This is a genomic window from Corallococcus sp. AB018 (assembly GCF_003986945.1).
Classification (GTDB): Bacteria; Myxococcota; Myxococcia; order Myxococcales; family Myxococcaceae; genus Corallococcus; species Corallococcus exiguus.
This window is the reverse complement of sequence record NZ_RAWR01000057.1, coordinates 1-45,386: the sequence shown is the minus strand read 5'-3', so window position 1 is coordinate 45,386 and position 45,386 is coordinate 1. Positions and strand designations below refer to the sequence as shown.

37 protein-coding genes are annotated in these 45,386 nt (G+C 69.4%); 22 read left to right on the top strand and 15 right to left on the bottom strand.

Features of this window, described 5'->3' with window-relative positions:
• Positions 1-71: 71 nt before the first annotated feature.
• Positions 72-1,460, bottom strand: a complete 1,389-nt coding sequence (locus D7Y11_RS14450; protein WP_121751552.1) for a lipopolysaccharide assembly protein LapB — start codon at positions 1,458-1,460, stop codon at positions 72-74.
• A gap of 7 nt (positions 1,461-1,467) precedes the next feature.
• Complete coding sequence (locus D7Y11_RS14445; protein ID WP_121751557.1) at positions 1,468-2,265, bottom strand: 1-acyl-sn-glycerol-3-phosphate acyltransferase; 798 nt, start codon at positions 2,263-2,265, stop codon at positions 1,468-1,470.
• Between the two features lie 214 nt (positions 2,266-2,479).
• On the opposite strand from D7Y11_RS14445, the gene D7Y11_RS14440 reads away from it, so the two are divergent.
• The 3 genes from D7Y11_RS14440 to D7Y11_RS14430 all read left to right on the top strand — a co-directional run bounded on the left by D7Y11_RS14440 (position 2,480) and on the right by D7Y11_RS14430 (position 6,069).
• On the top strand, positions 2,480-3,094 hold the full coding sequence (locus D7Y11_RS14440) for a deoxynucleoside kinase (protein WP_120574778.1): 615 nt from the start codon (positions 2,480-2,482) through the stop codon (positions 3,092-3,094).
• Positions 3,091-4,266 (top strand): DUF2314 domain-containing protein, encoded by a 1,176-nt coding sequence (locus tag D7Y11_RS14435; protein WP_120574777.1) that lies wholly within the window; start codon positions 3,091-3,093, stop codon positions 4,264-4,266. The genes D7Y11_RS14440 and D7Y11_RS14435 overlap by 4 nt, the downstream gene beginning before the upstream one ends.
• Positions 4,267-4,332: 66 nt before the next feature.
• Positions 4,333-6,069, top strand: a complete 1,737-nt coding sequence (locus tag D7Y11_RS14430) for an FHA domain-containing protein (protein WP_126933988.1) — start codon at positions 4,333-4,335, stop codon at positions 6,067-6,069.
• A gap of 6 nt (positions 6,070-6,075) precedes the next feature.
• Here D7Y11_RS14430 and D7Y11_RS14425 read toward each other — a convergent pair whose 3' ends face one another.
• Positions 6,076-7,002 carry a DMT family transporter gene (locus D7Y11_RS14425; RefSeq protein ID WP_126933987.1) on the bottom strand — a complete coding sequence of 309 codons (927 nt, stop codon included), beginning with the start codon at positions 7,000-7,002 and terminating at the stop codon, positions 6,076-6,078.
• A 191-nt stretch (positions 7,003-7,193) separates the two neighbouring features.
• Between D7Y11_RS14425 and D7Y11_RS14420 the strand changes: the two genes are divergently transcribed.
• Entirely contained in the window at positions 7,194-8,111 is a 918-nt protein-coding gene (locus D7Y11_RS14420; protein WP_120574774.1) for a pseudouridine-5'-phosphate glycosidase, read from the top strand.
• A gap of 13 nt (positions 8,112-8,124) precedes the next feature.
• Here D7Y11_RS14420 and D7Y11_RS14415 read toward each other — a convergent pair whose 3' ends face one another.
• Positions 8,125-8,619 carry a GAF domain-containing protein gene (locus D7Y11_RS14415; RefSeq protein ID WP_120574773.1) on the bottom strand — a complete coding sequence of 165 codons (495 nt, stop codon included), beginning with the start codon at positions 8,617-8,619 and terminating at the stop codon, positions 8,125-8,127.
• A gap of 72 nt (positions 8,620-8,691) precedes the next feature.
• Between D7Y11_RS14415 and D7Y11_RS14410 the strand changes: the two genes are divergently transcribed.
• Positions 8,692-9,423: an NAD-dependent deacylase gene (locus D7Y11_RS14410; protein ID WP_121751549.1), complete on the top strand. Its 732-nt coding sequence runs from the start codon at positions 8,692-8,694 to the stop codon at positions 9,421-9,423.
• Positions 9,424-9,433: 10 nt separating this feature from the next.
• Here the strand turns inward: D7Y11_RS14410 and D7Y11_RS14405 are convergent, their stop codons facing one another.
• Complete coding sequence (locus tag D7Y11_RS14405; protein ID WP_121751548.1) at positions 9,434-10,915, bottom strand: hypothetical protein; 1,482 nt, start codon at positions 10,913-10,915, stop codon at positions 9,434-9,436.
• A 144-nt stretch (positions 10,916-11,059) separates the two neighbouring features.
• Here D7Y11_RS14405 and D7Y11_RS14400 point away from each other — a divergent pair, with 144 nt between their 5' ends.
• Entirely contained in the window at positions 11,060-14,113 is a 3,054-nt protein-coding gene (locus D7Y11_RS14400) for a poly(A) polymerase (protein ID WP_126933986.1), read from the top strand.
• Positions 14,114-14,128: 15 nt separating this feature from the next.
• Here the strand turns inward: D7Y11_RS14400 and D7Y11_RS14395 are convergent, their stop codons facing one another.
• Positions 14,129-15,310, bottom strand: a complete 1,182-nt coding sequence (locus tag D7Y11_RS14395; RefSeq protein WP_120574766.1) for a DUF6068 family protein — start codon at positions 15,308-15,310, stop codon at positions 14,129-14,131.
• A 375-nt stretch (positions 15,311-15,685) separates the two neighbouring features.
• Here D7Y11_RS14395 and D7Y11_RS14390 point away from each other — a divergent pair, with 375 nt between their 5' ends.
• Genes D7Y11_RS14390 through D7Y11_RS14380 form a run of 3 tightly spaced genes read left to right on the top strand, consistent with a single transcriptional unit; the run spans position 15,686 to position 18,063 of the window.
• Positions 15,686-16,459: a zinc-dependent metalloprotease gene (locus tag D7Y11_RS14390; RefSeq protein WP_120574765.1), complete on the top strand. Its 774-nt coding sequence runs from the start codon at positions 15,686-15,688 to the stop codon at positions 16,457-16,459.
• A 3-nt stretch (positions 16,460-16,462) separates the two neighbouring features.
• Positions 16,463-17,263, top strand: a complete 801-nt coding sequence (locus tag D7Y11_RS14385; RefSeq protein WP_126933985.1) for a serine protease — start codon at positions 16,463-16,465, stop codon at positions 17,261-17,263.
• Positions 17,264-17,286: 23 nt separating this feature from the next.
• Positions 17,287-18,063, top strand: a complete 777-nt coding sequence (locus D7Y11_RS14380; RefSeq protein WP_121751543.1) for a zinc-dependent metalloprotease — start codon at positions 17,287-17,289, stop codon at positions 18,061-18,063.
• Positions 18,064-18,093: 30 nt separating this feature from the next.
• On the opposite strand, the gene D7Y11_RS14375 is transcribed toward D7Y11_RS14380, so the two are convergent.
• The gene (locus D7Y11_RS14375; RefSeq protein ID WP_120574762.1) at positions 18,094-18,726 is read right to left on the bottom strand and encodes a TetR/AcrR family transcriptional regulator; all 633 of its coding nucleotides are present in this window, start codon (positions 18,724-18,726) and stop codon (positions 18,094-18,096) included.
• 96 nt (positions 18,727-18,822) lie between these two features.
• Between D7Y11_RS14375 and D7Y11_RS14370 the strand changes: the two genes are divergently transcribed.
• From D7Y11_RS14370 to D7Y11_RS14330, 9 genes are read left to right on the top strand one after another with little or no spacing between them, the layout of a single operon-like run.
• Positions 18,823-20,517 (top strand): acyclic terpene utilization AtuA family protein, encoded by a 1,695-nt coding sequence (locus tag D7Y11_RS14370; protein ID WP_126933984.1) that lies wholly within the window; start codon positions 18,823-18,825, stop codon positions 20,515-20,517.
• A gap of 36 nt (positions 20,518-20,553) precedes the next feature.
• The gene (locus D7Y11_RS14365) at positions 20,554-21,720 is read left to right on the top strand and encodes an acyl-CoA dehydrogenase family protein (RefSeq protein WP_120574760.1); all 1,167 of its coding nucleotides are present in this window, start codon (positions 20,554-20,556) and stop codon (positions 21,718-21,720) included.
• A gap of 11 nt (positions 21,721-21,731) precedes the next feature.
• Positions 21,732-22,610 carry an SDR family oxidoreductase gene (locus D7Y11_RS14360; protein WP_120574759.1) on the top strand — a complete coding sequence of 293 codons (879 nt, stop codon included), beginning with the start codon at positions 21,732-21,734 and terminating at the stop codon, positions 22,608-22,610.
• A 1-nt stretch (position 22,611) separates the two neighbouring features.
• The gene (locus D7Y11_RS14355; RefSeq protein ID WP_126933983.1) at positions 22,612-24,228 is read left to right on the top strand and encodes an acyl-CoA carboxylase subunit beta; all 1,617 of its coding nucleotides are present in this window, start codon (positions 22,612-22,614) and stop codon (positions 24,226-24,228) included.
• 11 nt (positions 24,229-24,239) lie between these two features.
• The gene (locus tag D7Y11_RS14350; RefSeq protein ID WP_126933982.1) at positions 24,240-26,252 is read left to right on the top strand and encodes an acetyl-CoA carboxylase biotin carboxylase subunit; all 2,013 of its coding nucleotides are present in this window, start codon (positions 24,240-24,242) and stop codon (positions 26,250-26,252) included.
• The gene (locus D7Y11_RS14345) at positions 26,249-27,022 is read left to right on the top strand and encodes an enoyl-CoA hydratase family protein (protein ID WP_121751539.1); all 774 of its coding nucleotides are present in this window, start codon (positions 26,249-26,251) and stop codon (positions 27,020-27,022) included. The genes D7Y11_RS14350 and D7Y11_RS14345 overlap by 4 nt, the downstream gene beginning before the upstream one ends.
• A 55-nt stretch (positions 27,023-27,077) precedes the next feature.
• Positions 27,078-28,688, top strand: coding sequence for an AMP-binding protein (locus D7Y11_RS14340; RefSeq protein ID WP_126933981.1), 1,611 nt, complete (start codon positions 27,078-27,080; stop codon positions 28,686-28,688).
• Positions 28,657-29,352 carry a pilin gene (locus D7Y11_RS14335; protein WP_126933980.1) on the top strand — a complete coding sequence of 232 codons (696 nt, stop codon included), beginning with the start codon at positions 28,657-28,659 and terminating at the stop codon, positions 29,350-29,352. Before D7Y11_RS14340 ends, D7Y11_RS14335 begins: the two co-directional genes overlap by 32 nt.
• A gap of 45 nt (positions 29,353-29,397) precedes the next feature.
• A complete protein-coding gene (locus tag D7Y11_RS14330; RefSeq protein WP_199753733.1) occupies positions 29,398-31,191 on the top strand; it encodes a Vps62-related protein in 1,794 nt (597 codons plus the stop codon).
• 2 nt (positions 31,192-31,193) lie between these two features.
• Here the strand turns inward: D7Y11_RS14330 and D7Y11_RS14325 are convergent, their stop codons facing one another.
• Both D7Y11_RS14325 and D7Y11_RS14320 read right to left on the bottom strand, forming a co-directional pair.
• Positions 31,194-32,621: a hypothetical protein gene (locus D7Y11_RS14325; protein ID WP_121778792.1), complete on the bottom strand. Its 1,428-nt coding sequence runs from the start codon at positions 32,619-32,621 to the stop codon at positions 31,194-31,196.
• Positions 32,622-32,809: 188 nt separating this feature from the next.
• On the bottom strand, positions 32,810-33,010 hold the full coding sequence (locus D7Y11_RS14320) for a hypothetical protein (protein WP_121778793.1): 201 nt from the start codon (positions 33,008-33,010) through the stop codon (positions 32,810-32,812).
• Between the two features lie 890 nt (positions 33,011-33,900).
• Here D7Y11_RS14320 and D7Y11_RS14315 point away from each other — a divergent pair.
• The gene (locus D7Y11_RS14315) at positions 33,901-36,501 is read left to right on the top strand and encodes a DEAD/DEAH box helicase (RefSeq protein WP_233607288.1); all 2,601 of its coding nucleotides are present in this window, start codon (positions 33,901-33,903) and stop codon (positions 36,499-36,501) included.
• A 23-nt stretch (positions 36,502-36,524) separates the two neighbouring features.
• Here D7Y11_RS14315 and D7Y11_RS14310 read toward each other — a convergent pair whose 3' ends face one another.
• Positions 36,525-37,385 carry a haloalkane dehalogenase gene (locus tag D7Y11_RS14310; RefSeq protein ID WP_126933978.1) on the bottom strand — a complete coding sequence of 287 codons (861 nt, stop codon included), beginning with the start codon at positions 37,383-37,385 and terminating at the stop codon, positions 36,525-36,527.
• 151 nt (positions 37,386-37,536) lie between these two features.
• On the opposite strand from D7Y11_RS14310, the gene D7Y11_RS14305 reads away from it, so the two are divergent.
• The gene (locus D7Y11_RS14305) at positions 37,537-38,445 is read left to right on the top strand and encodes a LysR family transcriptional regulator (protein ID WP_126933977.1); all 909 of its coding nucleotides are present in this window, start codon (positions 37,537-37,539) and stop codon (positions 38,443-38,445) included.
• A 3-nt stretch (positions 38,446-38,448) separates the two neighbouring features.
• Here the strand turns inward: D7Y11_RS14305 and D7Y11_RS14300 are convergent, their stop codons facing one another.
• From D7Y11_RS14300 to D7Y11_RS14290, 3 genes are all read right to left on the bottom strand, one after another.
• Complete coding sequence (locus D7Y11_RS14300; RefSeq protein ID WP_126933976.1) at positions 38,449-39,132, bottom strand: hypothetical protein; 684 nt, start codon at positions 39,130-39,132, stop codon at positions 38,449-38,451.
• A gap of 146 nt (positions 39,133-39,278) precedes the next feature.
• Positions 39,279-39,767: an SRPBCC family protein gene (locus tag D7Y11_RS14295; RefSeq protein WP_120574747.1), complete on the bottom strand. Its 489-nt coding sequence runs from the start codon at positions 39,765-39,767 to the stop codon at positions 39,279-39,281.
• A gap of 5 nt (positions 39,768-39,772) precedes the next feature.
• On the bottom strand, positions 39,773-40,108 hold the full coding sequence (locus tag D7Y11_RS14290) for a metalloregulator ArsR/SmtB family transcription factor (protein WP_126933975.1): 336 nt from the start codon (positions 40,106-40,108) through the stop codon (positions 39,773-39,775).
• 148 nt (positions 40,109-40,256) lie between these two features.
• On the opposite strand from D7Y11_RS14290, the gene D7Y11_RS14285 reads away from it, so the two are divergent.
• Positions 40,257-41,846: an endo alpha-1,4 polygalactosaminidase gene (locus D7Y11_RS14285; RefSeq protein WP_158641942.1), complete on the top strand. Its 1,590-nt coding sequence runs from the start codon at positions 40,257-40,259 to the stop codon at positions 41,844-41,846.
• A gap of 41 nt (positions 41,847-41,887) precedes the next feature.
• Here the strand turns inward: D7Y11_RS14285 and D7Y11_RS14280 are convergent, their stop codons facing one another.
• Complete coding sequence (locus tag D7Y11_RS14280; RefSeq protein WP_126933973.1) at positions 41,888-42,628, bottom strand: endonuclease/exonuclease/phosphatase family protein; 741 nt, start codon at positions 42,626-42,628, stop codon at positions 41,888-41,890.
• 96 nt (positions 42,629-42,724) lie between these two features.
• A complete protein-coding gene (locus D7Y11_RS14275; RefSeq protein ID WP_126933972.1) occupies positions 42,725-43,660 on the bottom strand; it encodes a bestrophin family protein in 936 nt (311 codons plus the stop codon).
• A gap of 121 nt (positions 43,661-43,781) precedes the next feature.
• Between D7Y11_RS14275 and D7Y11_RS14270 the strand changes: the two genes are divergently transcribed.
• Positions 43,782-44,912 (top strand): hypothetical protein, encoded by a 1,131-nt coding sequence (locus tag D7Y11_RS14270; RefSeq protein WP_126933971.1) that lies wholly within the window; start codon positions 43,782-43,784, stop codon positions 44,910-44,912.
• Positions 44,913-45,386: the final 474 nt, after the last annotated feature.

Sequence of the window (45,386 nt, the reverse complement as noted above, 5' to 3'; positions counted from 1 at the left end):
GTGCTGGGAGGGGCGGGTTTGCGCGCGTCGCTCATCGGAGGCGGAGTGTAGAGGGGCCGGTGCGCCGGTGGCTACTGGCCCTTGAGCACCTGCAGCGCCTTGCTGGCCACCGCGTTGTCGGGCTGGGTCTCCAGCACCTTCCCCAGCCAGCGCTCCGCTTCGTTCGCGGCCTTCTGGCGGTCCTCGGGGCGGCGGGCCTTCTGGGCCTCCTCGGTGTAGAGCAGGCCCAGGCGCAGGGCGAACTCGGTGTTCTCCGGGTCCTTGTCCGCCACGGCCTTCAGCTCGCGCTGCGCGGCCGCGTAGTCCCCCTGCAACTGGTACACGAGCGACAGCTTGCCGCGCGCGGCCGCCGAGTCCGGCGCCAGCGTCACGGCCACCTGGAAGGCCTCCTTCGCGGTGTCCAGGTCCCGGGCCTCCAGGCGCATGTCGCCCAGGCGGAACCAGGCCAGGTCCAGCAGCGGGTTGAGCGCCGCGGCCTTCTCGAAGGCGGTGCGCGCCGCTTCCGTGCGCTGGCGCGACAGGTACAGCTCCCCCAGGTAGAGCTGGTTCTTGCCGTCCTGGGGGGCGCGCTCGATGGCCTGCTTGAACTCGTCCACGGCGCGGCCGGCGTCATCCAGGCGCTGGTAGGCCAGCCCCAGGAGGGCGTGCACCACGGCCAGGTCCGGGTAGTCGTGGAGGATCTCCTCGAAGGCGATGAGGGCGTGCTGGGGCGCGTCCAGCTCGTGCAGGTAGCGCATGCCCTCCTCGAGCTTCGCCTCCGCCGCCTTGGGGAAGTTCTGGAACGGGTCCGCCAGCGGGTTCATCAGCGCCCGTGCGGTGGCGACTTCCGCGGGGGTAGGGCTGCCGCGCACGACGGTGCCCAGGGCCTCCACGGCGCCCGCCGTGTCGCCCGTGCGGGCCAGGGCCTTGGCCAGGGGCAGCTTCCATCCCGCGCGCTCCGGGGCCATCTCCACGGCCTTGCGCAGCGGGCCCAGGGCGGCGGTGTACTGCTCCGACTCCAGGCGCGCCACGCCCAGGCGGTAATGGAACTCCGCGGTGGTGGGAGACAGCGCGATGGCGCGCTCGAAGGCGGCCACGGTGGGGGCACCCGCGTCCCGGGCCCGGGAGAAGAGCGTCAGGCCCAGCATGTACTGGTCCACCGCGCGCTCGTTCTTCGCGATGGCCTGGCGCAGCTCCTCCGCCCAGGCGTCCGCGCGGCCGGCCTTCACCTGGGCCTCGGTGAGGGCGCGGGCCACGTCCACGTCGTCCGGCGTGCGCGCGTGCAGCTCCCGCAGGAGCTTTACCGCCTCATCCGGCTGGTTGCCGTCCAGGTAGGCGCGCGCCTGGGCCTGGGGAGACAGCGCGGGGGCCTGGGACTGGCCATGGCCGCAGCCGGTGGCGAGCAGCCCCAGCCCCAGCCCCAGGAGGGCGGCGGGCCAACGGAGCGTGCGGAGGCGGTTCGAGGGCGGCGTCAGGGGCACGGGGAGCTCAGGAGGCCTTGGAGGTGACGGAGGAGGCAAGCTGCGCGACGCCCTCGCGGTTCGGCGCGGCGACGGCGGTGTCCGGGTCACCGCCCTTGCCGCCCAGGGAGAGGCTGTCGGCGATGATCTGTTCGCGCACTGCGCGGGCCAGGCCCTCGCGGTCGTTGTCCGCGAAGCCGCTGGTGTCGATGGGGCGGCCAATCTTCACGCGCACTGGACCCGGGGAGATGTTCCACGAGTTCTTGGGCATCACGTTGTCGGTGCCCTCGATGGTGACGGGGCAGATGGGCACGCGGGCCTTGAGCGCGAGCGCGAAGGGGCCCTTCTTGAAGGGCAGCACGCGGCCGTCCGGGGAGCGGGTGCCCTCCGGGTAAAGGAAGATGCTGGTGCCCGCGCGGATCTTCCGGGCGGCTTTTTCAAGCGACGCGATGGCGGACGAACGGTCTCCGCGGTTGATGAAGACGTGGCCCGCGAGCCAGAGGTACCAGCCGATGAACGGCACGAAGCGCAGCTGCGACTTGGCGACGAAACGGAAGTCCACCGGCACGGCGAAGAAGTGGGCCGGGATGTCGAGTGTGGACATGTGGTTGCCGACGTAGATGGTGGGCCGCTTCGGGTCCACGTTCTCCCCGCCAATGACCTCCAGCTTCGCGCCACCGGCCCACAGGAGCACGGGCGACCAGATCCATCGGGCGACCCATACCGAGCGCGACGGGTTGAGCGTCACCAGCATCGCGAGGCATGCGAGGGTGAAGCAGATCGGGGACCACACCGTGACCACCAGGATGCACCACAGCTTGCGCAACATGCGTCGCCTTTCCTCCTACCGGGGGGCCTGCGCGCCGGAAGGGCCCTGGGGGTGCCGCTCACCGGTCGGGCAGCCAGGCGGCGCGGCGCGGGCGCCGGCACGGGCTCCTGGACGTGCGGAACGGGGCGGGGGCATGCACTTTATCTACCATGGCTCCCCCCGCCATTGTTTCTGGTGAATGCCGCTCGCTGGGGTTACAAGCAAGGGTGGCGTGGCCAGGAAAAAGCTCATCGCCATCGCGGGCAACATCGGAGCCGGAAAGACGGAGCTCACGTCCTTCCTGTGCCGGAAGTACGGCCTCACGCCGTCCTTCGAGCCCAATGACCAGAACCCCTATCTCGCGGATTTCTACAAGGACATGAAGACGTGGGCGTTCCGCTCACAGCTCTTCTTCCTGACGCACAAGTTCCGCCTGCACCGGGAACTGGAGCGCACGCCGGGCACCGTGCTCCAGGACCGGACCCTCTATGAGGACGCGGAAATCTTCGCCAAGAACCTCCACCGGCAGCGGCTCATCGACAAGCGCGACTGGTCCACCTACTGGGAGCTGTACCAGACCATCTCCCAGTCGCTCCGGCCGCCCGACTTGATGATCTACCTGCGCTGCCCGGTGATCACCCTGAAGGAGCGCATCCGCCTGCGCGGGCGGACCATGGAGAAGGACATCCCGACCGCCTACCTGAAGCGCCTCAACGCCCTCTACGAGGAGTGGTTCGAGGGCTATTCGCTGTCACCGGTGCTGGTGCTGGGGACGGACAAGCTGGACTACCTCACCAACCTGGTGGACCGCGTGGACCTCTTCCGACAGATAGAGAAGCACTTGTGAAGGAGGTCTACGTCCTGGCCACCGAGCAGTCCGTGCCGCCAGCCCTGGACGCGCTGCGCGCGGCGTTCGCGACGGACGAGGTGGAGTTCGTGCCGCACGAGGGCGACTGGGGCTTCACCGTGCGTGCGGACGGCTCGGAGGTGAAGGTGGTGCTCAAGCCTCTGAGCGACGGCCGTCCTCGCGTCCCCCAGGAGCTGTTCAGCGGCAGCCCGGAGGCCTTCGCGCGCGTGGAGAAGTCGCAGGCCTGCTTCGCGTTCCTCCTGGAGCCGGGCGGCGCGCAGCCCACGCTGCCCGTCTTCGAGGCGCTGTGGACCGTGCGCACGCTGATGGAGCAGGCGCCGGGCGTGCTCGTGGACCTGACGGCGTTCAAGCTGCACGAGCCCGAGGACGTGGTCGAGATCACCGAGTTGGACTTCGACATCCGCGACCACGTGCACCTGCACGCCATCGAACTGGCGGAAGGGGACACGCCGCTGTGGGTGCACTCGCACGGGATGGAGAAGTTCGGCGCGCGCGACGTGGAGATCTTCCACCTGGGCGAGGGCGACCTGCTGGCCGCGGAGAGCTTCCTCCACGAGCTGTGCACGGACCTGGCGTTCGCGCAGGGGCCGGCGCTGCGCTCGGAGGTGGCCACCAGCGAGGGCCAGAGCTTCACCCTGGTGCCGTCGGAGGAGGCCCGCGCGAACCTGCTGGGCGTGCCGCTGGATGCCTTCGATGGCCACGAGGGGCTGTTCCTCACGGTGGTGTCGCCCCTGGGCCGGCACAACACGGCGGAGCTCCTGTCGACGTACCGGGAGCGCTTCGCCAAGGAACCGGCCGAGCAGACCCAGGCCATGCACGAGGAGGCGCAGGCGCTGTTGCCCGCGTTCCTGGCGCGCTTCCAGCGTAAGGGGTTGATGGAGCCCCTCACGTTCCTGGTGCGGGCCCCCTTCGAGACACACCCGGAGGGCGAGGTGGTGGTGGAGAACCTGTGGCTGGAGGCGGTGGCCCGGGACGAGGGCTCCGTCGTGGGCCGGCTGGTGGACGGTGCGGTGCACACCACGGAGTGGCGCAAGGGGGCCCACGTGGAGGTGGAGGAGAAGCAGATCAACGCCCTGGCCATCGCCCGAGAGGGCCGCGCGCTCAACGAGTCCGAGCTGCGCGCTCTTTTGAACGCCGAACGTCCCATGTAGCGCTGCGCGTCCAACCCGACGCGTCTTGCGGGCGCCCCGAGGGGCGCTGCTAGGCTGCCCGTCCGCATGCCGGCATTGCTGCTGCTCACAGGCCCGTCAGCGGGGCGCCGGTACGAGGTCGTCTCCCAGCTGACCCTCGGCCGCAGTCCCTCCTGCGACATCCCGCTGGAAGACGACCAGGTGTCGCGCCGCCACGCGCAGCTGTTCCTGGACACCGTCGCGGGACAGGTGCGGCTGCGCGACCTGGGCTCCACCAATGGCACGCTCCTCAACGGGCAGCGGCTGGCGCTCCAGGAAGAGGCGGTGCTGCGGCCGGGTGACCGGATGCGCGTGGGCGCCACCATCGCGGTGTACGAGCCGCCGCCGGTGTCCATCGTCGACGAGCCCTCCGGCGTGGTCGTTCCGGAGCCGGCGCACGTGCCCATCGAAGAGGTGCTGCCGCACGTGGGCGCGGCCGCGGCGATGTACTCGGCGGGGACGGCGCTGCTGGGGGCCACCAGCGAGGCCATGGTGCTGCGGCGGCTATCGGAGGAGATGGCGCACGCGCTCAACGCGGACCGCGCCGCGGCGCTGCTGAGTGGGCCGGAGGGGCTTCGCACGGCGGCGGTGTCCGGCGCGGCGTCCGTGGAGGTTCCTCGCGCGCTGGTTCAGGCGGCGCTGGAGCGCAAGGAATTGGGGCGGACGGACACGGCGCTGTGCTCGCCGCTGGTGGCTTCGGGCGGGATGCCCTTTGGCGTGCTGTACGTGGAGCGCGAGGAGTCGCCGTTCACCGAGGGCGAGGGCCAGTTGCTCGCGTCGCTGGGGCGGCTGGGCGGCGAGGCCTACACGGCGGTGCGCTCTCGCGGCGAGGCGGAGGCCGCGGAGACGCCGTGGGTGACGCCGCTGGGGACGTCGCGGGCGTTCCGGGGCGTGGTGGAGGAGGCTCGGCGGGCGGCGGGCAGTGCCGCCCCGGTGGTGCTGCATGGCGAGCCGGGCACGGGCAAGGCGCTGCTGGCGCACTTCCTCCATGGGAAGTCCCCTCGTGCGCTGGGGCCGTGGGTGACGGTGGAGTGCCGGCAGTCCCTGGAGGCGGTGGAGGTGGCGCTCTTCGGCCGAGCGGGTGCGCCCGGCCAGCCTCCGGTGACGTCCGCGGTGCTACGCGCGGACGCGGGCACGCTGCTCTTGCGCCACGTGGAGGCGCTTCCCCGGCCGGCGGCGGAGCGCCTGGCGCGGATGCTGGCCCGGCGCGCGGCTCCGGCGCGGCAGGGCGGAGAGGAGCCCGTGGACGTGCGCATCGTCGCCACCAGTGGCTCGCCGGTGTCGCGGCTCGCGTCCCGGGGAGAGTTCGACGCGGCGCTGGCCCGGGGGCTTACGGGCTTCGAGCTGGAGGTCCCGCCCCTTCGCGAGCGGCGGGGGGACGTGCCGGTGCTGCTGGAGCACTTCGCGCTGCGCGGTGCCCGGCAGGGCGGGCGGGAAGCGCCGGTGCTGGGACCCGAGGCCCGGCGTCTGCTGGCGGAGTATCCGTGGCCGCAGAACGTGCGCGAGTTGGAGTTGGTCGCGGAGCGGCTGGGACGCGTGTACGCGGCGGGCCATGTGGGCATCCCGCAGCTGCCTCCGGAGGTGCGCGAGGGCGCGGTGGGGCAGGCGCCTCGCACGTTGCAGGAGCAGGTGGCCCGTCTGGAGCGCGACGCCATCGCGGAGGCGCTTCGCGAGTCCGGATGGAAGAAGGTCCGCGCGGCGGAGTTGCTGGGCATCAGCCGGCCCACACTCGACCGGAAGATGGAGGAGTACGGGCTGACGCTGGAGCGGGGGACTCGCGGCTGAGCGCGGTCAGGCCTTGGTGATGGTGCTGTCCTTGCGGCGGCTGATCAACACGCCCGTGAGGATGAGCGCCGCGCCGAGCATCTGGAACAGGGTGGGGCGTTCACCGCGGACGACCCAGGCGGTGAGGGCGGCGACCACGGGGATGCCGGTGCCGTAGAGCGTCGTGCGGTTGGTGCCCACCTGCTGCACGCTGCGGAACCACACGAAGTACGCGAGCACCAGCGGCACCAGCGCCGAGTACACAAGCGCCACCCAGCCCGCGGCACTCACTCGCGACGCGTCCATCGCGACGACCTGGGACGCGCCGGCCAGCACGACCCCAGGGGCGCCCGTGAGCATGGTGATGGCGGTGACGCGCAGCGCGGAGATGCCTTCTCCCACGGCGCGTGTGCCCACCGTGTAGATGGACCAGCACAGCGAGCTGCCGACAATCAGCGCATCACCTGTCCATGTCTCCGCGCCCAGGTTCGGGCCTCGCGCGCCCACGACGAGCAGCGTGCCCACCACCGCGAGCGAGAGCCCCGCGACGACGGGGCGTCGCAGCCGTTCGATGCCCAGCGCCGCGCCAAGCGCCGCCGTCACCACCGGGCTCACCGCCGTGAGCATGCCGCTGTTGGCCGCCGTGGTGCGCGAGAGGCCTTCGATGAAGCACAGCTGGTACAGCGTGTTGCCCACGAACCCCAGCGCGGTGAGCCGCAGGAACGTCTTCCACGGCATCGGCTTGTGGCCTTCCACCGCCAGCAACACGAGCCCCATCGCGAGCGCGGCGAGCCCGAAGCGCAGCGACATGAAGGCCCCCGCCGGCATGCCCTCCAGCGCGTCCTTCACCAGGGTGTAGTTCGTCCCCCAGACGACCACGACGGCGATCATCGCCAGGTCGGAGGCGGAGAGGAGACGGGCAGGCGCTGCGACCGCGGGCGACGAGGTGCTCACGGCGGCGGGGCATAGGGCGGCGCGAGTCCAGATGCAACCGACGGGGCTGCAACGAACACCCGCGTCCGCGCGCTTCCCTGTCAGGTGACACGCACGCGCGGTGCTCCGGGCCGGGTGTGGCGATGTCACGCCGACGTTTCCCCACGCCCGTGCTTGTCCGTCCGCCCCGGCCGTGGCGTAAATGCCCGCCCATGGACTTCCGCTATTCGGACGAGGTGCGGCGCGCGAAGGACTCCGGGCAGCCGCTGGTGGCACTGGAGACGAGCGTTGTCGCGCAGGGCCTTCCGTACCCTGACAACCTGGCTGCCGCTCGCGCGTGCGAGGAGGCCATCCGCCGCGCCGGCGCCGTGCCCGCGCCCATCGCGCTCGTGGACGGCGAGGTGTGGATTGGCCTGGAGGACGCCACGCTGCGCCGCCTGGCCGAGGGCAAGGAGAAGCTCCTCAAGGTGGGCTCGCGCGACCTGGCCGTGGCGGTGGCTACCCGCGCCAGCGGCGGCACCACCGTGAGCGCCACGTGCGAGCTGGCCGCGGCGGCGGGCATCCGCGTCTTCTCCACCGGCGGCATCGGCGGCGTGCACCGGGGCGCTTCCGAGCACTGGGACATCTCGCAGGACATCGCGGCCTTGTCTCGCTACCCCGTCGCCGTGGTGTGCGCGGGGGCCAAGTCCGTGTTGGACCTGCCCAAGACGATGGAGCTGTTGGAGACCGCGGGCGTGCCTGTCATCGGCGTGGGCACGAACGAGCTGCCGTCCTTCTACAGCCGTGAGTCCGGCCTCTCCCTGGAGCACCGCGCGGACGACGCGGAGGCCGCCGCGCGCATCGCCCACGCTCGCTTCGAGATGCTGGGGCAGGGCGGCGTGCTCTACACCGTGCCGCCTCCGGTGGAGGCCGCGCTGCCTCGCAACGACGTGGAGCTGCACATCGCGTCGGCGCTGGCGGATGCGGACCGGCAGGGCGTTCGCGGCAAGGCCGTGACGCCGTTCCTCCTGGGCGAGATGGCGAAGCGCACCGGGGGCAAGACCCTCAAGACGAACCTGGCGCTCCTGGAGAACAACGCGCGCTTCGCGGGGGCGCTGGCCGTGGCCTACGCCCGTCTCTCGAAGCGCTGAACGCCGCGCGGAATCAGGCCGTGCGGTGCTGGAACCAGGACATCAGGTCCTCCAGCGCCGCGCGGTCCACGTCGTCGAAGGTGTTCTTGTGCTCGGAGTCGATGTCGAGCACGGCGAGCAGCTCGCGGTTGCGCCCGTACACCGGCACCACGATTTCCGACGCGGAGCGGCCGTCGCAGGTGATGTGGCCCGGGAAGGCGTGCACGTCCGGCACCACCACCGTCTCGCCCTTCGCCGCGGACGTGCCGCACACGCCCTTGCCGAAGGTGATCTCCAGGCACCCGAGCGTCCCCTGGTAGGGGCCCACGCGCAGCAGCTTCCCGGGCGTCACCACCCGGTAGAAGCCCGTCCACAGGTGGCCGAAGGCGTTGTGCAGCAGGCTGCTCATCGTCGCCATCGCGCAGATGTCGTCATCCACGCCTTCGAGGATGGCGAGCGCGTGGGTCTTCAGCTCGGCGTATGCCTCGGTCTTGGGCTGACCGCGCAGATCCAGGGTGACTTCGGCCATGATGGGTCCTCTGTCAGGAATTCAGTCTCGCCCCTTCTAACAACCCTCGTGCCGGCTGGCACTGGAGGTCGTGTGGAACCGCTCGTCCTGGATTCGAAAACCCGCCTGCTCGTGCTCACCGGTGCCGGAGTCTCCGCGGAGAGCGGGGTGCCCACCTTCCGGGGCATGAACGGGCTGTGGGAGAACCACCCCGTGGAGGCGGTGGCGTCCCCGCAGGGCTTCGAGGCGAACCCCGCGCTTGTCTGGCGTTTCTACTCGCAGCGCCGGACGGGGGCGGCGGACGTGAAGCCCAACCCGGGCCACGACGCGCTGGTGCGCTGGGAGCAGCACCTGGGTGACCGCTTCCTCCTGGCCACGCAGAACGTGGACGGCCTGCACACCAAGGCGGGCAGCCAGCGCGTGGTGGACATGCACGGCAACCTCTTCCGCACGAAGTGCGCGGACTGCCAGCGTGCGCCCTTCGCCGACACCTCCGTGCACCCGTCGGGCACGGTGCCGAAGTGCGACGGCTGCGGGGGCCGGCTGCGGCCGGACATCGTCTGGTTCGGGGAGATGCTGGACCCCAAGGACCTGGCGCGCATTGGCGAGTTCATCACGCGCAACGACGGCACGCGGCTGGTGTTCCTGGCCGCGGGCACGTCCGGAGCGGTGTGGCCCGCGGCGGGCATCGTGGACGAGGTGCGCTCCGTGCGCGGGGACACGTGGCTCGTGAACTACGAGTCCGCCGCGAACACGGAGCGCTTCCACCACTTCGTCCAGGGAATGAGCGGACAGGTGCTGCCCACCCTGGCGAAGCTCTCCTGAGGGCCTGGGCTTACGGTCCCCGGAGGACCGTGAGCCCCTTGTCGGTGAGGACGAGCAGCATGCTCGGCGTCACGGTGGGCTCGTAGACCATCTGCAGCACGCGCTGGCCGGACACGTCTCGCACCTGGGCCAGCGTGGTGCCATCCGCTTCCAGCCGCCAGAGGCCGGCGCCGTCCGTGCCGATGTAGAGCGCGCCGTCGTCCGTCGCCTTGAGCGAGCGGATGCGGTTGGTCGGCAGCCCCGCCAGCTTCGACCAGCTTCCCGTGGAGCGGTTCTTCGGCGTCATCCCCCAGACGCCGTACTGCTCGCTGCCCAGATAGTAGCGGCCCGAGCGGGCCTGCTCGAAGGCGCGCCAGTAGTCGTCGGTGGCCTGGCCGTTGAGCGCGTCGTTGTAGCTCTTGAACGACCAGGGCGTGGGGCCTTCCCAGGTCTGCTCGCGGTCCCAGTCCTCCAGCTTGGGGCTGGGCACGAGCACGCCGACCATCTGCTCGTTGGCGACGAGCACGTCACCGTTCTGCCCGATGCCCAGGCCGTGCATGTAGGGGCACTGCAGCGAGCCCCATTCCGAGCCGTCCTCGAAGAGGTACCAGCCCGGGTGGCGGTGGCTGTTGTAGGTGAGCCCCTGGACGCGCGTCACGCCGTGGTTGGTGGTGATGTAGAGGTCGCCGCGGTCGCGGCCACGAGTCACGCGAGCGCAGTTGAGGACGGAGCGGTCCTCCTCGTAGTGGAAGTCATTGGTGTTGTGGATGCCCGCCTCGCGGCCCGCGTTCGACGCGCCAGTGGTGCGCCAGAGATGCTCCTCGAGTTTGACGCTGCCGTCAGTCTGGAGGCGGACCGCGTCGAGGTCTCCCTTCCGGTACTCGGCGAAGCGTTCGGCGGAGTAGCCCGCCTCGCCCCTCCAGGGGATGTACGTGCGTTGCTCGATGCCTTCGGCACGCTTCATCTCGTTGGCGGAATAGCCCACGTATGCGCGTCCGGCTTCACCGCCGCAGATGACGGTGGAGCCCGTCGCGAGCGTGTCCGGGCCGAACGGCTCCGCCGCCTGCCCGACGTTTGAACTCCACGTCGGCCGGGTGTCGCCCGGGCGCAGCACTCCGATGCGGCGGCCGTCGAGGAGCCAGAGGTTGAGGCCTTCATCAACGCCGACGCTCTGGGGAGTGCCGGCGCCGAACGAGCGCGTGTAGTCGAGCACCGCGTCCGTGGGCCAGGGCCCTGCGTCGGGCGTCTCGCCGGTGCCGGCATCGGGATCCGGCGGCGTCCCCGCGTCGGGAGTTTCGCCGGCATCGGGTGTCCCGCCATCTTCATCCGGAGGGGGCGTGCCGGCGTCCGGAAGGGAACCCGGAGGGGGGAGCGAGGGAACTTCGTTTCCATCGGACGGATCCGTGACGGGCCCCTCCTGCGGATCGATTGTCGGGGATTGGTCGCTGCAACCCACCGATAGCAAAGACATGAACACCAACCCCGCCCCCACCACGCCTGCGCGAATACCCATTCCGTGTCTTCCTCCATGAGGGCTTCATGGCAAGACACGGGCCAGCGTGTGTCGCGTCAGGCTCGTTCAATTCCTCGCGTCAACGCGGCGCGTGCGCGGCCCATCTTGGCGTGCCTTCCAGTACCCTTCGCCACGAGCCCCGCCATGTCCCAGGAACGCTTCACGACCAGCCGCGAGGTGTATCACCGGATCCGGTGGGACTCGCGGCATGACGCCCGCGAGTTCGTCGTCGGTTACGACGCTCACCGCGGCGCGCTGGAGGAGATGCCCTTCGAGGCGTTCGTCCCCGACGGCGAGATTCCGTGGCACCGCGTCTGGTACTTCAAGCGCGGGACCCTGGTGGTGTGGGACCGCAAGGCGCGCATCGACCTGCTGAGCAATACCCGGCCCGCGGAAGAGACCGCGCCACCCCAGCCCGTCACGGTGCCTGGGTTCACGCCCTTGCCCGCATGGCGGTACGACGCGCGCTCTGGATCGTGGGCCCAGGCCCCTCGTGAGCCCGGCCGCGCGCTTCCCACCTCGGCGCCGCTCACCGTCGCCACCTTCAACGTCCTCTTCGACCTGTACGACGCGCAGTTGCTGGCGACCGAACGCAGGACCCCGGCGGCGCTCGCGCTGCTCCGAGAGACCGACGCGGACGTCATCGCGCTCCAGGAAGTCACCCCGTCGTTCCTCAAAGCCCTGCTCTCCGAACCCTGGGTGCGCGAACACTTCTGGATGTCTGATGGTCCCGGCGCGCAGACCGTGACGCCCTACGGACAGGTGCTCCTATCGCGCGTGCCGTTCGCCTCCTTGTGGCAGCGCGTCTTCTCCCGAGACAAGCGGATCATCGCCGCCGAACTGCACCTGTCGGACGGAACGCTGTGGGTGGCCACTCCGCACCTGACGAGCGACCGGGATGCGTCCGGAGCCTCCGCGCGCGCCGTCCAGGTCGAGGCCCTCCTTGAGTGGGCCCGCGTGCTCGGCTCCACGAGCGAGACCGAGGCCCCGGACCTGGTGCTGGCCGGTGACTTCAACTTTGGCGACGGTGCGCCGGAAGCAGAGTCCTTCGCGCGCGCTGGTTTCGTGGATGCGTGGTCCTCGCTGAGACCTTCGGAAGCGGGGGAGACATTCAACCCTCGGTTGAACAGCCTGGCGGCGCTCACCACCGTCTCGGGAACGCTCCGGCGGTTGGACCGGGTGCTGGTGGTGTCTCCTTCGGGCCGGCTCGCTCCTGAGTCCGTGGAACTCTTCGGCGAAGCGCCCCTGGCGGGACCGCCCGGGCCCAGCGGACAGGCCCTCTTCGCTTCGGATCACTTCGGCCTGCGCTGTGTCCTGCGCCGTAAGGCTATCGAGTCTCGCGAGGCGCCCTCCACGGCGCTGGTCCATCACACGGCCCTGGTGCTCATCCCTCCTGACGACGTCTGGGGCCCCATCCAGGCGCTGCGCAAGAAGCACGACGCGAAGTTCCAGCGGTGGATGCCTCACATCACGCTGTTGTATCCCTTCGTTCCGGAAGAGGACTTCGAGACGGCGGAAGCCATCCTCTTGGAGGCCCTTCAGGGCGTCGAACCCTTCGACGTGACGCTCTCCACGTTCGGCCACTTCGAGCACCGCGCCAATGCGACAGCGTGGCTCCGCCCTGACGACCAGCCCTCCGACGCGCTGGCGGCCCTGCACGCGAAGCTCGTGGCGGCCCTTCCCGAATGCGCCTCGTCCGCTCACGGTGGCTTCACGCCCCATCTCTCCGTGGGACAGCTTCCGCTCTCCGCGGACATCATCCGCATGCTCGACGAGTGGCAGCGCGCATGGCGGCCGCTGAAGTTCCGCGTGGGCGAGCTCTGCCTCATCCGGAGGAAGGGTGACACGCCCTTCGAGGTCATCCGGCGCATTCCCCTGGCACAGGCGCCCCGCGCAATCCCGGAGCACGAAGACGCTCCTCTGCGCGATGCACTGGCCTCCATCGGCGCCGCCGAGTCACACGAAGGACACGCCGCCAGGACCGCGGCGGTGGCTCAACTGCGTCAGCATTGCGAACGGATCGGCGCCACGTTGCATCCGTATGGCTCCTATCTCCTGGGCACGGATGGCGCGGGCAGTGACGTGGACGCGGTCGCCATCGGACCGGCGAGCCTGCCCCGCGATGACTTCGCGCGAGCGCTCCTCCAGGAACTGGCACCGGGCACGGCCCGCTATGTGGCGGACGCCGCCATCCCGCTGGTGAAGCTGTCGCTCGGAGGCGTGAGCTTCGACCTGGCCTATGCGAGCCGTCCGGAGGGCGTGCCCCCGGAGGCCCCCCTGACGCTGCTTGAGCAGCACGGCGAGCGGCTCGACCCCGCGGGCCTCCGCGCCGTGTTGGGCCTGGCCGATACATTGGGCCTGATGAACGCCGTCGCTCGTGACGCCGAGCGGACCGCGCGGTTCCAGACCTTGATGCTCGCGGTGAAGGCCTGGGCCAGGGCCCGGGGCATCTACTCACACGCGCTGGGCTATCTCGGTGGGTTGTCGTGGACGCTGCTCGCGGCCTGGGCCTGCACCCGCGCGACTCCGGATGCCATGCGGTCCGACGCGGCGCTGCTCGCGCACTTCTTCGGCACCTTCGCCTCCTGGCCGTGGCCGCAACCCGTGACGCTCACGCCCGAAACCGCGCGCTACCGGCCTGAAGGAAAGCGCGATCTCCTGCCCGTCATCGCCCCCGCGCTCCCTGCTCGAAACACCGCGCGCAACGTGTCGCGGTCCACCTACCGCGTCATCCGGGAGGAACTGCTCCGTGCTCGCGAGCTCGTGGCCAAGGCCCGGACCTCACGCACGCCTTCCGCCTGGGCGACGCTTTTCCAGCCTCTGGGCGCCAATGAGACCCCACCAGTCATGTTGCGCCTGTCCGTCGACGCGCCCACCGCCGAGGACCGGGAGGTCGTCGCGGGGTGGATCCTCGGACACGTCACGGCCCTGGTGTATCGGCTGGAAGGAGACCGCCGTCTCTCCGTTCGTCCGCTGCAACCCGCACAGGCTTCAGGAGCGCTGCTCATCGGTCTGGAGGTGCGTGAAGCACGGGACGCGGCTGCGTTGTCCTGGCATCCGTCCAGTCCGTTGTTCGCGGCCGTGGAGGCGTTCCGCGCGTCCTTCCAGGAATGGACTCACCGCCCATCTGGCGCGGTGCTCCAGGTCGAATGGGTGCGTGGCAATGACAGCGCACGGAGCGACACTCCCGCTCCGTGACGCGTGTCACCCGCGTTACTTCTGTCCCGCGAGCCACGAGCCCCAGCGCACGATCTTCGTGCCGCCCTCGGGCTCGTTCTTGCCGCCCGGCACCACTCGCTCGGTGGTGTTGGCGAGCGGCTGGAAGCGCGCTTCATACGGCAGGCCCGCGAGCCCCGGCGCCCACGGGTCGGCCGCGTAGGTCTCGGAGAAGGCGCGCTGGGTGCCTTCGACGTCCTCGCTGCTCTGGGTGATGAGCGCGGGAACATTGTGGCCCTCCGCGCTGAACGTGCCCCGGGCGCCGTTGGCCGCCGCGGCGGGCGGCCAGTCCTCCGTGAACACCACCTCCGAGGGGATGCCCATCAGCAGCTCCTCCAGGGGCTCCGGCTCGGCCTGGGAGAAGTCGGAGCAGGGGGCTGCATTGGCGTCGACGGGGCCCTCGGTGCGCAGGAGGTAACCGCGCTCCGCGGTGAAGCACACGCGCTGCACTCCGGGGCCAGGACCCACGTCCACGTATCGCTCGTAGTACGCGCCCGGGCCCAGGGGCCGCTCCAGCGCGGGCACCGGGGCGCTGGCATCGGCCGAGCCCTCACGGACCTCTTTGAGCTTCAGCTGGTATCCCCCCGGCACGCGGAAGCCGGCGGACTCCGTGCTCCCTTCAATCAGGCCACGGGCGAGGTACAGCGGGCCCGGCGCATTGGCATACACGCGCGTGCGCAGGGGACCATCGAAGGAGCGCTGGTCGGTGACGTAGCGCACGGCCTCCCAGTTGCGTCCCGCGCTGGAGGCGACCTCCGCGGTGGCCGTGCCTCCGTGCGGCACGTCGAGCGCGCGTGTCATGTCCGCGCGCACGGGGATGATCAGATCCTTCGCCAGCTTCGCCTGGGGCAGTGGCTTGCCGCCCTCATCGCTGTAGGCCGCGCGCACCCAGACCCAGGGTTGCTGCACGGCCACCACTTCCAGCGTCAGCTGTCCCTGGACCGTGCGCGCGGTGCCGCCACCGCGAGGCTCGGGACCCCGCGTCGCACTGAAGGAATAGGTGACGCGGTCTCCCACGCGTGCGCGCGACCAGGCCTCGGCGGCCTGCACGGACGCCGCATTGTCGGCTCGCGTGTCGGATGCGGAAGGGCCGCTCGACTTCGTGCTCTCGCAGCCGGGGAGGAACGACAGGGCCGCACCCAACAGCGCGGCAAGGGGAAGGGAAGGGCGCATGGTCATGGGGACGGGAAATACCGGGAGTGGATTCAATTCGCAGCTATCGCACGTTCAGTGAGGATTTCCGGAATAGTGGGAGTAAATGCGACCCTGGGGAGGGTGACCGATAAGAAGTCACCCGTGTCCGAAAATCAGTGAATCCCAGGGTGACGAGTAAAAACTCTGTCACAACAGCCACTTGGAATTGAAAGCGTCACGTGACGTTACGCTCACATTCTTGGAAGCTGGAGTGCTGGCGCTCCAAGCAATTCAACAAAACCGGGTTATTCCCTCTGGAGCGCGGCTGGCCCGGCAGTTGCTCAGTGGCTGGGCAAGCTGTCCGCGGCTGACGGGAAGGTCAGGCGGCAGCGGATCTCCCCCGAACCAGAGGAACGACGAATGTTCAAGAAGGCGGCAGTCCTCGTGGCGAGCTGTGGTGCGATGCTGTCTGGCTGCGGTACCGACCTGGAGACCGAGAACCAGGAGATCGTCTCCAACCTGGTCGAGGCCGGTTTCCCCGCGGACGACATCATGGTCGCCGAGGGTCAGGTGTACGTGGGCCGTGACGCGCACGTCACCCTGGAGGCGTCCCGCGAGATGCTCCAGCCCGCGGCCAAGGAGACCCAGGAGCAGTACCGCACGACGAACGTCGTCGCTTCGAGCGTGACGAAGATCTGCATCAACCCCACGTCCACGTTCAACAGCTACACCCGCCTGAGCCAGGGCCTGGATCTGGCCATCCAGAACTACAACCAGCGCGGCCTGAGCTTCACGATGGTGCGTGGCCCCTCCACGGGCTGCAGCGCGAACATCACCGCGACGGTGACCTCCGGCGCCGGCGGCTCCGCGGGCTTCCCGTCGGGCGGCAAGCCCTACGGCACCATCAACATCGGCACCAGCCTGAACACCTACAGCGTGGACGTGAACGAGCACGTCATCACGCACGAGCTCGGCCACTGCGTCGGCTTCCGTCACTCGGACTACTACAACCGCGCCATCAGCTGCGGCGGCGCCGCCAGCAACGAGGGCACGGCGGGCGTGGGCGCCATCCTCATCAGCGGCACGCCGAGCACCGCGACGGTCGGCGGCTCCATCATGAACTCCTGCTTCCGCTCGACGGAGACGGGCGAGTGGACCAGCTCCGACATCACGGCGCTGAACGCCATCTACTAAGCAATGGCGTTGCGACCCCTTGAGTCCTTCATGAGTCCGAGGGGTCGCATCCTCGCGGGCACCTTCATCCTCCTGGGCCTTACGGCCTGTGGAAAGGAAGAGGTGCCCGCGGATTCACATCCGGTGGTGTGTGAGAGCCCCGCGGCGTCGCGGGTGCGCCAGCCTCCGGAGGTTCGCGGCCAGACGCAGTGTGGCCCGACCGAGAACTTCACTCCCATCAACAGCTACCAGGGCGAGTTCGCGGACGTCGCGCAGACGGTCGAGGACGCGGTCGTCCTGATTGACGGGCGCTGCACCGGAACATTGATTGAAGCGAGCGCGGGTCCCGTGGTGGTGACGGCGGGACATTGTGCCTCTCTCGGTGACCGGCCGCTGCTCGTCTTCAACTTCGAGGAGCAGGCTGACGGAGACCCGCTCATCACCGAGGGCACTGTCATCGAGCAGTCGCTCGAACCCGACTACGCGCTCATCAAACTGGACGTGATTCCCCAGGTGACGCCGGTCCTGCTTTCAGCCGTTCCCAGCGAGCGGCTGGCCATCATCCAGCATCCCCGGGGCAAGCCCAAGGTCATCGCCGAAGGCGACTACCTGGATGCCTGCGACTCACTGGTCTACTACGTGGACCTGGACACCCTGGTCGGAAGCTCCGGCGCGGGCGTGATCAACCGTCAGGGCCACCTGGTGGGCGTCCACACCGACGGCGATTGCGACGCGACCGGCCGTGGCGCCAACCGGGGTTGGACGATGGAAGCGATTGTCGCTGCGTCCCCGTACCTGGTGGACGCCGACATCGTCGCGCGCTGAAGCCAGACCGAGGGGAGACGACCATGTTCAAGAGTGCGGCAGTGCTCGTGGTGGGCTGTGGTGCGTTGCTGTCCGGCTGTGGGACCGACCTGGGGCCAGAGCACCAGGAGACCATCTCCAACCTGATCGAGGCGGGGTTCCAGGCCCGCGACATCAAGGTCGTGGACGAGTCCGTCTACGTGGGCGGCGACGCGCAGGTGAGCGTCGAGGCGTCCCGCGAGATGCTCCAGTCCGGTGGGGACAGCGAGGAGCAGTACCGGACGACGAACGTCATCAACAAGGCGGTCGTGAGGAAGATCTGCATCAACCCCACGTCCGCGTTCAACACCTACAGCCGCCTCAGCCAGGGCCTGGACCTGGCCATCCAGAACTACAACGCCCTGGGTCTCTGCTTCACGATGGTGCGGGGCCCGACCACCGGCTGCAACGCGAACATCACGGCGGCGACCGCGGCGGGCATGGTCTACAGCTCGGGCTACCCCTCCGGTGGCCTTCCCTACGGGACCATCAACATCGGCACGGGGTGGAACACCTCGCCGCTCGACACGGTCGAGCACATCATCACCCACGAGCTGGGGCACGCGGTCGGCATGCGCCACTCGGACTACTACTCCCAGGTCATCAGCTGCGGCACGGGCGGCAGCGAGGGCACGGCGGGCGTGGGCGCCATCCTCATCCCTGGCACGCCCTCCACGTCCTACGTGAACGGGTCCATCTTCAACGCCTGCCTCCCGGCGAACCCGACCGGTGAGTTCACCAGCACGGACATCACCGCGCTGACGTACCTCTACCGCTGCTGAGTCTGGCGAGAGACCGGCGCGCGACCAGGCTCAGTCCGCCTGCGTCGCGCGCTTGGGCGTGAGCTGCGCTTCGAGCGTCCGCGCCCAGTGGGCCAACACCTTGCGGCGCCGGGCCGTGTCGTCGTGGAGCAGGTTCGCCAACGCCAGTCCGCGAAGGAGGTCCAGCGTCGCACGCACGGCGTCGCGGACGTCGCGGTCGCGCTCATCGAGCCCCAGCAGCTCGACGGTGAGCCGGTGTACTTCACGGCCGACGTGCGTCTCCAACGGCAGCAGGATGGCCTTCAGCTCTTCATCCGCCACGGCCGCCACCCAGAGGTGCGTCGCGGCGGTGAAGAGCGGGCCGGCGTAGACGTCGTGGAGCAGGTTCAGCAGCGGCTCGACGCGCCGCCGGCTCTCCGGCAGGCCCTTCGCGCGCCGCACCAGCTCTTCGACCTGCTGGCGGAAGACGTGCTCGACGGCGGCCGCGACCAGGGCCGCGCGCGTCGGGAAGTGGTGCTGGCAGGCGCCGCGTGACACTCCCGCGCGCTCGGCGATGGCGCCCATGGTCGCCCCCGCCCAGCCCTTCTCCACCAGCACTTCGATGGCGGCCGTCATCAGCTTCTGCCGCGTCACCCGGCTGCGCTCCTGCTCCTGCCGTGTCGTTCCGCTCGCCGTGCCGCTCATGCGGCCACAGTGTTGCGACGGGAAGAAAAAAGCAATCGTGATTGCTTTATTTGGACGTGGGGGACAGACTCGCCGCTCCCTGGTTCTGGAGGTGAGATGGACGCGCGTTCGCTGCGTATCGGCAATGCATCCGGCTTCTACGGCGACCGCTTCTCCGCGTTCCGGGAGATGCTGGAGGGCGGTCCGCTGGACGTCCTCACCGGCGACTACCTGGCGGAGTTGACCATGCTCATTCTGGGCAGGGATCGGCTGAAGAACCCGTCCAGTGGGTACGCGAAGACGTTCCTGCGCCAGTTGGAGGAGACGCTCGGCCTCGCGGTGCAGCGCAAGGTCCGCATCGTCGCCAACGCCGGTGGCCTCAACCCGGAGGGGCTCGCGAACGACCTGCGCACGCTCGCCACGAAGCTTGGGTTGACCGTCAGCGTCGCGCACGTCGAAGGCGATGACCTCGTCGGACGCGCGGACGAGCTGGGCTTCGAGCAGCCCCTCACCGCGAATGCGTACCTCGGTGGCTGGGGCATCGCCGCGTGCCTGGAAGCGGGCGCGGACATCGTCGTCACGGGGCGCGTGACGGACGCATCGCTCGTCGTCGGTCCCGCTGCTGCTCACTTCGGCTGGAAGCGCGACGATTGGGACCGCATTGCTGGCGCCATGGTCGCGGGCCACGTCCTGGAGTGCGGAGCCCAGGCGACCGGCGGCAACTTCTCGCGCTTCGGTGAACTCGACGTGCGCCGGCCCGGCTTCCCGCTCGCGGAGATCTTCGCGGACGGGTCCAGCATCATCACCAAGCATCCGTACACCGGCGGCGCCGTCACCGTCGACACCGTGAAGGCCCAGCTCGTCTATGAGATTGGCGGTGCCCGCTACGCAGGCCCGGACGCGACGGCGCGCTTCGACACCATCGTGGTGGACGCCGACGGCACGGACCGGGTGCGCCTGTCTGGCGTGCGCGGTGAGCCGCCTCCTCCGGACGTGAAGGTGTGTCTGAACCGGCTCGGCGGCTTCCGCGGCGAGGCCCAGTTCATGCTCGTCGGCCTCGACATCGAGGAGAAGGCCGCGCTCGTGCGCGCCCAACTCGACGCGACGCTCGAGCCCCGGCCCGCCGAAGTCCTCTACACGCTCGCGCGCACCGACCACGCCGACGCTCCGAGCGAGGAGCAGGCGTCGGCGACGCTGCGGGTCACCGTGAAGGATGCCGACCCCAAGGTCGCCGGCCGTGCCTTCAGCGGCGCCGTGGTGGAGCTCGCCTTGTCCAGCTACCCCGGCTTCTTCCTCCCTTCGCTGCCCGGTGATGCTTCGCCCTTCGGCGTCTACACGCCGGCGTATGTGGATGCGCGCAAGGTGCCGCACGTCGCGGTGCTCCCGGATGGCCGGCGCATCGACGTGCTGCCGACGAAGGAGACGCGGGGGCTCGAAGCCGTCCCCGCGCCGTCGCTGCCCGCGCCGCTGCTGGCGGGCCCCACCCGGCGTGTACCGCTCGGCCAGGTGGCCCTGGCGCGCAGCGGAGACAAGGGTGGGGACGCGAACATCGGCGTCTGGGTCCGCACCGACGAGGCCTGGAGCTGGCTGGTGCACACGCTCACGGAGGAGCAGCTGCGCAAGCTGCTTCCGGAGGCGCGGGAGCTCAAGGTCCAGCGGCACGTGCTGCCGAACCTGCGCGCCCTGAACTTCGTCATCGAGGGCCTGCTCGGCGAAGGTGTCTCGTCCTCCACCCGTTTCGATCAACAGGCCAAGGCGCTCGGCGAGTGGCTGCGCTCGCGCCATGTCGACGTCCCTGAATCGCTTCTGTAGCGCCTTCGCACGCGCCCGAGCCCACCGAGGAAGCCCATGCAGCAGACCCAGGAACACCGCGCCATCCGCCAGACCGTCCGCAAGTTCGTGGAACAGGAGCTGAACCCGCACATTGACGCCTGGGAGGCGGCGGAGATCTTCCCGGCGCGAGAGGTCTTCAAGAAGCTGGGCGAGCTCGGGCTGCTCGGCATCACCAAGCCCACGGAGTTCGGCGGGCTGGGGCTGGACGCGTCGTTCTCCGTCGCCTTCGCGGAGGAGCTGGGCCATTGCACCTGCGGCGCGCTGCCCATGGCCATCGGCGTCGTGACGGACATGGCCACGCCCGCGCTCGCGCGCTTCGGCAGTGATGCGCTGCGACGGGAGTTCCTGGCGCCCACGCTGACGGGCGAGCGCGTCTGCTCCATCGCGGTGAGCGAGCCCGGTGCCGGCTCCGACGTGGCGAGCGTGACGACCACGGCGCGCCGTGATGGCGACGACTACGTCATCGACGGCAGCAAGATGTGGATCACCAACGGCATGCAGGCGGACTGGATCTGCCTGCTCGCCAACACGGGTGACGGGCCCGCGCACGCGAACAAGTCGCTCATCATCGTGCCCATGGACAGCCCCGGCATCACGCGGTCGAAGATCCGCAAGCTCGGCATGTGGGCGTCCGACACGGCGCAGCTCTTCTTCGACGGCGTGCGCGTCCCGGCGCGCTTCCGCATTGGCGACGAGGGGCGCGGCTTCGCGATGCAGATGCAGCAGTTCCAGGAGGAACGGCTGTTCGTGTCGGCGAGCACGCTGGTCACCTTCGACCGGCTCATCGCGCAGACGGCGGAGTACACGCGCCAGCGCAAGGCCTTTGGCCAGTCCATCCTCGACAACCAGAGCGTGCACTTCCGGCTCGCTGAGTTGCAGACAGAGGTGGAGTCGCTCCGGGCGCTCATCTACCGGACCGTCGCCATGTACATCGAGAACAAGGACGACCCGGAGGTCGTGAAGCTCGCCTCGATGTGCAAGCTCAAGTCGGGCCGGCTTGCTCGCGAGCTCGTCGATGGCTGCCTCCAGTACTGGGGCGGCATGGGCTTCACCTGGGACAACCCCGTCGCCCGCGCCTACCGGGACCTGCGTCTGGGGTCCATCGGCGGCGGCGCCGACGAGGTGATGCTCGGAATCATCAGCAAGGCCATGGGAACGCTGCCCCGCAAGGTGCGCGGCTGAGGAGCAATACGATGGGATACCGTTCAGTCTTCGCCCCGAACTCCTTCGCGGGCCGCACCATCATCGTCACCGGCGCCGGCAGTGGCATTGGCCGGTGCACCGCGCATGAGCTGGCGTCGCTCGGCGCGCACATCGTCCTCGTGGGCCGCAAGACGGAGAAGCTCGAGAAGGTCGCTGGCGAGCTCTCCGCCGAGGGCCACGCGTCCACGCAGCACGCCGTGGACATCCGTGACGAGGCCGCGGTGCGCGACATGGTCGCCGCCGTCGTCCAGAAGCACGGCCGCATCCACGGGCTCGTGAACAACGCTGGCGGGCAGTTCCCGTCGCCGCTGTCGCAGATCTCCAAGAAGGGCTTCGAGGCGGTCGTCTCCACGAACCTCACCGGCGGCTTCCTGGTCGCGCGCGAGGTGTTCACCCAGTCCATGAGCGAGCACGGCGGCGCCATCGTGAACATGCTCGCGGATGCCTGGAACGGCATGCCGGGCATGGGGCACTCGGGCGCGGCGCGCGCCGGCATGTTCAACCTGACGCAGACGGCCGCCGTCGAGTGGGCCGCCTCCGGCGTTCGAGTGAACGCCGTCGCGCCCGGCTGGGTGGCCTCCAGCGGCCTGGACACCTACGAGGACCCCTTCGTCCGCGAGATGATCCCCTTCCTGCGCAAGCAGGTGCCCCTGCACCGGCTGGCCACCGAGGCGGAGGTGAGCGGCGCCATCGTGTTCCTGCTCTCCGACGTGGCGGCGTTCATCACCGGCGAGGTCATCCGCATCGACGGCGGCGCGTCCTGCAACACCAAGGCGTTCCCGCTGTCGGAGCACTCCAACTCGAAGCCCTACGACGGGTTCCACCTGGCCAAGGGGCCCGCCATCCTCGACGGCCCGAAGGAGAAGTGACGTGCCCACGCTCGCCTCCCAGGTCGAACCGGCCTCCGCCACCTTCACCACGCAGCGCCAGGAGATGCTCGCCCGCGTCGCGGAGCTGCGCGCCATCGAGCAGAAGTCGCGCGACACCGAGCAGCTGGCCCGGGACAAGTTCAAGCAGCGCGGGCAGCTGCTCCCGCGTGAGCGCCTGGCGTTGTTGCTCGACCGGGGTTCGCCCTTCCTGGAGCTCTCCACGCTCTGTGGCTACAAGCACCACGACGACAGCGACGGCTCGCTGGCCGGTGGGAACACCATCATCGGCATTGGCTTCGTGTCCGGCGTGCGCTGCCTGGTGTTCGTGAGCAACTCCGCCGTGAAGGGCGGCACGGCGACGCCCTGGGGTGTCCAGAAGGCGCTGCGTGCGCAGGAGATTGCCCTGCAGAACCGGCTGCCCGTGGTGTCGCTCGTGGAGAGCGGCGGGGCGAACCTGCTCTACCAGCAGGAGATCTTCATCCCGGGCGGGGAGACCTTCTACAACCAGGCGAAGTTGTCCGCGGCCGGCATCCCCCAGGTCACCGTCGTTCACGGTTCGAGCACGGCAGGCGGCGCGTACATCCCGGGCCTGTCCGACCACGTCGTCATGGTGCGCGGCAAGGCGAAGGTGTTCCTCGCTGGACCGCCGCTGCTGCTCGCGGCCACGGGCGAGGTCGCCACGGACGAGGACCTGGGTGGCGCGGAGATGCACACCACCGTGGCCGGCACCTCCGACCACCTCGCCGAGGACGACGCCGATGGCATCCGCATCGCGCGGGAGATTGTCGCGTCGCTCGGGTGGAATGACGCCCTGCTGGCGTCCGCGCGTCCCGCCTTCGAGCCGCCCCGCTACGCGGTGGAGGAGCTGTGCGGTGTCGTGCCCATGGACCACCGCAAGCCCTACGACTGCCGCGAGGTGATTGCGCGGCTCGTGGATGGTTCGGACTTCTCGCCGTTCAAGGACGACTACGACGCGCTCACTGTCTGCGGCTGGGCGCGCATCGAGGGCCGGGCGGTGGGCCTCATTGGCAACAACGGGCCCATCACCGCGAAGGGCGCGACGAAGGCGGGGCAGTTCATCCAGCTCTGCTGCCAGGCGCGCACGCCCATCATCTACCTGCAGAACACCACGGGCTACATGGTGGGCACGCAGTCGGAGCAGGGCGGCATCGTGAAGCACGGCGCGAAGATGCTTCAGGCGGTGGCCAACGCGACCGTGCCGCAGATGACGCTCCTGCTGGGCGGTGCGTTCGGCGCGGGCAACTACGGCATGTGCGGACGCGCGTTCCACCCGCGCTTCATCTTCGCCTGGCCCAACGCGCGCACTGCCGTGATGGGCGGCGAGCAGGCGGCGAAGGTGCTGACCATCGTCGCCACGGAGAAGGCCCGGCGCGCGGGGCTGCCGCCTGACCAGGAGTTCCTGGACGGGATGGCGAAGCCACTCATCGAGCAGTTCGACCGCGAGTCGGACGCCTTCCAATGCAGCGCGCGGCTGTTCGACGACGGCGTCATCGACCCCCGGGACACGCGGCGGGTGCTCGGGTTCATCCTGGCCACGTGCGACGAGGCTTCGCGCCGCACGCTGTCGCCCAACTCCTTCGGCGTCGCCCGGCTGTAGCGAGGAGAATCATGAAACGCATCCACAAGGTGCTGGTGGCGAACCGGGGTGAGATCGCCGTGCGCGTGCTGCGCACATGTCGCCGCCTCGGACTGCGCACGGTCGCGGTCTTCTCCGACGCGGACCGCGATGCCCCTCACGTGCGGCTCGCCGACGAGGCCATGCACCTGGGGCCTCCGCCCGCGAGGGAGTCCTATCTCTCCATCGAGCGGGTCCTCGCCGCGGCGAAGGCCTCCGGCGCGGATGCCATCCATCCCGGGTACGGCTTCCTGTCGGAGAACGAGGACTTCGCGCGTGCGTGCGCGGAGGCTGGCTTCGTCTTCGTCGGGCCGCCCGCGGAAGCCATCGAGCTGATGGGGAACAAGCGGCAGGCGAAGCTGCGCATGCAGGCAGCGGACGTGCCCTGTATCCCCGGCTACGAGGCGGCACGCCCTGGCGAGTCACTCGAAGACGAGGCCCTGGTCCGTGAGGGTCAGCGCGTCGGGTTCCCCATCATGGTGAAGGCGGCGGCGGGCGGTGGTGGACGTGGCATGCGGCTCGTCCGCGAGCCGGGCGCGCTGCTCGACGCCATCCGCTCGGCGCGCTCGGAGGCGACGAACGCGTTTGGCAGCGGCGAGCTCATCCTGGAGCGGGCCATTGAAGGCGCGCGTCACGTGGAGGTGCAGGTCTTCGCGGACGCGCATGGCAACGCGGTGCACCTGGGCGAGCGCGACTGCTCCGTTCAGCGCCGGCACCAGAAGGTGATTGAAGAGAGCCCGTCTCCGGCCGTCACGCCCGAACTGCGCGAGCGCATGGGGTCCGTGGCGGTGCAGGCCATCCGCGCCATCGGGTATCGCGGCGCGGGGACCATCGAATTCCTCCTGGCTCCGAACGGCGATTTCTTCTTCATGGAGATGAACACGCGCCTCCAGGTGGAGCACCCGGTGACGGAGCTCATCACCGGACTCGACCTGGTCGAGTGGCAGCTGCGCGTCGCGGACGGCGAGCCGCTCCCGCTGACGCAGCCGGAGATCACCTGGCGCGGACATGCCATCGAGGCGCGCCTGTGCGCGGAGGATCCGGCCAGGGGCTTCCTCCCCCAGACGGGCCGGCTCCTCGCATGGGAGCCGCCGTCGGGGGAGGGCGTCCGCGTGGATCATGGCGTGCGCGAGGGGCAGGACATCACGCCGTTCTATGACTCCATGCAGGCGAAGCTCATCGCATACGGACCGGACCGCGAGACGGCGCGTGAGCGACTGGCCGCGGCGCTGCGCGAGCTGACGGTGTTCGGCGTCACGACGAACAGTGCGTTCATCCAGCACGTCCTCGAGCATGAGGCGTTCCGCTCCGGCCGGTACGACACGGGCTTCGTCGGCGCGCACACTCCGCCGGAGATGCTGCAAGAGCTCGGGAAGGCCTCCCTGGAGGACCAGGCCATCCTGGCCGCTTTGCTCTTCCACGACGACGCGCAGGCGCTCGCGCGGAAGGGGGGCTTCGACGCGACGCTCACCGGCTGGAGCAGCTCCTATGCCCTGCCGGTGCCGGTCAGCCTGCATGACGGTGCTTCGGAGTTCCGCGCCTCGGTGCGCCCCGTCGCTCCGGAGGCCTACGCGGTCCGCGTCGGTGATACCTCGTTCGCGCTCTCCCTGCGCGGCCTCGGTGCCGAACGCGCGGAGGTGGAGGTGGCGGGCCGCCGTCGCGCGGTCCGCTACCGCCGGGCGGGTGGCACGCTGTGGTGCTCGCTGGACGGCATCACGCGCCAGCTGCGCGACGTCTCCTTCCGGCTGCCCTCTGAACGCGAGCGCGCCAGCGACGGCCGCCTGCGGGCGCCCATGGATGGCCGCATCATCCGGGTGAGCACCGAAGTCGGCGCGACCGTGAAGAAGGGCGACGTGCTGGTGGTGCTCGAAGCGATGAAGATGGAGTCGTCCCTCATCGCACCCACGGATGGCGTGGTCACGGCGGTGAACGTCACGGTCGGGGCGCAGGTGCCGGCACGGCATGTCGTCGCGGTCGTCTCCCCCGCAGCGAAGGAGGCAGCATGAGTGAAGCACCGCTCGTCCGGTACGAAGTCTCTCGTGGCGTCGCGACCCTGACGCTCGATTCGCCGCGCAACCGCAACGCGCTTTCGCGGGCGCTCGTCACGCAGCTGCTGGAGCGGCTGAACGCCGTGGGCGCCGACTCGAGCGTGCGCGCGGTCGTCCTCGCGGCCACCGGCCCCGCGTTCTGCGCGGGGGCGGACCTCTCGGAGATGGCGGACGGTGGCGCCGCGAAGGCGCCGGGCGTGCTGCTCGACGTGCTGCGCACGATCGTGACGCTGCCCCAGCCTGTCGTCGCGAAGGTGGCGGGGCAGGTGAGGGCGGGCGGCATCGGCATCGTGGGCGCGTGCGACGTGGCGGTCGTCGCGGAGTCCGTGAAGTTCGCCTTCACGGAGGCGCGCATTGGCGTGACGCCCGCGGTCATCTCCCTCACCACCCTGCCGCACCTGACCAGCCGGGCGGCGAGCCGCTACTTCCTCACCGGTGAGGCCTTCGACGCGGCCGAAGCCGCGCGCATCGGGCTCATCACCTCCGCCGTGCCGGACGCGTCACTGGATGGCGCCGTCGAGCAGATCCTGGAGACGTTCCGGGTGTCGTCTCCGCAGGGCCTGCGCGAGACCAAGCAACTGGTGGCCTCTGGCCTGCGCGCGCGCATCGATGCCGGGGGTGCGGAGATGGTCGCGCTCTCCGGCCGGCTGTTCGCCTCCGAGGAGGCCCAGGAGGGGATGCTCGCCTTCCTGGAGCGCCGGCCTCCGGCGTGGGCCGCGCCGAAATAGGCTGCGGGAGCACCCGGTTCGACCCGACGCCCGAACGGGCGGAATGGAGCACACGATGTCCGCGATCCAGGCACCTCAGGCCCCGCGCATCAGCCGCGTCTCGCTGGGAGACATCGTCCACCGGTCGGCGTTGCGCTGGCCGGAGCGGACGGCACTCGTCGACGGGGACCTCGAGTTCTCCTACGCGGAACTCGACCGGCGCTCGAACGCGTTCGCGCACTACCTGCTCTCGCAAGGGCTGCCCCAGGGCGCGCGCATCGCGATGCTCTGCGGCAATTCGGCGCAGATGCTCACCGCGTTCGTGGGCATCTACAAGGCAGGGCTCGTCTGGGTGCCCATCAACACCGGCCTCTCCGTGGAGGCCGTCCAGTACATCGTCGAACACGCCGAGGCGACGCACGCCGTCGTCGACGCCGAGCTCCTCGCGAAGCCCGGGCTGCGGGCGATGCTCGATGCACTGGGCACCCGCATCATCGTCTGCGTGCCGGAAGGTCAGGCGGCGCCGGGCGGAGACACGGTCGCGTTCCTGGACACGCTGGAGGGGCAGCACGGCACGCTGCCAGAGGTGGACATCCAGAGCGGCCAGCTCGCGCAGATCATGTACACCAGTGGGACCACCGGCCAGCAGAAGGGCGTCATGCATTCGCATGCGTCGGTGCACGCGGCGCTGAGCGGGAACCTGTTCGAGCTGGGCATGCGGCCGACGGATTCCACGATCTGCGTGCTCCCGATGTTCCACTGCGCGCAGCACGCCATCGTGATGACGTTCCTGCTGGCCGGGGCGACCGTCGTCGTGCGGCGGGCCTTCGACCCGGGCGCGATGCTCGCGACCGTCGAACGGCGCGGCATCACGTTCCTGCTGGGCCTGCCGGTGATGTACGGCGCGATGCTGGCGCACCCGGCGCGTCCGGCCACGAAGCTGTCCAGCCTGCGCCTGTGTCTTTACGTGATGGCGCCCATGGCGCGCACGATGCTCGTGGAGCTCATCGAGCACTTCTGCCCGGGCGGCTTCGCGCTCGCGTCGGGGCAGACGGAGATGTACCCGGCGACGACCATGTTCAAGCCGGAGCAGCAGCTCAAGCGGTTCGGCTCGTACTGGGGCGACTCGGTCGTGACGAACGAGACGGCCATCATGGACGACGAGGGCCGGCTGCTCGGGCGCGGCGAGGTGGGGGAGATCGTCCACCGCGGGCCCAACGTGATGCTCGGCTACTACAAGGACCCGGAGGCGACCGCGCGGGCGAGCGCCTTCGGTTGGCACCACACCGGCGACCTGGGCATGTTCGACGCCGATGGCCAATTGCTCTTCGTGGACCGCAAGAAGGACATGATCAAGACGGGCGGAGAGAACGTCCCGTCCATCAAGGTCGAGGAGGTCCTCCTGCGTCACCCCGCGGTGCTTCAGGTCGCGGTGGTGGGTCTGCCGCACTCACGCTGGGCGGAGGCGGTGACGGGCTTCGTCGTGCTCAAGCCTGGCGTTTCCGCCACGGAGGCGGAGATCAACGCCCACTGCCGCCAGCACCTGGGTGGGTTCGAGGTGCCGAAGGCCATCGTCCTGCTCCCGGCCATGCCGCAGACCAGCACGGGCAAGGCCCAGAAGTTCGTGCTCCGTCAGCAGTACGCCCGGCACTACGATGCGGGGCGTGACGACCCACAGACCCCCTGAGTCCGCCGCGCCGAAGAAGACCGTCCTGCCCGGAGTCGCACTGGGCTTCGCCATCGCAGGCCTGTGCGTCGTCTGTCTGTGGCCGGTAGGGCTCGTGCTGGCCATCCTGGCGATGGTGAAGACAGGCAAGCCGGAGCACGCCGGGCGCAGGGGGCTCGCCATCGCAGCACTCTGCGTGGCGGGGTTGGGGCTATTCACCATCGGCATCCAGGCAGCCATCGCCATCCCCAACTTCATCCAGTTCCAGGCGCGCTCGAAGCAGGCGGAGTGCAAGATGAACCTGAGGTCGATCTTCACCGCTGCGAGGGTGAGCATGGTGGACGAGCAGCCCCTGGGCAGCTTCGAGGCGATGGGCTTCGAGCCGGGACCGCGCAATCGCTATGCCTATGTGCTGCGGATGCCGGAGGACGTCTTCCCCGTGGCAGGAGACTTCCCCGCGATCGATCCGGCTGAAATCCAGGCGGCGCTTGCGCGGGCGGGAGTGAAGCCCGGCGTGGAGGGGACCTGTCCCGACTGCGTCGTGACGGCCGCGTGCGTGGGCAACGTGGACAACGATGACACGCTGGACGTGTGGAGCGTCTCCACCGTCAACCGCACGGCCGCCAACGGCGAAGCCATTCCCCTCGGAGCCCCGTACAACCACGTGAACGACGTCCGGCAATAGCAGTCCCGGAGTAGGGTCCTGGGTTTCCTCCTTCCCCAGGTATCCATGGACCTCCGGCGATTCCTATCCCTCGTCGCGTTCGCCACGTCTTCGCTCGTGGCGAACGCAGCCCACGCGAACACCGTCTACGGCTTCTGGCAGGGCTCGGGAGGACAGAGCCCCTCCAGTCCGGGCAACCGGGTGTTCCTGCTGGATGCACAGACGTCCAGCAACCCGGTGACGTTCACGCTGACGTCGTCCGCGGATGCCTGGCTGTACCTGCTGGATGCGAACGGCACCATCCTCGCGCAGGACAACAACGGCGGTGGCGGTACGAACTCGCGCCTGGTCGTCACGCTGGCCCCGGGCAGCTACCAACTCGTCGCCGCGACCGCGCTGTCGGGCCAGAGCGCCGAGTTCACCCTGGCGTCGGACTCCGGGGTGCTGCGCCATCCCAAGGCGCTGGAGGTCCGGCCCACGAGCCGCTTCAGCTGGATCTACGACGATCACGGCACCGGCGCGACGAACGACATCGCCGTCTGGCGCCCGGACCTCTCCCAGACGCCGGGCTTCTTCTCGCTGGGCGACGTGGCCATGCCGAACCGGGGACAGGCGCCCGCGACGACGTTCGTGGTTCGCGGCGAGGGGGACCTGCTCGCGCGTCCGTCCAACTACAACTGGATCTGGGACGACTCCGGCTCCGGTGGAACGCACGACGTCTCCTTCTGGGAGCCGGTCGCGCCCGCGGGCTACACCTGCCTGGGCCACGTCGCGGTGCTGGGCTACTCCAAGCCCTCCACGGACCTCATCCGCTGCGTGCGGAGCGAATACGTGCTGCCCGCCAATCCCGCCTGGGTGTGGGACGACAGGGGCTCCGGCGCGGACGACGACATCGGCGTGTGGCAGGCGGCGGCGCGCGACCACCGAGGCCTGCCCGCGTCCACCTTCGTCTCCCGCCCCAGTCACGGCGACACGGGCGGCAACCGCTACTGGGTCCTCAACAAGAGCGCCACGTCCAACGCGGAGCTGCGGGGCCTGCCCGTGGACGCGCAGACGGTGGCGGCGTTCGCGCCGCGCGTGTGGCTGCATCCGGACGAGGCCTACTTCCCGTCCTCCACTCAGTTCCACCTGGCCAACGTCCACGAGGAGAACGGCCACCTGGTGACGAACCAGGCGCTGGGCTGTGACTCCTGCACGGATCCGCAGTTCCTGGACGGCCAGCGCCCCAACCAGACGCCGGTGCCCGTCTACGCGCAGGTCATCACGCGCACCCAGGGCGGTCTGCCGACGAACGTGACGGACGTGCTGTATTGGAATTTCTACCCCTACAACAATGGCAAGCGCGTGTGCATTGGCTGGTATTCGCCCTGGGGCTGCGTGGGCGGCTACTCCACCTTCGGCAACCACGTGGGGGACTGGGAGCACCTCACCGTGCGCTTCATCGACGGGCGCCCCGCGCAGGTCTACCTGAGCCAGCACGCGAACGGGCAGACCTTCACGTTCGGCGACAAGGCCGTGTTCCTCAGCGGCTGGCATCCAGAGGTGTTCTCCGCCAATGGCTCGCATGGCCTCTACCCGGACGCCGCGCGGCACATCTACGAAACCATCTTCAACGGCGACTTCCTGGCGGACGACACCGGCGCCGGGCTCGCGTGGGACACCTGGAGCAACGTGGTGATCATTCCATGGCAGCCGGCGGGGACGTACACGGGGTCGCTCGCCTGGATGAACCTCACGGCGTACTGGGGCAACCCCGAGTCCGGCTGCGACAACCCGACCGGCTACTGCGTGAACAGCGGTGGCCCCTCGCCGCTGCGCAACCGGTCGGTGTACCAGCCGGACTACATGACCCTGGAGTAGTCCTAGCGTCTGCCCAGGAGGCCGAAGGGCTTCCACTCCAGGATCTTCAGGTCGAACCCCGCCTGGCGCTTCTCGGCGATCCAATCCTCGAGGGCGCTCAGGGCGGAGGCCTCGTCATCGAAGTCCTGGCGCTCGTCGTCGCGGGTGACCAGCGTGGTGCCGTCCACGATGGCCGACGTGTACTCGTTCTTCGGTCCGCCGTACTTCGCGAACTCCCGTTCGAGCGGGCCCCGGCCGGGAACCACGGTCGTGACGCGCAGGAAGTCTCCTTCGTAGCGGGCCTCCAGCCGCCGCACCTCCTGTGCGGCGGCGTCGGAGGTCTCGAAGGCGAAGCGGAACGTGCGCATCGACCCGTTGTTGAGTCCCGCGTGGAACTGCACGATGGCGCCGAAGCGTTCGATCTCAATGAAGAGGTCGCCCCGCTTGCGCCAGAAGGTGACGCGCTCCGAAGCCCGCTGCTTCACGTCGAGCTCCGGGGGCGTCCCCTGTCCGAGGAACTGCTTCCCGTCGAAGATGTGCAGGGGCAGGCTGCTTGGACGCATCAGCCACACCTCGCCCGTCTTGCGCTGGGCGTAGACGACGTCCCTCGCGCGCGCGTTCTTCGACGCCTGGGCCGCGATGCCTGCGATGTCCAGGCCTTCGAGCTCCTCGGCGGTGGGTTCATCCGGCTCGCGGACCTGCTGGGGCTGGAGCGTGTCCGTGAAGACGGGCTCGCCCTCGTGGATGCGCTTGAACAAGGCGTTGTGGTGGATCTCCCCCAGATCGAGGTTCCACAGCTCGGGGCGCAGGAAGGTGGACGCGAGCGAGGCGGCCTCCTCGCCGGGGCGGCCGTTCTCCAGGTGCTGCTCGGTGTGGGTCTCGCCGTAGCAGGTGACGTCGTGATCGTTCTCGTCGAGGAAGCGCGTGGTGAGGTCACCCGCCACGACGAGGCTGTCGTCGTTGTAGATGCCCTGGATGGCGTCCCGGACCACGAGGTCGCCGAGCACCAGGAAGTTCCCAGACGTCTGGAGCCCCCATGCCGTGCAACGGCCCACGACCACCACCGTCGAATCCGGTCCGCAGTCCTCCAGCACGCCCGCCACCTCCAGGTCCCCGAGGACGACGAGGGGCGCGGTGACACGCAGCAAGCCGGCGGCCCGCGCGTTGCCCGTGATGACCCGGACCTCGGAGAGGGTCCCTTCGAGCACCGAGTCCTCGGGCGCCAGCAGCTCGCGCATCACCAGGGCCGCGAAGCCGATGGGCGACAGGGGGCCGGGACATAGCGCCTCCGCGACCTGGGACGGAGACCGCTGCGCGTCCTTCCGAAAGACAGCGGCGAGGTCCGAGACCGAAGGCTCACCGTGATGGGAGAGCGCTTCGAGGACGGCGCCTTCGAGCCGGGCGCGCACGGCCTCCGCGCGGGAGACGAACTCATTCTGGCACAGGCTCATGGCCGCGCATGCTACCCAGGTGCCCGGCCGGATGCCGCGCGAGAAGTTGCTTCGGTGAGTTCTCGCGACAGGGCGTGGCGGTGCACGGCCTTCGCTGTTTTCATGCGGGGCTCTGGCCGTTTGTAACCGGGCGAGGCGGGTACGTCCGGGCCCCGTGATGGGCCCGGACGCGGTTCATCCGCTGCGGCCTACTGGCAGATGGTTTCGTCCGAACACACGCACTGCCCACCGCCCGCGCCGCCACACTGGCGGAAGCATGAGCAGTCTTCGTTCATGCAGATGTTGGAGCAGAGGCCAATGGCCTCGGAGTTGGTGGGCATCAGCGCTCCGACGGCGCCACCAGCCACGACGCCCATCATGAACACGAACTTCGCGATTCCCTTGCGCATGTATGACCTCCCGGGTTGAACGGCCCGTCCATTCTAGAGACGAGTCCTCGATTGGACGAGGCTTGACACCACGGGCCGGGAGCCGGTGCCTACGCCCCTTCGATGAAGCCTCCCCGTCTCATCCGAGGTGTGCCTTCCCGACCTCGCACCCATCCCCAAGGTCAGTGGCTCCCGAGGAGCTGTTTCTCGACCTTCCCCCGGGCCGGTGAGGGAGGTGCATGCAATGAAGGCATTCAAGGCGGTACTGCTGGGAACGCTCGTGTCGGCGCTGCTCGTTGGCGCGGGGTGCAAGACCACGAAAAGTGAGGGGATCGGCACGGGTGGCTCCGGAACGATGGAGCCAGGAATCGGAGGCAGGACGAACGTCGGAAGCTCCAAGGAAACGGAGGGAGCCGAGACGGGCTCTGGCGACGTTGGCGGATCAGGTGCAGGGACGAACCAGGGGACGGGTGGTTCCAGCACGGGCGGCAGCTCCACCACCGGAGGTACCTCTAGCGGAGGTGGTACGAGCGGCGGCTCAAGCACTGGCAGCTCGGGTGATTGTGGGCCCGGTGGGAGTGGTTCGAGCACTGGCGGCTCGGGCTCGGGCTCGGGTGGCTCGGGCTCGGGTGGCTCGGGCTCGGGTGGAGGCGACATGAGCCGCTGACCCTGACGCGCCGGGGACGCGCGATTCGCGTCCTCGGCTCTCATGTGGGTTGAGGGCATTGCCATGGGGCCAGGCGCCCGTGTGATGCCTGAAGCCCTGGCGTGCGCGGCTGCCTGCCTCGTTCTGACCGGTCCCGGACGCATCTAACGCTTCCCCGGGACACCTCCCGTGCGTATCACTGGCCTTCGTGCGCACGCCCACCGACCGTTACCTGCCACCTCCCGTTGACGCTTCCTCCTCCACGATGCTCCCTCGCGGGCGGGTGGTGGTCATCGCGCCCACGCGCGCCGCGTGCGAGACCATCGAGCTGGCGCTCGGGCTGGAGCTGCGCACGTACCTGGGAGAGCACCACGGCGAGCACCTCCTCGCGCTGGCCCGGAGCGGGCAGGGGTTCGGCATCGTCGCGGGCACCGGCACGGGCAAGACGCTCGCCATCCGCCCCATCGCGGAGGAGCTCACGGGCCGGCGGCCCCTTCGGGTGGCGGTGGTCAACCGCGAGCGGGAGGCCACCGCGGAGACGCCGCTCGCGGACGTGGCCATCGTCACCACCGGCATCGCGCGGCGCTGGTTCCAGGGAGGCGCCATCCGGCGTGAGGACACGCTCATCGTGGATGAGATCCACCAGACCTCCGCGGAGCTGGAGCTGTGCCTGGCCCTGGGCAAGCGCGTGGGCTGCCGCTTCATCTGGCTGTCCGCCACGGTGGACCCGGCCTTCTACGCGCGCTACCTGGACAGCGCGGACGTGCTCCAGGTGTCCACCTTCGATCCGGGCAAGGGGGCCCAGGTGGAGGTGGAGCGCCGCAAGCCGCTGTCCTTCCTCGACGACGCCTTCCTCCAGGACGTGCAGCGGCAGGGGCGTGGCGTGGGCGTGTTCCTGGCCACGCGCGCCGGAGTGGAGGAGGCGGCGGCCCACGTGCGCGCCCGCTCATCCGATGTCCATGCGGCGCACTACCACGGCGGCGAGCCGCTGCGCGCCATCCGCCCCTTCCTGGAGGGCACGGCGCCCCGGCCGTTCGTGCTCACGATGACGGCGGCGGGGCAGAGCGCGCTCAACGTGCCGGGCCTCGACACCGTCGTCATCGACGACCTGCGCTTCACGAACGTGGTGGAGGGCGGCCGCAACGTGCTCACCCGCGTGCACCTGGGCAACAACGAGCTGCTGCAAATGGCGGGGCGCGTGCACGGGCGCGTGGCGGGCGGGCGCGTCTTCATCCTCAGCGACCGGCTGATCCACTTCGCCTCGCTGCGGCCCACCGAGCCCGAGTTCCAGCTCGCGGGCGAGCCGGAGCGGGTGGCGCTCACCGCGGCGGCGCTGGGCGTGCGGGCGGATGAGCTGGACCTGCCCGTGCCGTTGGACCGCGCCGCCTATCGGAGGGCGCTCGCGAAGCTGGAGGCGCGCGGCATCGTGGACGCGGACGGGCGATTGTCCGCCTATGGCCGGGCGGTGGAGGCCCTGCCCGTGGAGCGTCCGTGGGCGGAGCTCATCGTCAACGCGGAGGACGCGCTGCTGCCGTTCCTCGCGGTGTGCAGCGCGGTGGAGTCCCTGCACCGGATGACGCGCGAGGAGCGGAATCTGGAAGAGGTGCTCGTGCAGGGCAGTGACCACCTGACCGCGTACAACCTGTACGCCGAGGCCTTCCGTGTGGCGGGCACGGTGGGGGAGGTGCAGGGGCTGCCGCGCCACGTCTTCGACCCGGAGAAGCTCGCGGCGTGGGCGGAGGGGAGAGGCGTGTTGGTGAAGGCCCTGGAGGACGCGGCGCTCGCGATGGCGAGCGTGTACCGGAGCGTGGGGCTGGCGCTGCCCGCGCGCATGCCCTTCGCGAGCCCCAGCATCCACCATCGCTTCTGCGACCTGCTCGCGCGCTTCATGCCCTTCGACCTGGTCATCGACGAGCGCACGGCCTGGGGTGAGCTCACACGCGTGTCGAAGACGAGCGTGTGCGGCAACCTGGGCGCGGTGGCGGGCACGCTGCGCTACTTCGCCGACCGCAACGGCGAGTCGCAGGGCGCCATCGAAGGCACCCAGCTGCCCCAGTCGCTGCTGCGCCGCTACGCCCAACGTCACGCGGTGGCGCCCGTGTATGACGTGCGCTTCCGCTCGGTCGTGCTCGTCAAGCGGCTGGACTACTTCGGCTTCACGCTGGAGCAGGAAGTGGACGTGCTGCGCGCCTGGGGGCCGGAGCTGGCCACGGCGGCCCGGCACGCGCTCGCGGAGGCGCTGGCGCGGGGCGAGGCGCCGCATCCCGCGGTGGACCGGCACCGGGTCGCCATCGCCGAGGTGCGCGAGCTGTGGCGGCGCTCGGGAGGAATGACCGCGCCGCTCGGGTTCCCGGAGCTCACCGCGCTCTACGAGGCGCAGCTCGATGGCGTGGACACGCTCGATGACTTCCGGGAGCGCCCGCTGCGGCTGGACCTGGACGCGCTCGTGCCGCCCGCGACGCGCCGGGCACTCCTGGCGCTCCCGGACAACGTGGAGGTCCGCGAGCAGGCGGTGCCGCTGGAGTACGACGTGGAGGAGCTGTCGGACGGGGCCCTGCGGGGCGTGGTGCGGCTGCACCTGCCGGAGAAGCTCGCCCGCACCCTGGTGGAAGAGGAACTGCCGGTGCTCGACCGCTCCCAGCGCTTCAGCGTGGCTCGTGGCCGGCGGGGTGTGCTCCAGGCCCGTTCGCTTCTGGAGCTCCAGGAACTGCTCGACCGACCCTGGATGCCGGACGAAATCGCCGAGGCCACCCGCGAGCGTCGGCCCCAGGTGCAGGAACCGGAGCGTGGGGGCAACCGGGGCCATCATCATGGCAAGGGCTCAACGTACGGAGGAAGGCGGGGAGGCGGCAGGCGGAGGCGCTGACCTGGTGGACGAGCCCGGGTTGCTCACCACGCGGAGCGGTCCATCCAGGCCTGGAGTACGCGCACGATGTCCTCCGGCGCGTCCTCCGGCGCATGGTGCCCCGCGCGATGGAGCGGGACGATTTCGAGGGACTGGAGATTGGCTCGCGCCCACTCGACGATGCTCGGCGCGTTGAGCCCCGTGTCGCCGAACGTCAGCAGGAGCACCGGCTTCACGGACGGCTGCGCGAGCCACGCGTCATAGCTCTCAATCACCGCGGCGACGTCGGCGGGCTCACCATCGATTGGAATCTCCCGAGGCCACTGCAGCACCGGGCGTCGCGACGCCGCGTCTGGATACGGGGCCTGGTAGATGGCCCGATCACCCTCCGCGAGCCCGCGCTTGACGCCGTTCGCGAAGGACTTCTCGAGGAACGCGTTCTGTTCGAGCACGAGCTGCTCACCGACCCCTGGGGTGCGCAGGGCGCGGAACAATTGCTCGCCCTGAGGAGGCCAGTCGCTCCAGCGCATGGGGCGGAGGAACGTCTCGAACACGGCCACTCCCCGCACGCGGTCCGGATGCCGCCGCGCCCAATCCAGGGCCAGCACCCCGCCCCAGTCGTAGCCGACGAGCACGACGTCCCGCAGGCCAAGCGCGTCGAACCACGCATCGAGGTACCTCGCGTGGTCCTCGAACCGGTACGGGATGCCCGGCTTGCCCGAATCCCCCATGCCGATGAGGTCGGGCGCGAGGCAACGGCCCCGGCCGGCGAGCGGCGGAATGACGTTCCGCCACACGTGTGAGGACGTGGGGTTGCCGTGAAGGAACACGATGGGCGAGCCCGTCCCGGCCTCGCGGTAGGAGATGAAAGAATCCAGGACCTGGATCTGGTGAACCATGGGCATGGGAGTGCTCCGGGAAGGAAGCGGTGGAGAGGCGTGGCATGCGATGAGCACGCCCGCGACGAGACAGCCGAGCAGTCTGTGCATGCACCCATGATGGGGAAGGGGACACCTCCCTGGTAGTGATGGTTCGTGAGGTCTAGGCTCACCAACCGTGAGCATTTCGATCGCCGCCCTCGACCTCAACCTCCTCCTGGTGCTCCACACCGTCCTCACCGAGCGCAGCGTGGTGCGCGCGGCCGAGCGGCTCCACGTCACGCCCTCCGCCATCAGCAACAGCCTGGCGCGCCTCAGGTCCGTGGTGGGCGACCCGCTGGTCACGCGCAAGGGCCGTGGCATCGTCCCCACGCCCCGCGCGCTCGCGCTGGCTCCCGCCATCGCCCGAGGCCTGCGCGAACTGGAGTCCGGGCTGCAAGAGGCCCCCTTCGAGCCGGCCCGCTGCACGCGCACCTTCACGCTCGCCGTCGCCGATGCGGGGCAGGTCACATGGGGACCGCGAATCGCCGCCCGGATGGCTGGAGAGATGCCGAACGCGCGCCTCTCCGTGGTCGGCATCGCTTCGCTCGTGGCGCTCGGGGACCTGACCTCGTCACAGGTCGACCTGCACATCGGCCTCGCCGGGCGGGGCGCGGGTCTGCACATCGAACCGCTGCTGGACGAGCGCACCGTCCTCGTGGCCCGCGACCACCCTGGACTCACGAAGCGCCTGTCCGCGCGTGTGCTCGGTGCGCTCCGTCACGTGGGCGTGGAGATGGTCCCGGGCAAGGGCTTCCGGGACCTCGTTGGCGCCGCGTACGCACGCGCGGGCATCCGCCGCGAGGTCGCCATGACGGTGCCCTCGTTCCTGACGGCGGCGGCAATCGTGGCCGCGACCGACCTGGTCGCGACGTTGCCGGCGTCACTCGTCGCGGCGCAGGGAGCGCGCCTGGGCGTTCGCTGTGTCAACGCGCCGGTCCCCGCGCACACCGTCAAGATGGCCCTGTGCTGGCACGACCGAACGCATGCGGACCCAGCGGCGAGGTACTTCCGTGAGCTGGTCCGGCTCGCGGTCCTGGCCGCGTGAGCATCAGAAGCTGAAGCCCACCCGCAGGATGTCCATGTTGATGTCCACGATGCGCCCGTTCCTGCGCGTATCACCCCACGGCAGGCTGTACTGGCCGCCGAGGTCCAGCTCCTTGCGCTGCTGGTTCCAGCTGTAGCCCACGGCCGCGCCGAACACCGCGGCGAGATAGAAGTTCGTGCGTGCGAACGTCTTCCGGTAGCCCAGGTCCAGGCCCAGGGTGAGCTGGCCTCCCGTCGTGCTTCGATTGGCGGGCTCGCCCTTGTCTGCGTCGGGCCGGTCCTTCTCGTTGCTCACCATGCCGCTCAGCTTGGGCTGGAGGAAGAAGCCGTCGCCCCGTGCGCGGGGCCATGGCGTCCAGGCCACGCCCGTGGAGACCGTGAGCGCCCGGCCCGTGCCGCAGTTGCCGATGTCATCCGTGCAGCGGCGGCGCGCGTACCGGGGCGTGACTTCAATGACCAGGTCGGTCTGGTCCGACAGCTGGAGGTTCGTGCCGACAGGGAGCGCCACGTGGAGCGTGCCGCCCACGAGTGGCCCCGTCAGCAGGAGGGAACCGGTCACCAGCGGCGAGATCCAGAGCGCGTGCGCGGGCCGCTCTCCCACGGAGGGCCGCGGCCCCGGCGGCTCCACGGCCTGGGCCTGGGTCGCGGTGAGGAGAAGGAGCACCGGAATCAGCATCGCCTTGTTCAACGCATGCCTCCTGCTGCGAATGGGGACGGATCCTTGCTGGAGCAAGGGTCGTTCCACCCGCGTGGATGAGGCCCGCTCAGAGTGCCTTCGCGCCCGCGCACGACAAGGTTGTCAGAGCTCGCGCCCGCGGATGCCGGACACAGGTGTCACACGCGCCGTTCGGCGATCGCCGCGAGCTGCGCCGTGACGGTGCCCCAGCCTTCGTGGAAGCCCAGGTCATGGTGCATGTTTCTGTCCGCGCTGTTCTTGTGCATCACGTGGGCGTTGTAGTCGGTGCCCTGCGGATGATCCTTCAGCGTGATGATGGCGGTCATGAGCGGCATGCCGGACACGTCCGCGGGCCGCCAGCCGGCGACCATCACGTTCGTGAACACGATGCGCTCGAGCGAGTCGACGGCGAGGAAGCACGCGCTGAGGTGAGGCCCGAAGTCGCTGGTGGCCGTCTCGCTGAAGTGCGTCACCAGCGCGCCGCCGGGCCGCAGGTCCATCTCCAACACCTTGCACCGCGACGGCGCGGGCACCCACCACTGCTCGAAGCTGGCAGGGTCCGTCCAGGCCTTCCAGACGACAGCGCGCGGCGCCTTGATGATGCGCGAGATGCTCAGGTCGAGCTCGGGATTCAGGGCAGGGGACATTCGACTCACTCCTTGGGTGATGTGGCGGTGACGAACTGCTCGAGCCGGTCCGTGCGGGCTTCCCAGAGGGCCCGCTGAGCGGACAGCCACGACTCCACGGCGGCGAAGGACTTCTTCTCCAGTGCGCACGTCCGCACACGCCCTTCCTTGTGCGTGCGGATGAGCCCGCTGCCCTCCAGGAAGTGGATGTGCTTCATGAAGGACGGCAAGGCCATGTCGAAGGGCTTCGCCAGGTCGCTGATGCTGGCGGGGCCCTTTCCCAGACGCGCAATCACCGCCCGGCGGGTCGGATCCGCGAGCGCCTGGAAAATTCCATTCAGCGTTTCCGGATGCTTTTCCACGAGGCTAAGTAACGTCTTCAGACACTTAGTGCAAGAGCTAAGTGATGGAGTGGCCTTTTGTGATAGCCGGGCCCAAACCCCTGGAGGCGCAATGTCGAACTGGAGTGCCTGGCTGTTCCCCTGCCTTGCCTTGCTGACACCTGGATGCATGCCATTGGAGGCGGACGACGTGCGGGAGCCGGAGGCTCAACAGCAGTCGCTGCCGGGCTCGGAGGTCATCGACTTCGCTTCCGCGAGCACGCAGGCGAACACGGACGCGTCGGGCAAGAGCGGCGGCATGGCCGTGCTCAAGACGAACAGCGCGAACTGCACGGTCGGCGCGTACGCGGACTGCTATGCGCAGTACATCGAGTTCAGCCCCAGCTACTCGGGCTCTCTGTCCTTCAATCTCTCCAGCCTCACTCAGGCCGCGCCCACCCCGGCCCAGGTCACCCAGCTCAGCCTGCTGACGAAGTACCAGGGGCCCGGCGTCGCCGCGTCCTACTACCAGTGGCAGCTGTACAGGTTCTCCACCTCCAGCTGGGTCAGCATCGCCAACTCGCAGGGGCGCGGTGATTGGGTGTGGACGCCGGCCTTGACGCTCGCGCTCCCCACCACCGAGGTCGCGTCGAACTTCGTGTCGAGCACCGGGGAGATCCGCGCGCGCATCATCAAGGGCGCGGGGACGGACGCGGCGCAGCTGGACAGCCTCCGGCTCCAGGTGGCGTGGGACATCTCCACGACGTGCACCGCTGAAACGGACGCGGCCTTCTGCGCGCGGCAGGGCGCGAGCTGCGGTCAGGTGAGCGGCACCGACAACTGTGGACAGGCCCGCACGGTCGCGAGCTGTGGCGCCTGCCAGAGTCCTCAGACGTGCGGCGGTGGCGGCACTCCGAACGTCTGTGGTGAGGCTTCCTCCTGCACGGTGGCGGCCTTCCCCAAGGGCACCACCTGGATGTGGGACCTGGAGCACAACGCCATTCCCACCAACCTCAACGCCCAGGTCTACGTCGTGGACCTCTTCAATACGAGCACCGCGAAGATCCAGGAGTACAAGACCGCCGGCAAGAAGGTGGTCTGCTACTTCAGCGCGGGCTCCTATGAGGACTGGCGGGAAGACGCGAACCAGTTCCCGCAGGACACGTACTGCACCCCCGGGGAGAACTGCGCGCAGTCCGTGCACATCATGGGCGACTGGTGCACGGCCGGTGGCGGCTGTGAGTGGTGGTTGGACCACCGCAAGCAGGCGGTGCGGACGGTGATGACGTCGCGCATGCAGCTGGCGAAGAACAAGGGCTGCGACGCGGTGGAGCCGGACAACATCGACGGCTATTCGCACGACGATGAAATCAGCTGCACCGACCAGGCCTGCTGGGGCCTGACGGCGGCGAACCAGCTCGACTACAACCGCTGGCTGGCCACCACCGCCCACTCCCTGTGCCTGGGCATCGCGCTCAAGAACGACGTGGACCAGGTCCCCGCGCTCGCGGACTCCTTCGACTTCGCCATCAACGAGGAGTGCCAGAGGTTCAACGAGTGCGGCGCGTACAAGACCTGGTTCACGAACAAGAACAAGGCGGTCTTCAACGCCGAGTACCGAAAGGACTCGAGCGGGGACATCACCAACTGGACGTCGTGCACGGGCACCGGGGCGACCTGCGCTTGCGGTGAGAGCGGCTTCGCCCAGGGGGACATGCGCACCCTGGTCTTCAGCACCGCGTCGGTCCGGTACGACAACCTCCAGTTCACCTGCTGGTAGCGCGGGCGGGCCGGGGCGGTCCTCCCGCCCCGGCCTTCTCCTCAGTACGAGACGGTCGCGGTGTAGGCGAAGTGGTCGGAGCCGTACTTCTCCAGGCGCTCGGCGGGACCGGTGCCGATGCCCACGCTGACGTAGATCTGATCAATGGGCACGCCGCTGACGCCCGCCGTGTTCAGGTGGTTCATCCCGGGGATGTCCTGCGACAGCGCGCGGTTGAAGTCCCCCACCAGGACGACGGGCAGGCCCCGGCCGCACAGCTCCGCGACGACCTCGCGCACCACGGTGTTGTGCGTCCGCCAGCGGTCCTGACGCTCCGGGTGCTCGCCGTTCCAGGCGCCGGAGATGTAGTGGGTGTTGATGAACGCCAGCTTCTCGCCGGTCGCCAGGTTCTTCAGCACGACCCAGTTCACGAAGCGCGACGGCGTCACGTTGGCCTCACCGCCGTGCGTGAGGCGGGAGCCGTCACCCGTCTTCTCGAACTTGTTCTTGCGCCAGGAGATGGCGATGGAATTGCGCGCGTCCAGCCGGCCGTCACCGGGCCGGAAGTGGGCGTAGGCATCCATCGCATCGAGCTTGGAGTGGCCCTCCGCGGTGTCCACCTCCTGCCAGCCGATGATGTCCGCGAGCGGCCTCGTGTTCGCCTGCCCGTGCCACGTGTTGTGCGTCGCGACCGTGGTCGTCGTGGCGGCGAGCGCCGCCGGTGCTGGCTCCTCGGATGGAGCGGGCACGAGCCCCAGCGACAGCAGCAGGCTGAGGACGGCCGACGACAAGAGCTTGAGCATGGTTCCCTCGGAATGCGCGCCAGGGTCATTCCTGGCGCTTCCTTGGGAAGCTAGCCAAAGCAGTATTCGCTGAAAATACTGCTAAGAATGTTTCCGTCAGCCGAGGACGAAGTCCTTGGGGCGCAGCGGCTCCGGCTGGGGCTCTCCCAGCGATTCCAGCATGTTGATCTCCGCCGTGCGGGACATCGCGAGCAGGGGCAGATCGTTGGGAGCTTCTCCGAAGGGCTCCTCCAGCTCCTCGCTCAGGAGGTCCAGGCCGAAGAACGTGTAGGCGATCATGGCCGTGAGCACCGGCGCGAACCAACCCATCGACTCAGCGAGGCCGAAGGGCAGCAGCAGACAGAAGAGGTAGGCCGTGCGGTGCAGGAGCACCGTGTAGGCGAAGGGCAGGGGCGTGAGGCGGATGCGCTCGCAGGCGGTGAAGATGCTCATCATGGAGTGCACCCGTTCGTTCAAGGCGGCCCAGGTGATGTCGGTGAGGCGGCCCTCACGGAGCAGGCGGGCCAGTTCCAGCTGGTGCTCGCGCAGGAGGGCATTCGGGCGGTTGCCGCTGCCCAGGACGCGCGAACGCTCGGGCTCCTCCAGGTGGCGGCCAATGGCCTCTCCGGCGTCTTGCGAGCGAAGGTGCGCGGCGAGCGCGTAGGGGAAGGCGATGGTGCGGTGCACCAGTCTTCGTGCCGCCTGCCGTCCCACGACAGGCAGCTCGGCGCGTCCGTCGTCCAGCAGCGCGATGGTCGCGTGGGTGAAGGCGCGCACCTCGATGATGAGCGCGCCCCACTGCTTCCGTCCCTCCCACCACCGGTCGTAGCAAGCGTTGTTGCGGAAGCCGAGGAAGATGGAGAGCGCGATGCCGAGCAGCGACAGCGGCGCGGGCGAGGTGATGGGAAGCCGGATGTAGCCCTGCTTGAGCGTCAGGACGACCAACGTGGCGAGCGCCGCGACCCCCAACACGTGAGGAAGGACGCGCGGGAGGATGGTGCCGCGCACGACGAACAGGAGCTTGAAGAAGCCAGGGCGGGGACGGACGATCACAGGCGCGTCTCGTGCCCCAAATCCCCGACTGCCGCAAGCGGTCCTCGCTGTGACGCCGGGAATGACCCTTGTTCATCCCGGGTGCGCCGTCGCCCTAGACTGCCTCCCTCCTGGAGGCTGAATGCACCCGAAGAGACTTCACCGGTTCCCCATGTCCACGTTGCGCTCCCTGACCGTGGGTGTCGCGCTGGTGTGCGCCGCTGGCTGCTCGGACGATGAGGGCGTGGACGTTCCCAACCCACTGACCAACCCGAAGGATGGGCCCCCGGCCGGCAACCCGAACGCCGAGGCGACGTGCACCGTGCCTGCCGAGGCCGGGCTCGCGGATGTGTCCCGGCCCACCACCGTCGTCGGGACGGGGACGCCGGCCAGCTGTACCTCGGACGCCTTCGTCAATGCCGTGGCGAAGGGCGGGGTCATCACCTTCGACTGCGGCCCGGAGCCCGTCGTCATCACGCTGGACCGGACGGCGAAGGTCTTCAATGACAAGGGGCCGGAGATCGTCATCGACGGCAAGGGGCTGGTGACGCTCAGTGGCGCGGGCAAGCACCGCATCCTCTACATGAACACCTGCGACCAGGCCCAGGTGTGGACGACCTCTCACTGCCAGGACCAGGACCACCCGCGGCTGACGATCCAGAACCTCACCTTCGTGGACGCCAGCTCCAAGAGTGAGAAGGAGTACGACGGCGGCGGCGCGGTCTGGGTGCGCGGTGGGCGGGTGAAGGTCCTCAACTCCCGCTTCTTCAACAACCTGTGCGCGGACACCGGACCGGACGTCGGAGGCGCGGCGCTGCGGGTGTTCGACCAGTACGACGACCGGCCTGTCTTCGTGGTGAACACGACCTTCGGCGGCAAGGAGGGCTACGGCGGGGTCGGCTCCAACGGCGGCGGCATCAGCAGCATTGGCGTGTCGTGGACGATCATCAACAGCCTCTTCTCCCACAACCGGGCCATCGGAAACGGCGCCAATCCCGCCCAGCCGGGCACGCCGGGTGGTGGCAGCGGCGGGGCCATCTACAACGACGGCAACACGATGACGCTGTCGCTCTGCGGCACGCGAATCGAACACAACGAGGTCAACGCGCACGGCAGCGCCATCTTCTTCGTGACCAATGACCACTCGGGCGACATCCGCATCGACCGCTCGGTCATCCAGAACAACAAGGGCGGCTCCTGGTACGTGACCTATCCGCAGATCTCGAACCACTCGGACACGCCCATCCGGGTGACGAACTCCACGATTGAGTGATGGCCGCCGTGCTAATCCTATGACCGGGTGAAGTCTGCGGGTTGGTAATGGAACTTCGCTCGGGCCTTCGGCACGGTGAATCGCCAGCGAATCCGGAGTTGCTGGCGATTGGCCCACTTCTGCCATGCCTGCCTTTCGCAGAGAGGCTTGTCGAGCGTGGGGATGCGCCGCGTCCCCAGGCACTGACGAGAGATCTTGGCGCGTCCGTTGCCTTCCCGTCTGTCTCGGAGTCCCTGACGCCCACCCTCCTGGTAGAGCCTTACCGCTACCACCACCGATGGGACTGCGGAGCCCGCGCCCCTGGACGGAACGCGGGCTGGTGAGCGCTGGGGCCGGAGGGCGCCTCGGCTCAGGGCGTGAGAAGAAATGAGCCTTCCGACTCGTCGAACCAGCCTTGCGCTATGGCGAGCAGGAGGTTGTGGGCGACGAGTGCGAGCAACCACGCGGCTTCGGCTCGCTTGCGACCTCGTACGT

Excerpts from the sequence above, each read along its gene's own strand:
- D7Y11_RS14340 (WP_126933981.1), top strand. The coding sequence starts at position 27,078 with ATGTCCGCGATCCAGGCACCTCAGGCCCCGCGCATCAGCCGCGTCTCG.
- D7Y11_RS14405 (WP_121751548.1), bottom strand. The coding sequence starts at position 10,915 with ATGGGTATTCGCGCAGGCGTGGTGGGGGCGGGGTTGGTGTTCATGTCT.
- D7Y11_RS14350 (WP_126933982.1), top strand. The coding sequence starts at position 24,240 with ATGAAACGCATCCACAAGGTGCTGGTGGCGAACCGGGGTGAGATCGCC.
- D7Y11_RS14330 (WP_199753733.1), top strand. The coding sequence starts at position 29,398 with ATGGACCTCCGGCGATTCCTATCCCTCGTCGCGTTCGCCACGTCTTCG.
- D7Y11_RS14325 (WP_121778792.1), bottom strand. The coding sequence starts at position 32,621 with ATGAGCCTGTGCCAGAATGAGTTCGTCTCCCGCGCGGAGGCCGTGCGC.
- D7Y11_RS14285 (WP_158641942.1), top strand. The coding sequence starts at position 40,257 with ATGCCATTGGAGGCGGACGACGTGCGGGAGCCGGAGGCTCAACAGCAG.
- D7Y11_RS14365 (WP_120574760.1), top strand. The coding sequence starts at position 20,554 with ATGCAGCAGACCCAGGAACACCGCGCCATCCGCCAGACCGTCCGCAAG.
- D7Y11_RS14370 (WP_126933984.1), top strand. The coding sequence starts at position 18,823 with ATGGACGCGCGTTCGCTGCGTATCGGCAATGCATCCGGCTTCTACGGC.
- D7Y11_RS14380 (WP_121751543.1), top strand. The coding sequence starts at position 17,287 with ATGTTCAAGAGTGCGGCAGTGCTCGTGGTGGGCTGTGGTGCGTTGCTG.
- D7Y11_RS14430 (WP_126933988.1), top strand. The coding sequence starts at position 4,333 with ATGCCGGCATTGCTGCTGCTCACAGGCCCGTCAGCGGGGCGCCGGTAC.
- D7Y11_RS14345 (WP_121751539.1), top strand. The coding sequence starts at position 26,249 with ATGAGTGAAGCACCGCTCGTCCGGTACGAAGTCTCTCGTGGCGTCGCG.
- D7Y11_RS14280 (WP_126933973.1), bottom strand. The coding sequence starts at position 42,628 with ATGCTCAAGCTCTTGTCGTCGGCCGTCCTCAGCCTGCTGCTGTCGCTG.
- D7Y11_RS14335 (WP_126933980.1), top strand. The coding sequence starts at position 28,657 with ATGCGGGGCGTGACGACCCACAGACCCCCTGAGTCCGCCGCGCCGAAG.
- D7Y11_RS14415 (WP_120574773.1), bottom strand. The coding sequence starts at position 8,619 with ATGGCCGAAGTCACCCTGGATCTGCGCGGTCAGCCCAAGACCGAGGCA.
- D7Y11_RS14320 (WP_121778793.1), bottom strand. The coding sequence starts at position 33,010 with ATGCGCAAGGGAATCGCGAAGTTCGTGTTCATGATGGGCGTCGTGGCT.
- D7Y11_RS14315 (WP_233607288.1), top strand. The coding sequence starts at position 33,901 with ATGCTCCCTCGCGGGCGGGTGGTGGTCATCGCGCCCACGCGCGCCGCG.
- D7Y11_RS14270 (WP_126933971.1), top strand. The coding sequence starts at position 43,782 with ATGCACCCGAAGAGACTTCACCGGTTCCCCATGTCCACGTTGCGCTCC.
- D7Y11_RS14385 (WP_126933985.1), top strand. The coding sequence starts at position 16,463 with ATGGCGTTGCGACCCCTTGAGTCCTTCATGAGTCCGAGGGGTCGCATC.
- D7Y11_RS14400 (WP_126933986.1), top strand. The coding sequence starts at position 11,060 with ATGTCCCAGGAACGCTTCACGACCAGCCGCGAGGTGTATCACCGGATC.
- D7Y11_RS14360 (WP_120574759.1), top strand. The coding sequence starts at position 21,732 with ATGGGATACCGTTCAGTCTTCGCCCCGAACTCCTTCGCGGGCCGCACC.
- D7Y11_RS14395 (WP_120574766.1), bottom strand. The coding sequence starts at position 15,310 with ATGACCATGCGCCCTTCCCTTCCCCTTGCCGCGCTGTTGGGTGCGGCC.
- D7Y11_RS14420 (WP_120574774.1), top strand. The coding sequence starts at position 7,194 with ATGGACTTCCGCTATTCGGACGAGGTGCGGCGCGCGAAGGACTCCGGG.
- D7Y11_RS14390 (WP_120574765.1), top strand. The coding sequence starts at position 15,686 with ATGTTCAAGAAGGCGGCAGTCCTCGTGGCGAGCTGTGGTGCGATGCTG.
- D7Y11_RS14310 (WP_126933978.1), bottom strand. The coding sequence starts at position 37,385 with ATGCCCATGGTTCACCAGATCCAGGTCCTGGATTCTTTCATCTCCTAC.
- D7Y11_RS14295 (WP_120574747.1), bottom strand. The coding sequence starts at position 39,767 with ATGTCCCCTGCCCTGAATCCCGAGCTCGACCTGAGCATCTCGCGCATC.
- D7Y11_RS14375 (WP_120574762.1), bottom strand. The coding sequence starts at position 18,726 with ATGAGCGGCACGGCGAGCGGAACGACACGGCAGGAGCAGGAGCGCAGC.